Genomic DNA, 55,314 nt, shown 5'->3' with positions numbered 1-55,314 from the left:
TCCTCGACGGCTCGCCGCGGTGTCAAGGGTCAGGCGGGGGTGACCTCGACCGGAATGCCGTTCAACACCGACGTTCCGGAGGGCCTGTCCAGAACTGTCTCATCCGTGAGGAGGTTCGAGTTCACGCCGGGGTTCGCGCGCGCCACCCGTGTTCGCGAGCCGTCGGCGTCGTGGCCCCAGCCGTGCGGGATGCTCACCACGCCGGGGCGCACCTCGTCGGTGATCTCGACCGGGACCTGCAGTTTTCCGGCGCGGGACGTCACCGAGGCGAGGCCGCCGTCGGTGAGGCCGAGGCGGCGCGCGTCGGCCGGGTGGACCTGGACCGTGCAGCGGTTGCCGCCGCGGACCAGGGGCGCCAGGTTGTGCATCCACGAGTTGTTCGAGCTCAGGTGCCGCCGTCCGATCAGCACGAGGTCGTCCGCGGTTTTCGCGAGTTCTTCCGTCAACCGCGGAACGTCGGCGACGATCGGCCCTGGCGCCAGTTCGATCCGGCCGGACGCGGTGCAGAGGACCTCCGGGATCCGCGGCTTCAGCGGCCCGAAATCCACGCCGTGCGGCGCGGCTTCGAGGTCGGCGAGCGTGACGTCGTACGGCCCCGCGCGCAGCATCAGGTCGACCAGGCGCGCGGGCCCGGTCCGGTCGTGGGTGACTTCCAGCCCGGCGCGGCGGGCGACGTCGGCCGCGACGAAGTCGTCCAGCGCGGCGACGTCGGCCTCCGGGCCCTGACCGGCGACGATGCCGGTGAGCCGCAGCATGGTTTCCCACTCCTGCGGCAGCGCCGACGGCAGCGTCGCGGGAGTCCAGTTGGCGATGTTGCGGATGGACAGCTGGTAGAAGGCCAGGTCGAAGTGCGGGCGCTCGAGCGGCGACGGGCCGGGCAGGATGACGTCGGCGTGGCGGGACGTCTCGTTGAGGTAGACGTCGACGGAGATCATGAAGTCGAGGCTTTCGAGGGCCGCGGCCAGCCGCCCGGCGTTCGGCGTGCTGAGGCAGGGGTTGCCGCTGATCGTGATCAGCGCGCGGACCTGGCCTTCGCCCGGGGTTTCGATCTCGTCGGCGAGCGTCGCGACCGGCAGTTCGCCGACGACCTCGGGCAGGCCGCGCACCCGGCTGCGCCAGCGCCCGACGGCGAACGGCCGCCGGTTCCCGGTGGGCTGGCACGCGGCCAGCGGGAACATCGCGCCGCCCGGTGCGTCGAGGTGGCCGGTGAGCACGTTGAGGACATCGACCAGCCAGCTCGCGATGGTGCCGAACGCCTGGGTCGTGGTGCCGATCCGGCCGTAGACCACGGCGTTTTCCGAGGTCAGCTCCCGGGCCATCCGGCGGATCGCCTCGGCGTCGATGCCGGTGCGCGGCGCGACGGCCTCCGGCGTGAACGGCTGCGCCAGTTCGCGGACGTCGTCGAGGCCGTTGAGGTGCTCGGCCAGGCGGCCGGGGTCGACGAGGTTTTCCGCGAACAGGACGTTGACCAGCGCGAACAGCAGCAGCGCGTCGGTGCCGGGCCGGATGGCGTGGTGCTCGTCGGCGAACTGGGCGGTGCGCGTGCGGCGCGGGTCGACGACGACGATCTTGCCGCCGCGGTCCCGGATCCCGCGCAGCCGCCCGCGGATGTCCGGCGCGGTCATCAGGCTGCCGTTGGAGACCAGCGGGTTGGCGCCGAGGATCAGCAGGTGCCGCGTCCGGTCGAGGTCGGGCACCGGGATGGCCAGCGGGTCGCCGAACATCGTGCCGGCGGAGTAGTGCTTCGGCAGCTGGTCGACCGAGGTGGCGCTGTAGAAGTTCTTGGTGCCCAAGGCTTTGTAGAGCACGCGGCCGTAGAGCGTCAGCGCGATGTTGTGCACGCCGGGGTTGCCCGCGTAGACGGCGACGGCGTCGCGGCCGTGCTGCTCGAGGATCGGCGGGAGGCGGCGGGCGATCTCGTCGTAGGCCTCCTGCCAGCTGACCTCGACGAACTCGCCGTCGCGCTTGAGCAGCGGGGCGGTCAGCCGGTCGGGATCGTGGTGCAACGCGCCGAGCGACGCGCCCTTGGGGCAGATGTACCCCCGGGAGAAGACGTCCCGCTCGTCCCCTCGGACGCGGGTGACCTGCTGGTTCGCGTCGAGCGTCACTTCGAGCCCGCAGGTGGCTTCGCACAGCGGGCACGTGACGTGGGCGGTCGTCATGACCACCGAACATACCGAGCGGTATGTCGATCGGCAAGGCACGATTGCGACATGGACGTCTCGGCCGCGGAACACGCGGTGACCTCCCGCCACCTGCGCCGGGTGTGGGCCCTGCCCGGCACGGTCCTCGGCCGCAGCCGCTGGCCGGCGGCGCTGGACCAGCGCGTGCACTGGCACTGGAACTACTGGTGGCAGGCGCACCTGCTGGACACGCTGGTCGACGCCCAGCTGCGCGCGCCCTCGCCGGCGCGCTTGGCCTTGATCCGATCGTTCGTGCGTTCGGTGCGGCTGCGCAACTTCGGCAAGTGGGTCAACGACTACTACGACGACATCGCCTGGCTCGGCCTTGCCCTGCAACGGGTTTCGTCGCTGGGCATCGACGTCGGCCCGGCCCTGGCGGCGATCGACACGCAGTTGCTGTCCGGCTGGACGTCGGCGGCGGGCGGCGGAATCTGGTGGCGCCGCGGCGACGACTTCAAGAACGCCCCGGCCAACGGCCCGGCGGCGATCTTCCACGCCCGCTCGGGGAACGTGGCCCGTGCGCGCGAGATGACGTCCTGGCTGACGTCCACTTTGGTCGATCCGGAATCCGGCTTGGTCTGGGACGGCATCCGGGCGGACACGGGCGAGCTGGTGAAGCACATCTACACGTACTGCCAAGGGGTCTACCTCGGCGCGTGCCTTGAGTTGTCCGAAGTGGACAATGCGGCCCGGACCGTGCGGGCGGTGGCGGAGCACCTCGCGCCGGGAGGAGTCATCCGCGGCCAGGGCGGCGGCGACGGCGGGTTGTTCGCGGCGATCCTGGCGCGGTACCTGGCGTTGGCGGCACAGGCGTTGCCCGGCCCGGAAGCGGCGACGGCCCGAGCGCTGGTCCTGACGTCGGCGGAGGCGTGCTGGTCGGGAGCTTTCGACGCGCCGGAGGGTCCGTTGTTCAGCGCGTACTGGGACCGCCCGGTGTCTTGGCCGCTGCCGGACGACGCCCCGGAGCGCGACATGTCGGTCCAGGTGGGCGCCTGGATGCTCCTCGAAGCCGCGGCGACGCTGTCACCAGACGTCGCCGGCCCGCCAGTCGGCGGTTAGCTCGACGTCGAGGTCCAGGGGCACCCGGCCGGGGAACACGTACACGCCGCCGTCCTCGTCTTCGGTGCGCTGGATGCCGTCCGGGGTCAGGGCGGACGTGGGGCCACGCCACTGCTGCCAGCCCCGGCCTTCGTACAGCGGCACGGCCTTCTCCGCGGCGCTCAGCGCACCGAGGTCGTACCCGGGCAGCAGCCGTTCCAACGCGGCCATCAACGCGCTCGCGTGCCCTCGCCGACGGTGGTCCGCGCGAACCGCCACGGCCTCGACGTACCCGGCGCGAAGCACGCGGCCGCCGTGCAGGAGCCGTCGTTGGACCAGCGAGGCGTGGCCGACCAGGTCGGTGCCTTCGTAAGCGAGGGCGTGGGTGCCGCCGAGGGAGTTCTCCCAGTCGGCGTCGGTGAAGTCGTTCTCGAAGACGTCGTGGACCAGGGTGCGGGCGGCCGGGGGCAGGTCGGCGGTGTGCGCGAGGCGGATCACCGCACCAGTATCAGCACCCGCAGGACGCGCCGTGCAGGAATTTCGGGGTCAGCCACACCGACTCCTGGGGACGGTCCGGATCCGCCATGCGGGACATCAGCAGCTGCACCGCGCGGCGGCCGACGTCGGCGATCGGCTGGACCAGGGTTGTCACCGCCGGGCTCACGCGGCGGGCCCAGTCCATGTCGCCGTAGCCGACCACCGCCAGCTCCGAGCCGATGCGGATGCCGCGGCGGTGGGCCTCGTACTGGACGCCCACCAGCATCGACTCGTCCGCCACCACCAGGGCCGTCGGGGAGGGCCAGCCGTCCAGGAGTTTGGCCGTTGCGCGGGTGGCGCCGCCCGCATTCGAGAAGCCGCTCTCCACCAGCTCGCGGTTGAAGCGCAATCCCGCCTGCTCCAGGCCGAGCCGGTAGCCGCGGATGCGCTCGCGGCTGACCTCCAGGCCCTCGTCGCCCGAGATCAGGCCGATCTTGCGGTGCCGCCGGTCGGTCAGGTGCCGGACCAGCGACGCCATCGCGTGCACGTTCTCGGTACCGACCTGGTCGACGTCGTTGCGGGCGGCCACACGGTCGACCAGCACGGTCGGCACGCCCATCCGGACCAGGCCGTTGACCACCGCTTCGTCGCCGGCCGAAGGCACCAGCAGCACGCCGTCCACCAGGTCCGCGCGCAGGGCGCGCACCACCGCCGCCTCTTCGCCCACCGTGTCTTCGGTGTCCGCCAGCACGACGTCGCACCCCGCCTGCGCCGCGGCCGCCCGGATCGCGCGCAGCAGCTCGCCGGAGTTCGGGTGCGCGTGCACCCCCATCGCGACGCCGATCCGGTAGGTGACCGGGGGGTCCCACAACCGGAGGTCCGGCGAAAGTGCGGTCATAAGCCCTCGCAGACGCTCAGCCGGAAACGTATCCGCTGAACGGCCACGCGGAGGTGTCAGGAACCCAGATTCACTGAAGTGAGTGAACCGGTGGGCACCCGCACGACTCGCGGTGACGCAGAGTGGGTGCCAGCCGCACCGTTTCGGCCTTGCGGGCCGGGTCGTTGATCCGGGCCAGCAGCAGCCGCACCGCCTGCCGGCCGATCTCCTCGATCGGCTGCGCCATCGTCGTCAGCGGCGGGTCGACCAGGTCGGCCCACTCGACGTCGTCGTAGACCACCACCGGCAGGTCCCGCCCGATCCGCAGCCCGCGTCGCCGCGCTTCGTGCAGCACGCCGACCATCATGCTGTCGTTCCCGACCACCAGCGCCGTCGGCGGCTCGGGCAGCGCCAGCAGCGTGCTCAACGCCAGCGCGCCGCCCTCGCGCGAGGAGTTTCCACAGGCCACGAGGTCGGACGACCAGGTCAGGCCGGACCGGCCGAGCCCCAGCCGGTAGCCGAGCACGCGCTCCTCGCTCGTCGACAACCCCGGTACGCCGCTGATCATCCCGATCCGCCGGTGCCCGAGCGTGGCCAGGTGCGCGGTGAGCGCCGAGGTCGCCTGGATGTTCTCCGAGCCGACCTGGTCGACGTCGGTGCGGGTGGCCAGCCGGTCGATCAGCACGGTCGGCACGTCGAGGGACACCAGCTCGCCGATCACCGGCCCGTCGCCGGGGGCGGGGGTGATGAGCAGGCCGTCGACGCGACGGGAGCGCAGCGCCCGCACGGTGTCACGCTCCGTGTCCGCTGCGTCGTGGGTGTCGGCCAGCAGGACGGTGTAGCCGTGCGTCGACGCCTCGCGCTCGATCGCCTGCATCAGCGTCGCGAAGTACGGGTTGGCCACCAGGGAGATCGCCATGCCGATCGACCGGGTGCCGCCGGTGACCAGCGAACGCGCGATGGCGTCGCCGGTGTAACCGGTCGCCTCGATCGCCCGCAGCACCGCCGCCTTGGTGTCCTCGGCGACCGCGCGCGTCCCGTTCACGACGTGCGAGACGGTCGTGATCGAGACGCCCGCGAGCTCGGCGATGTCCCGCTGCGTCGGCCGCGAAGACTTCGACCGGTCCATACCCGTCCTTTCCGGCAAGCGTTTGCGCAAACGCTTGCGCGCCGGGAGCAGTCTGTCTACCTTCCCGACCATCGGCAAGCCTCGACACGAACAAAGGCTGGAATCCATGAGACAGCGAAGTCTCGCCGCGCTCACGCTGGCCGCCGTCCTCGCCGCGACGACCGGGTGCACGGTCGAGCGCCACTGGGGTGGCAACACCAACACGGGCGGGAGCGGCAAGGCGAAGGTCGGCCTGGTGACCAAGACCGACACCAACCCCTACTTCGTGGAACTCCGCAACGCCGCCAGAGCGGCCGCGCAGGCCAACGGCGCCGACTTCAGCGCGCTCGCCGGCCAGTTCGACGGTGACAACGACGGTCAGGTCCGCGCCATCGAGAACCTCCGCCAGCAGGGCGCGAACACGATCCTCATCACGCCGAGCTCGTCCACCGGCGTGCTCAAGGCGATCAAGGACGCCCGCGACGCCGGGGTCCTGGTCATCGCCCTCGACACCGCCACCGAACCGGCCGACGCGGTCGACGCCACCTTCGCCACCGACAACTTCGCGGCCGGCGAACAGCAGGGCGCCTACGTCAAGGCCGCGCTGGCCGGCGTCCCGCCCAAGCTGCTGATGGTCGACGGCACGGCGGGCAGCACGGTCGACACCCAGCGCCACGGCGGGTTCCTCAAGGGCATCGGGCTGACCGACGGCTCGCCCGAAATCAAGGGCCACACCGCGGCCAACGGCGACCAGAGCCTGGCCCAGCAGGGCATGGAGAACCTGCTGCAGCGCAGCACCGACATCAACGCCGTCTACTCGATGAACGAGCCGATGGGCCGCGGCGCGTACGCGGCCCTGAAGGCGCGCGGCCTCACCGGGCAGATCGTCATGGGCTCGATCGACGGCGGCTGCGAAGGCGTCCAGAACGTCAAGGACGGCCAGTTCGCCGCCACCGTCATGCAGTTCCCGAAGAAGATGGCCGAGCAGGGGGTGCTCGCCGCCGTCGAATACGCGAAGACCGGCAAGAAGCCGTCCGGGTTCGTGAACACCGGGTCCGCCGTGATCACCGACAAGCCGCTGCCCGGCATCGAAAGCCACGACTCCGCCTGGGGCCTGCAGAACTGCTGGGGAGGCAACAAATGACCACGGCGACAGTGTCCACAAGGGAGCGTGAGTCGCTCGGCGACTTCCTCCTCCGCGCGCCCGCGGTCGGCCCGGCGCTCGCGCTGGTCGTCGCGATCGTGGTGTTCTCCCTGGCCACGGACACGTTCTTCGACCTCGACAACCTGTCCACCGTGGTCCAGCAGTCCCTGGTCGTCGGGACGCTCGCGCTGGGCCAGACGCTCGTCATCCTCATCGCGGGCATCGACCTGTCCAACGCGGCCTCGATGGTCGTCGCGACGCTGATCATGGCGAAGCTCGCCGCGGCCGGCACGAACGGCTTCGTCGCGCTGCTCGCCGGTGTCGTCCTGACGATCATCGTCGGCATCTTCATCGGCGGGCTCGCGACCCGGATCAAGCTGCCGGCGTTCATCATCACGCTGGGCACGTTCACCATGCTGACCGCGGTGTCGAAGCTGATCGCCGGCGGCCAGGCCGTGCCGGTGACCGACGGGCTGCTGCAGTGGCTCGGCACCAAGCGCTACCTCTTCGGCGGCATCCCGATCACCTACGGCATGACGCTGGCGCTGCTGATGTACCTCGTCGTCTGGTACGCGCTGACGAAAACCGCGTGGGGCAAGCACGTCTACGCGGTCGGCAACGCGCCGGAGTCCGCGCGGCTGTCCGGCATCAAGGTCAACCGCACGGTGCTGTCGGTGTACATCGTGGCCGGGCTGACCTTCGGCATCGCCGCCTGGCAGGCGCTCGGCCGGACGCCGAACGCGGACCCGAACCAGTTCCAGCTCGGCAACCTCGACTCGATCACCGCCGTCGTCCTCGGCGGGACGAGCCTCTTCGGCGGTCGCGGCTCGGTGCTCGGGACGCTGATGGGCGCCCTGGTCGTGGCCGTGCTGCGGTCCGGGCTGACGCAGATGAACGTGGACGGCAACTACCAGGACCTCGCCACCGGCGCCCTGCTCATCGCCGCCGTCGTGGTGGACCGGATCGCGCGGAGGCAGCAGCAGTCATGACCGAACCGATCCTCCAGGCCCGCGGCCTGGTCAAGCGCTACGGCCGGGTGACCGCCATCGACGGCGCCGACTTCGACCTCCTGCCCGGCGAGGTGCTCGCCGTGGTCGGCGACAACGGCGCCGGGAAGTCGTCGCTCATCAAAGCCCTGTCCGGCGCGGTGGTCCCGGACGAGGGTGAGATCAAAGTGGACGGACGGACCGTCCACTTCAAGTCCCCGCTGGACGCCCGGCACTACGGCATCGAGACGGTGTACCAGGACCTCGCGGTCGCGCCGGCGCTCGACATCGCGTCGAACATGTTCCTGGGCCGGGAAAAGCGGCTCAAGGGCCCGCTCGGGCTGTTCCGCAAGCTCGACACCGGCACCATGCGGTCGGAAGCGCAGCGGATCCTCGACGAGCTGGGCATCAACATCAAGTCGATCAGCCAGCCCGTCGAGACGCTCTCCGGCGGGCAACGTCAGGGCGTCGCGGTGGCCCGCGCGGCCGCGTTCGGCACCAAGGCCGTGATCATGGACGAGCCGACCGCCGCTTTGGGTGTCGCCGAATCCGGCAAGGTGCTCGACCTGATCGGCCGGATCCGCGACCGCGGCCTGCCGGTCGTGCTGATCAGCCACAACATGCCGCACGTGTTCGACATCGCCGACCGCATCCACGTGCACCGCCTCGGCAAGCGCGTCGCGGTCGTCTCGCCCAAGACGCACTCGATGAACCAGGTCGTCGGCCTGCTCACCGGCGCCTTGCGGCTCAACGAGAACGGTGAAGTGGAAGAAGCGGCCGCCGCGACCCACGTGGCCGGCTTGCAGTGAGGGTGCTGCTGGCGGGCTTGTGCACGGTGGACCTGGTCCAGCGGGTCGAGGAGCTTCCGGCGCCGGGCGAGAAGGTGCAGTCGCTGCGGGTGGACGTCGCCGCGGGTGGGCCCGCGACGAACGCCGCGGTGACGGCGGCCGCGCTCGGTGCCGAAGCGACCCTGCTGACCGTCCTCGGTGCGCACCCGCTGGCGGCGCTCGCCCGCGCCGACCTCGAAGCCCACGGCGTCCGGCTGATCGACCTGGCCCCCGGCCTGCCCGACCCGCCGCCGGTCAGCGCGGCCGCCGTCCGCGACCGCGACGGCGAGCGCACGGTCGTCTCCCGCAACGCCGGAGGGCGTGACTTCCCCGTCGAAGCGGCGTTTCCGGAGGCGGACGTGGTGCTCGTGGACGGTCACTACCCCGAGCTCGCGCTGGCGGTCGCGCGGGGCACGCGAGCCCCGGTCGTGCTGGACGCCGGCAGCTGGAAACCCGTGCTCGACGAGTTGCTGCCGCTGGTCGACGTGGCCGCGTGCTCCGCGCACTTCACCGCGCCCGGGCCCGGCCTGCACGAGCGCGGCGTTCCCACCGTCATCACCACCGCGGGGCCGCGGCCGGTGCGCTGGTCCACTGCGGACGGCGGCTCGGGTGAGGTGCCTGTTGCGGCCGTGGAAGCGCGGGACACACTAGGGGCGGGCGACGTCTGGCACGGCGCGCTCGCCGTGGCCGTGGCGCGCGAACCGACGGTGACGAACTGGATCCGCTTCGCCAACGAGGTGGCCGCCGAACGGGTGCGGCATGTGGGACCGCGGTCGTGGACGACCGCGATCGCAGGAAGGAACAGGACATGACGGCGTTCGACGACCTGCTGGCCCGGGCCGAGGGGCTGACCGTGCGCGGGCAGCGCAACGTGCTCGGCATCATCGGCTCGCCCGCGTCCGGCAAGACCACGCTCGCCTGGGCGCTGGCCAACGCGCTCGGCTCGCGCGCGGCCGTGGTCGGCATGGACGGCTTCCACCTCGCGCAGGTCGAGCTGCGCCGGCTGGGCCGCACCGAGCGCAAGGGCGCTCCGGACACGTTCGACGCCGCGGGCTACTACCACCTCATCCGGCGCCTCGCCGAAGGCCGCGAAACGGTGTACGCACCGGAGTTCCGCCGCGAGATCGAGGAGCCCATCGCCGGGGCCGTCGCGGTCCCGCCGGAGGTCCAGCTCGTGATCACCGAGGGCAACTACCTCCTGCTCCCGGACGACCCGTGGAGCGCGATCCGGCCGCTGCTGACCGAGGCCTGGTTCCTCGCGCCGGACGAGCCCGAGCGCATCGAGCGGCTCGTGTCGCGCCACCGCCGCTACGGCCGTTCGCTGGTCGAAGCCCGGCAGCGCGCGCTCGGTTCCGACCAGCGCAACGCCGACCTCATCTCGCAGACGCGGGACCGCGCGGACCTGGTTCTGGAGAACCTGCCGCTGGCCAACTTCGCGATTTGACGCTCCTCGTCACCGGCGGCAGCCGGGGCATCGGCGCGGCCATCTGCACGCTGGCCGCCGCGCGCGGGTACGACGTCGTCGTGAACTACTCGGGCGACGCCGAACCCGCGGAAGCCGTCGCCGCGCAGGTGCGTGCTTCGGGACGGCAGGCGCTGGCGGTTCGCGCGGACGTCTCCGACGAGGACGACGTCCGCGCGCTGTTCGACGCGGCGGCGGAGCTGGGCCCGGTGACCGGCCTGGTCAACAACGCGGCGATCGTCGGCAACACCCCGGGCCGGCTCGAGGACTACGCGGTCGACGTCGTCCGGCGCACCCTCGACGTGAACGTGACCGGGGTGTTCCTCTGCTGCCGCGAGGCGATCCGGCGGATGTCGACCCGCCACGGCGGCGCGGGCGGCGCGATCGTGAACATCTCCTCGACGGCGGCCCGCACCGGCTCGGCCGGGGAGTGGGTGCACTACGCCGCGTCGAAGGCGGCTGTGGACACGCTGACCTTCGGCCTGGCCCAGGAGGTCGCGGCGGACGGGATCCGGGTGAACGCCGTCCGGCCGGGCATGATCCACACCGGCCTGCACGCGGCGGCGGGCCTGCCCGACCGGATGGCGAAGTACGCACCGCAGATTCCGCTGGGCCGGGCGGGGCAGCCCGCGGAAATCGCGGAAGCGGTGCTGTTCCTGCTCTCGGAGGCGTCGTCGTTCACGACGGGTGCGGTGCTGGACGTCGGCGGCGGCCGCTGATCCTTGTGAACCGGCATTTCGCAGCTTTCGTGTGGTGAGCGTTCCCACACCGCGCGAAAGGTGAACAACAATGCGTACGTTCGAGCTGCCCGAATCCGTGAGCGGGGCGACGGTTGATCGGATACTGGGCAGGCAATTGGTCCGGACCTGGGAGGAAGACGGGATCTTCCAGGTCGCCGCCACGGCCGGGCAGGCCCGCATCACCGGCGAAGCGCTCGCCGAAAGCCGGCGGTTCTTCGCGAGATCCCTGCCGGAAAAAGCGAAGTTCGTCAGCGACCTGACCTACAGCGGCTACATCGCCTCCGGTGAGGAAGTGACCGCGGGCGAGGCCGACTACTCCGAGATCTTCACGGTGTGCCCGGACATCCCGCTCACCGACACCCGCGTCACCGAGGGCTGGCCGTGCCACGGACCGGTCCCGTGGCCGGACGACGGCTACCGGACGGCGATGGAGGCCTACCTCCGGGAGGTCGGCGAAATCGGCGAGAAGCTCCTGCGCCTCGTCGCGCTCGGGCTGGGCGTGGAGATCGACCGGCTGACGCGGCTGACCCGCGACGGCTGGCACCACATGCGCGTGCTGCGGTTCCCGGCCCGGTCGGCGACCACCGAACGCGGGATCGGCGCGCACACCGACTACGGGCTGTTGGTGATCGCCGCGCAGGACGACGTCGGCGGGCTGTTCATCCGGCCGCCCGTGGCCGGCGAGCCGCGGCGCCGGAACTGGCTGGCGGAGGAGAGCACGGCCGGGATGTACCAGGACGTGGAGCCGTGGCACTACGTCGAGCCCGAGCCGGCGGTGTTCACCGTGTTTCCCGGCGACATCCTGCAGTTCCTCACCGGTGGCCGGCTGCTGTCGACGCCGCACAAGGTCCGGCTCGCCGACCGCGAGCGGTACACGCTGGCGTACTTCCACGAACCGGCGTTCGGCGTCACCGTCCGCCCCCTGGCCGGCGGCGACGAAACCATCCACTACGGCACGCACTTCACGAACATGTTCACCCGCTGCTACCCCGAGCGGGTGACGACCAGGCGCATCCTTTCGGAGAACCGGATGCGGCTGCTCAGCCGATGAGCGTCACCGGCGGTCACCATCCGTAAGACGGGTGTGACCGCCGGTAGGTTCCGTCCGCCTGCTGGGACGGCCGGAGACGGCGAGATCACGATCGGACCGGGAACTTGGTCACCTCGGTTTGGCCGGTCGAACGCTGTGCAACTCTGGGGAGCCGCCACGAGAAAGGACGGCTTCGGAAGCCATGGCCAAACTCATGTCCGTGCACCACCTCGCGCTCACCGTGACCGACGTGGACCGCAGCGTGCCGTGGTACGTGCGTGTCCTCGACCTCGAGGAGGTCACCCGGCGCGAAGAGCCGGACACGGGCCTGCGCAAGGTGGTGCTGCGCTCCGCCGGCGACGAGTTTTCGGTGGTCCTGGTCCAGCACGCGGACACCGGCCGCCGCGGTTTCGACGAGCGCCGGACGGGCTTGGACCACGTGGCGTTCCGGGTGCATTCGGCGGCCGAGCTGGCGGAGTGGGAGAGCCGGCTGCAGGAGTTCGGCGTGTCCTACCTGCCGGTCGCGCCCTCGCGCACCTTCGAGGGGTCCCGGGTGATCGTGTTCCGCGACCCGGACGGCATCCAGCTCGAGATCTGGACCGATCCGCAGCTCTAGACGCTCAGGCCCGGGCGTCGTCCCGCTCGTCCACCGGGCGGCGCATCTCCTGGCGGTACCGCAGCACGCCGTACCCCGTCCCGGCCACGAAGAACGCGATGCTGGCCCACAGGGCCGCCGTCTTCAGCCACGGCAGCGCGTCCAACAGCCCCGCGCCGTAATACCCCAGCAGGACCAGCGTCGGCACCCACAGCAGCCCGCCCAGGGCCGTCGCCGCCATGAACCGGCGCGGGTCCATCCGGGCCGCGCCCGCGATCAGCGGGGCCAGCGTGCGGATCCACGGGATCCAGCGGGCCGCCACGATCGCGAAGAACCCCCGGCGGTCCAGGAACCGCTGCGCCCGGTCGAGAGCCTGCCGGTTCAAGACCTTGCCGTCGCGGCGCGCGATCAGCTTCGTGCCGCTCGTGCGGCCGATGTAGTAGCCGATCTGGTTGCCCAGGACCGCGACGATCAGCGCGGCCCCGGACAGGAGCCACGCGTTGGCGTCCGAACCGTGCTGGGCCAGCACCACGCCCGCCCCGAACAGGAGCGAGTCACCGGGCAGGAACAGCCCGATGATCAGCGCGCACTCGACCAGCACGAAGCTCAGCACGATCACCCAGACGAGCAGCGGGCCGGCGGTGTCCAGCCAGCTCACGCCGACGCCCGCGGCCTCGATGCTCACGACGTTCACCCCGCGAGCCTACGTGGCCCGGGTGAACGGACCACGGCTAACGGTCAAATCGAGCTCGCCGGAAGTTTCACCTTTCACCAACGGTGAAGGCCCCCTCACCCAGCGGTGAGAGGGCCTCCGATCCGGGCGCTCAGAACTGCGGCAGCGTCTCGCCCTGCACCGCTTCGACGTCCAGCTCGATCTTCACCGTCGTGCCGACCGCCGCCACACCGGCGCGGACCATCGCGCTGTAGTTGATCGCGAAGTCGTTCCGGTGCAGCGTCGTCTCGGCGTGGAACGCGACGCGCACGCCGCCCCACGGGTCCGGGCCCCAGCCGCCGTAGGTCAGCTCGAGCTCGACCTCGCGGCGCTCGCCGTGCAGCGTCAGCTCGCCCAGCAGCGTCCACGAGTCCGGCCCGCGCCGGCGCAGCCCCGTGCTGGTGAACGTGATCACCGGGTGCACGTCGACGTCGAGGAAGTCCGGCGAGCGCAGGTGGTCGTCGCGCATCCGGATGCCGGTGTCGATGCTCGCCGCCTTGATCTCGGCGTGCACCGACGACCGCTCGGCCGGGCGGCCGATCTCGATCCGGCCGGAGACGTCCGGGAACCGCGCCTTGATGCTCGCGATGCCCAGGTGCCGCGCGGTCGCGACCACCGACGTGTGCATCGGGTCGATCACCCACGGCCCGGCGGGCGGCAGCTCGATCGCCTCGGCGACCGGGGCCAGCACGACGTCGCCGAGCGAGCCGCTGCCGTCCGAGGCGATCTGGGCCGTCCGCGCGACCGGGGTGTACCCGGCCGCCGTGACGACCGCGGTGTACACACCCGGCGCGAGCGCGTCGGTGACGACTTCCCCGCGGACGTCGGCCGCCTGCCGGGCGACCTGCCGCCCGGCCGGGTCGGTGACGGTGAGCACCGCGTGCTCCACCGCCCAGCCCTCGGCCGTGCGGAAGGTCACGCGCAAACCGCTCATGACCGGTCGACCAGCTCGTCGAGGGCCTGGTCGTAGCTCAGCCGGACGTCGTGGCCGGCCTCGCCGCCGGTCAGCTCCACCTGGCTGGTCGCCGGCGGGTAGCCGCTCGCGACCACGGTGTACGCGCCCGCGGGCAGGTCGCTGACCAGGTACCGGCCTTCGGCGTCGGTCCGCGCGACCGCGGCCACGTTGCCTTCGGCGTCGAGCACGGTGATCCGCGCGTCCGGGACCACCCGGTCGCCCTCGGTCCGCGCGGTGCCGGACAGCAGCACCGAGCTGGCCAGCTCGACGTCGTGGCGCAGCACGCCGCTGTCGGGCACAGTGAGCGTCACCGCGAAGGGCCGGTAGCCGGCGCCGCTGGCGACCAGGGTGTACGCCCCGGCGCCGACCCCGACGAACGCGTAGGTGCCGTCCGCGGTCGTGATGAACGCGCCGTTCACCTCGCCGCGGCCGTCGGTCAGCGTCACCGTCACGTTCGGCAGCGGCTGGCCGGTGGCGGCCGCCCGCACGGTGCCGGTCAGCTCGCCGGACCCGGTGAGCGTGACGTCGACCGTCGCCGGCCCGTTGCTGATCACGACGCTGGAGGCCTGCGGCTGGTGGCCGTGCGCGGACACGATGAGCACGTACGCGCCCGGGCCCTGGCTGGGCACCGAGTAGCTGCCGTCGGCGGCCCCGGTGGCCCGCGCGACCTGGCGGCCGCGCTGGTCGATCAGGGTCAGCGCGGCGCCCGCCACGTGGGTGCCGTCCTGGCGCCGGACGTGGCCGGTCACCGGCACGCCACCCGCGCCGACCGGCGCGTCGAGCTCGGCGTCGGACAGCGAGTTCGTGATCGGCAGCGCGCCCGAGACGGCCTGGTAGTCGCCGTGCCCGTTGGTGCTCAGCGCGTGCTTCCCACCGCCGACGAGGGCGGGTTCGCGGTCGACCGGACGCACCGGCTCGACGATCTCGGTGGGCTCGTCGGCGTGGTCTTCGAGCAGCGCCTCGCCGCCTTCCACGGCCGCCGCGGCCGGGGCCGCGTTGGTCAGCGGGATCTCCTTCATGAACAGGAGGACGACCGTGGCCAGCAGGGCCACCGCACCCGCGATGTAGAACACCGTGGTGATCGACTCGGTGAAGCCGATCAGCACCGGGGTCCGGATCGCCTCGGGCAGGTTCTGGATGCCGCTGGTGTTCTCCGACAGGTTGCCGATGCCCGCGCCGGCGCCGGCCGGCAGCTGCCCGCCGAACGCCTTGGTGATGTTCGGCAGCAGGGTGTTGAACAGGACGGTCAGGAAGATCGCGACACCGGCGGTACCACCGATCTGGCGGAAGAACGTCGCCGCCGCGGTCGAGACGCCCATGTCGCTGCGCGGGCCGGCGTTCTGCACCGCGATGATCAGCGTCTGCATGCACTGGCCGAGGCCGAGACCGATGATGGCGGCCGCGACCAGCGGGTGCCACAGCGCGGAGTCGTACTTGACCTGGGCGAAGAAGAACGCGCCACCGGCGATCAGGATGGTGCCGATGATCGGGAAGATCTTGTAGCGCCCGGTCTTCCCGGTGAGCCGGCCGGACACGATCGAGCTGAGCATGATGCCCGCCATCAGCGGCAGCATCAGCAGACCGGACTTGGTCGGCGTGTAGCCCTGCACGACCTGCATGAACTGCGGGATCATGGTGATCGCGCCGAACATCGCGACACCGACGATGACACCGCCGATGATGGCCACGGTGAACGTCGAGTTCTTGAACAGCCGCAGCGGGATCAGCGCGGCGTCCTTCATCAGCCGCTCGACCACGATGAACGCGATCACGCCGACGCCGCCGATGACGTAGCAGAGGATGGCCTTCTGGTCGCCCCAGCCCCACTTCTGGCCCTGCTCGGCCACGATCAGGAACGGCACGACCGCGACGATCATCGTCAGCGCACCCCACCAGTCGATCTTGTGCTTGTGCGGCGTGTGCGGCACGTTCAGCACCTTGGCCACGACGAACAGCGCGACGACGCCGATCGGGACGTTGATCAGGAAGACCCAGCGCCAGCCGTGCAGGCCGGCCAGCGAGTCGATGCCGGCGAAGAAGCCGCCCAGCACCGGGCCGAGCACGGTGGAGAGGCCGAAGACGGCCAGGATGTAACCCTGGTACTTGGCCCGCTCCCGCGGCGGCACGATGTCGCCGAGGATGGTCATGGCCAGCGACATCAGGCCGCCGGCACCCAGGCCCTGGATCGCGCGGAACGCGGCCAGCTGGTACATCGACGTCGCGAACGTCGAGGCCAGCGAGCCGGCGACGAAGATGGCGATCGCGGTCAGGTAGAACGGCTTGCGGCCGTAGATGTCGGAGAGCTTGCCGTAGATCGGCGTGACGATCGTCGAGGTGATCAGGTACGCCGTGGTCGCCCAGGCCTGCAGGTCGAAGCCGTGCAGGTCGTTGGCGATCTTGACGATCGAGGTACCCACGATCGTCTGGTCGAGCGCGGCCAGGAACATGCCGCACATCAGGCCGCTCAGGATCGTGACGATCTGGCGGTGACTGAGCCGGGGTGGTTCCTTCGCGACGGGTTGTTCGACGGTGGTGGTGCTCATGCGGTGGCCCCCTTGGCCGGTGCACCGGCGGACGCGTGGGCGTCGGCCAGCTGTGGAGAGTGGTTCTCGATACCTGTGTTGAGCCGGCCGAAGAGGCGGTTCAAGGTCTGGATGTCCCCGTCCGTCCAGTCCCCGAGCACCTCGGCCAGCCACTGGTTGCGCTGCTTGCGGTTCTCTTCGAACACCCGCATGCCCTCGCTCGTCGGCGCGAGCAGGCAGGCCCGCCCGTCTTCCGGGTCGGCCTGGCGCTCGACCAGCCCGTGCTGCACGAGCGAGCTCGACTGCCTGCTGATCGTGGAGATCTCGGAGTGGAGCGACTCGGCGAGCTTGCTGGTGCGTTGCGGGCCTTCGTGGATGAGGGTGAAGAGGATCGCGTACGCCGCCCGCTCGATGCCGTCCGGTCCCTGCTTGGAGACCTGCGACTTCGCCTTGTTGACCAGCCGGACCAAGCGGACGAGCTCGTGCCCGAGCTGGTCGGCGAGGTCCAGCTCGGCCGTGGGCCGGGTGGTGTTCGTTGCCATGACTGATCCTTCAAGGCGTTGGTTGGCGGCTGCAACTAGTTGCCTCAGGCAAGGATGTGCCTTCACTAGCGGTTATGCAAGCGGAGTACCTCGTGTTGTGGCAGAACACACTTTAGTTGTCGTATGCAAGCAAGATTCCTCCGGGTTGCTCCCGGAACAACGGCGGCCGCGGCGGGTTGAGAAGGGGTATGACCGACGACACAGCGTTGAAGGACTTCCTCGCCGCCCGCCGCCACGGGGTCCTGGCGACCATCCGCCGCGACGGCCGGCCGCAGCTGTCGACCATCACCTACCTGTACGACCCGGAGGCCGCGACGTTCGTCGCGTCGATCACCGAGACCCGGGCGAAGACGAAGAACATGCGCCGCGACGCGCGGGTGACGTTCCACGTGGGCAGCGAGGACGGCTGGAGCTACGTCGTCGCCGAGGGCCGCGCCTCGCTCACCGCCCCGGCCGCGGCGCCGGACGACGACACGGTGGAAGCGCTGGTCGACTACTACCGGCGCGCCGCGGGCGAGCACCCGGACTGGGCCGAGTACCGCGAGGCGATGGTCACCGACCAGCGCGTGCTGCTGACGGTGCACGTCGACAAGCTGCTGGGGCTGGTCCGCTGACTGCTCCGTTACGGCTGGTTTCGAAAGAAGATTTCCGCACTGCGGACTGTCCGGGCTTACGATGAGGCCATGAGCAACGAAGCTTTGGTCACCCGGCTCCGCGACCTGCTCGGCAAGAGCGCCGTGCTCACCGACTCCGACGTCACCGCGTCCTACGCGCGCGACATGATGCCGCTGGCGCCGTCGGGCACGCCGCTCGCCGTGGTGCTGCCCGCGAACACCGAGCAGGTGCAGGCGGTGGTGAAGGCGTGCGCCGAGGCGAAGGTGCCGATCGTCCCGCGCGGGGCGGGCAGCGGGCTGTCCGGCGCCGCGAACGCCATCGACGGCTGCGTCACGCTGTCGCTGACCAAGCTGAACGAGATCGTCGAGATCGACGCGGGCAACCGGCTGGCGGTCGTCCAGCCGGGCGTGGTCAACCTGGACTTCCGCAACGCCGTGGAGAAGCACGGGCTGTTCTACCCGCCGGACCCGTCGAGCTACGACTGGTGCACGATCGGCGGCAACCTGTCGACCAACGCGGGCGGCCTCTGCTGCGTGAAGTACGGCGTGACGACGGACTCGGTGCTCGGCCTGGAGGTGGTCCTGGCCGACGGATCACTGCTGAAGACCGGCCGCCGCACGGTGAAGGGCGTCGCGGGCTACGACCTGGCGCGGCTGTTCGTCGGCAGCGAGGGCACGCTCGGCGTGATCACGCAGGCGACGGTCCAGCTCAAGCCCCTGCCCCAGGCCCCGGCCACGCTGGTGGCGGGCTTCAGCACGACCGAAGCGGCCGGGGAGGCCGTCGCGCGGGTGGTGCGCGAAGGGCTCGTGCCGTCGCTGCTGGAGATCATGGACGCGTCGTCGATCAAGGCGTCGGAGGCGTACCTGAAGACGGACCTGGGGGCGGGGTCGGACTGCCAGGCCCTGCTGCTGGGCCAGTCGGACGCGGGCGGTGAGGTGGCCCGCCGCGAGCTGGCGGCGTTGGAGCAGATCTGCGTCGACTGCGGAGCGGACCTGGCGTACACGACGGAGGACCTCGAGGAAGGCCGGATGCTGCTCCAGGCCCGCCGGGTGGTCCTGACGGCGCTGGAGACGTACGGGCTGTGGCTGACCGACGACGTGTGCGTGCCGCGGACGCGCATCGCGGAGCTGATCCGCGGCTGCGAGAAGATCAGCTCCGAGGTGGGGCTGCGCATCGCGGTGGTCGGCCACGCCGGCGACGGCAACATGCACCCGACGATCGTGTACCAGCCGGACGACCCCTCGGAGTTCGAGCGGGCGCAACGGGCGTTCGACGAGATCCTCGAGGTGGGCCTGTCGCTCGGCGGGACGGTGACGGGCGAGCACGGCGTCGGCAAGATCAAGCGCGAGTGGCTGGCCCGGGAGATCGGGCCGGTGGGTCTGCGGGTGCACCAGGAGATCAAGCGTGCGCTCGACCCGGAGAACCTGTTCAACCCGGGCTCGATGTTCTCGATGACCTAGGTTGTACTACGACCGTGTACTACATTGGTTTCATGAACCGGGTAGCTGTGCGTGAGCTGAACCAGGACACCGCCGGTGTGCTGGCCAGGGTCAAGGCCGGCGAGGACGTCGAGATCACCGAACGCGGCACGGTGATCGCCCGTATCGTTCCTGCGCAGCCGAGTCCGGTCTCGGCGTTGATCGCTTCGGGAAAGCTGCACCCGGCCTCGGTGACCGGGCCGATGCCGCGCCCGCACGGACCCGTCCGGACCGACCTCGAAGCCGGGGAGCTGGTTCGCGAGCTGCGTGACGACGAACGGTACTGATGATCTACCTGGACACCGCCGCGCTGGTGAAGCTGATCCGGCACGAGGCCGAGAGCGCGGCCCTGGTCGACTGGCTCGACGAACGGCAGGGCACCATGCTCGTCACCTCGACGTTGGCCGAGGTCGAAGTATCGAGGGCTCTCCTGCGCAGCGATCCCGGATTGCTCACCGACGTTCCCGCGGTGCTGGCACGGGTCGCCAAGTACGAGATCGACGAAGTGGTGCGCCGGACCGCCGCCGCCTACCCGTCGCCGGACCTCCGGTCGTCGGACGCCATCCACCTCGCCACCGCACACGCGGTGTTCGGCAGGCAGCTCACGTCCTTCGTCACCTACGACATGCGCCTCCTGGCCGTGGCCGAAGCGCTGGGGCTGCCGACCGACAGCCCGGGTGTCGCCGCTTAGTCCCGGACGCGGGGAATCCGCTGCGTGACCTCGGGATCGGTCTCCGCAACGGCCTTCTTCTCGCGCCGCGCCTTCAGGTACTCGATCACGATCGGCACGACCGAGATCAGCACGATCAGGACGAAGATCGCGTCGATGTTCTTGCCGATGAAGGGGATGTCGCCGAGGAGGTAGCCGAGGACCGTGATGCCCGCGGCCCACAGGATGCCGCCGATCACCGTGTACGTGAAGTACGTCTTGGGGCTCATCCGGCCGATGCCCGCGATCCAGGTGATGAACGTGCGGACGAACGGCACGAACCGGGCCAGGACGACCGCCTTCGGGCCGTGCTTCTCCAGGAACGCGTGCGTCTTGTCCACGTGTTCCCGCTTGAAGAACTTCGAGTCCGGGCGGTTGAACAGCTTCGGTCCGGCGAAGTAGCCGATGTAGTAGCCCGTCACGTTGCCCAGCAGTGCGGAAACGGTCACCAGCACGCAGGTCAGCCACAGGGGGTACAGCTTGCCGCCCGCGATGAGGAGGCCCGCCGTGAAGAGCAGGGAGTCACCGGGGAGCACCGGGAAGATGCTGCTCTCGATGAAGATGACAAGGCACAGCACCGCGACCGCGGGACCGGCGACACCGTCGAGCAGGACGTTCGGGTCCAGCCATGACGGCAGCAGCGACATCGTGTTGACCGTGCTCTGGGCGAGAATCACCTCGAAAACGGTACAGGGTCACCCTGAGTCGTGACTGAGACCCGGTCAGACCAGGGTCAGCAGGCCGACCACGGACCCCGCGGCGAGCCCCAGCAGCACCGCCAGCAACAAGATCCAGTACGCCGGCAGCTGCGCCGACGCCCGCGCCGGCTCCGGCGGCCGCGGGGCGAACGTCGTCGGTGCCTCCGCGTCCAGTGCCGCGCGCTCGCGCTCCAGCGAGTCCGCGCTCGCCCCCGACAGCAGCCCGTACGCCGACGGCAGGTCGCTGGTCGGGACCGCGTCGGTGGCCGGCTCCTTGGGAGAGGCCGCGGAAGGCGCGAAGACGGCTTGCGCGCGAAGGGCGTCCGCCAGCAGCTGCTCGGGGTCCTTCGGCTCGCTCATCTCCGCCCGTCCGCTCGCAACGCAACCTAGGTACTCAAGGTAGCCGTTCCCACCTCGGCGACCCATTCTCCCCGCCGCAGCACCTTCGCCGGCCGCAGGTCCTGGTCGAGGACCACGATGTCGGCCTGGTACCCGGCGCAGAGCATGCCGGTGCGGTCCGCGATGCCGAGCAGCTCCGCCGGCCGCTGCGACGTCGCGTGCACCGCGTCGAGGATGCCGAGTTTCGCACCCCCGACCAGATTCCGGAAGGCGGTGTCCATCGTCAGGGTGCTGCCGGCCAGCGAACCGTTGTCCGCGAGGGTGGCGACGCCGTCGTGGACGTCGACCTCGAGGCGGCCCAGCGTGTAGCGGCCGTCCGCCGCGTCCGTGGCCGACATCGCGTCGGTGATCAGGACCGTCCGGTTGCGGCCCGCGTGCTTCGCCGCCAGGCGGACGACCGTCGGGTGCAGGTGGACCAGGTCGCAGATGAGCTCGATCGTGATGCGCTCGTCGTCCAGGAGCGCGCCGACCGGGCCGGGCTCGCGGTGGTGCAGCGGCCGCATGCCGTTGAACAGGTGGGTCGCCACCGTCGCGCCCGCGTCGATCGCCGGCAGCAGCTGCTCCTCGACGCCGTCGGTGTGCCCGATGGCCGCGATGACGCCGGACTCGGCCAGCTGCCGGACGGCCTTCACGCCGCCGTGCAGCTCGGGGGCGATGGTGACCATCCGGATCGCGCCCTGGCCGGCGCGCAGCAGCTTCTCGACCGTGCCGGTGTCCGGTTCGAGCAGCGTCTCCGGGTCGTGCGCGCCGCAGCGGGCCTTCGAGATGAACGGCCCCTCCAGGTGGATGCCCGCGACCTCGCCGTCCTGGACGAGCTCACGCAGCGCCGCGACCTGCTCACGCAGGATGTCCACCGGGTCGGAGACCAGGCTGGCCAGCATGGTCGTGGTGCCGTGACGGCGGTGCGCTCGCACCGCCGTCAGGAGTTCCTCGGGATCGAGGGAGGTGAACGAAGCACCTCCCCCGCCGTGGCAGTGGGTGTCGATGAACCCGGGCACGACCAGTGCCCCTCCGACGTCCACGTGCTCGCCGGACGGCGGGGTCCCGGAACCCACGCCGGCGATCCGCCCGTCGGTGACGGCCACCCAGCCGTCGTCGAGTACACGGTCCGGGGCGGCGACCCGGCCGCCCATGATCACGAAATCTCCGGCGCCTCTCACGCACCCCAGCATATATTGGTCTGGACCAAGCATGGTGATACGACTCAGTGATCGGAATGGTCCACCCGGGTCACTGTGGGGCTTGCATGGCCTTCTGGAGTGCCTCGAGCGCCCGGCTGGCGGTCGATTTCACGGTACCCTTGGAGATACCTGCGGCCTCAGAGATCTCGGCCTCGCTCAGCCCGCCGTAGTACCGCAGCACCAGCACTTCGCGCTGGCGGGGCGGCAGCTTCGACAGCGCGCTGACCACGGCCTGGTGCTCGCTGGAGAGCATCGCGAGGCTCTCCGCGGAGCGCGCGTTCACCGCGTGCGGCGGCACGTACTCGCGGGCCGTCTTGCGGCGGCGCAGCACGCTGCGCGACCCGTTGACGACCGCGGTGCGCAGGTAGCCGACCGCGGCCGCGGCGTCCCGGAGCCGGCCCCAGTTGCGGTGCAGGCCGGTGAAGGCCTCCTGGACCACGTCTTCCGCGGTCGCGGGCTCGTCGACCAGCAGAATCGCCAGCCGGACCAGCCGCATGCGGTGCTGGCGGTAGAGGTCTTCGAGGGTCAGTGGCGCGGCGGTCTGCGCCGGGGCCGGACCGTCCATGACCCGCAGGTGGCCGAGGGTCGCCTCGACACTGCGTTCCGCATTGCCCTCGAGCATGAACCCCTGCCTGTTCTCGACCCCGGTTTGCACGGTGTGCCGCGTCAGCAGGTTCACGGTATTCACAGCGCTCACACAGGTACTGACGCACGCCCAGCCTATCGGGTTCAGGTGCCGCTGCCACAGATCGCCCGCTGGTACGGAACCGTGACACGGGTAGCGTCGGACCCGACAACCCCGCGCCGACCCCGGAGATCCACATGGCCTGGTTCCTCGTCGAAATCACCTACGTCCAGGAGAAGATGCCGGAGGTCCGGCCGCGGCACCGCGAGTTCCTGAGCAAGCTGGCCGAGCAGGGCCGCGTCGCGGTCGCCGGCCCGCTCGGCGACGGCACCGGCGGCCTCACGCTGTACCAGGCCGACGACGAAGCGCACCTCATGGAGACGATCGACCAGGACCCGTACCACCTGGAAGGGGTCGTCGCGCAGCGGACCGTCCGCGAGTTCAAGCCGGTGATCGGCGCCTGGCTGCCCCAGGAGTCATAGGTCGAGCACGGTGGTGCCGCGGTCGACGCAGATCCGCATGGACCCGCCGTCGGCCGTCGGCACCGCGCACGTCCCGCAGAAGCCCTGCCGGCAGGAGTACGGCGTCCCGGGACGCGCCTCGCGCAGGACGTCGAGGGCGCTCCGGTCGCCCGGCACCACCAAGGTGCGTCCTGACCTGCGCAAAGTCAGCCGGAACGGCTCGCCGGCGACGATCGGCGGCGGGGCGAACCGTTCGAAGTGGACGGCCTTGGCCGCGGTCAGCGCCAGGTCGGCGCGGACACCGGTGATCATCGGCACCGGGCCGCAGCAGTAGACCGACGCGCCGTCCGGCAGCCCGGCCAGGAGCTCGGCGCCGGACGCCGGGATGCCGTACTCGGTGTCGGGGCGGATCCAGACGCGGTCGTCGTCTGGCAGCTCCCCGAGGAACGGCATCGACTCCCGGCTGCGCCCGGTGTAGACCAGCCGCCAGTCCGCCCCCGATGCGACGCAGCGGCGGACCATCGGCAGGAGCGGCGTGATCCCGATGCCGCCGGCGACGAACAGGAACGGCCCGGCGCCGACGAACGGGAAGGCCGTCCGCGGGCCGCGCGCGGTGACGCGGGTCCCGGGCACCAGCGCGTGGACCTCGGCCGAGGCGACGCCGATCTTCCGGACGGCGATCCGGTAGTGCGAGCGGTCGCCCTGGTCCCCGCACAGTGAATACTGCCTGGTCAGGCCGGACGGCAGCACGAGGTCGAGGTGCGCGCCCGGCCGCCAGCCCGGCAGCGGGACGCCGTTCGCGAGGCGCAGGCTCACGACCCCCTCGGCTTCGGGCCGGATCGTTTCGACGACCAGCGAAAGATCGCGGTCCACTGTGGCCACGGGCGGCCGCCGCCGACCGCTGAATTGCGACAACGGCGATAAACACCCACGACACCCACCAAAGTGGACATCAGGTGGTCGGTGCGGTCGCTGCCGTCGAGCCGGGTCGGCCGGCCGAGGGTCACTCCGCCGCCCGGGCCGCGGGCGAACTCGCCAGGTAGGCCACCGCCTGCTCGGTGTTCCCGGTCTCGGACGGGTGGTACGACTTCCGGAAGTACGGCCGGATCTCCCGCACCAGCTGACGCCCGGTCGGCAGCAACCCGCGCCGGGCCGCCCGCCGGTACCCCCGCAGCGACGCGCGTCCGGGGTGGGCCGGGTCGTTGCGCATCAGGTACCGCGTGCCTCGGGCGAAGACCCAGGCCAGCACCGGCGTCACCGCCGCCATGCTGCGGACCCGGCGTCCGTGGCGCCCGTCGAGGTGCATGAACAGGTCGAACGCCACCGACCGGTGCTCGACCTCCTCGGCGCCGTGCCAGCGCAGCAGGTCCAGCATCACCGGGTCGGCGCCCGCGTCCTCCAGGGGCGCGTCGAGCACCCACTGGCCGAGGAACGCCGTGTAGTGCTCGATCGCGGCGATGATCCCCAGCCGCTCGACCAGCCACTCCTCGGCGGCCTGCCCGGTCAGGTCACGGTCGCCGAGCAGCTTCCGGAACAGCCACTCCATCTGCGCCACGAACGGCCGCACCCGCACACCCGCCGCTTCGAGGTGCGCCGCCGCGCCGTCGTGAGCCTCGGCGTGCACCGCCTCCTGGCCGATGAAGCCGAGGACGTCTACCTTGAGCCGTTCGTCGCGGATCAGCGGCACCGCCTGCTTGAACACCTCGACGAACCAGCGCTCGCCCTCGGGCAGCGCCAGGTGCAGCACGTTGATGGTGTGCGTGGCCTGCGGTTCGCCGGGGATCCAGTGCAGCGGCAGCGCCGCCCAGCCGAACTTGACGTTCCGGGCGTGCAGGACGAGCTGCTCGTCCTGCGAAGTCATGACGCCCGGCCGGACAGCTCGTAGTCCGCCGGGTCGACCTTGCGCGTCTGGAGCCAGTAGCGCCAGGTGAAGCCCGGCCAGATGGTCCGGTTCACGCCCTGGGCGTCGAGGTACCAGCTCTTGCAGCCGCCCTGCGTCCAGACGCCCTTGACCAGCTTGTCCTGGATCTCCCGCTGGAACTCGTCCTGCACGCCCGGCCGGACGTCGAGCGCCGCGGCGCCACGGGAATCGGCGAGCTTGATGGCGTCGACGACGTACCGGGACTGCGACTCGATCATGAACACCACGGAGTTGTGGCCGAGCGCGGTGTTCGGGCCCAGCAGGAAGAACAGGTTCGGGAAGCCGGAGACGGTGATGCCCTTGTGCGTCCGCATGCCCTCGCTCGCCCACTCCTTGGCGAGGTTGCGGCCGTCGACGCCGGTGATGTCGAGGTACTCCAGCGCGTCGGTCACCTTGAAGCCGGTGCCGTAGACGATCGCGTCGACCTCGTGCTCGACGCCCGCGGAGTCGACGATCGAGTGCGCCTTGACCTCGCGGATGCCGTCGGTGTTCACCTCGACGTTCGGCCGGGCCAGCGCCGGGTAGTAGTCGTTGGAGATCAGGACGCGCTTGCAGCCCATCGTGTAGTCCGGCGTGACCTTCTCGCGCAGCGCGCGGTCCTTGATCCCCTTCGCGATGTTCCGCTTCGCGATCAGCTCGCCGGCCTTCATGATCGCCGGGTGGCCGTTGAAGCCGATGGCCCGCGCTTCGAGGAGCCAGTACAGCGCGTTGCGGTAGAGGCGCTGGGTGCCCGGGACGCGCTTGAACAGCGTCTGCGCCCACGACGGCATCGCGTGGTCGGGCTTGGGCATGATCCACGGCGGCGTCCGCTGGAAGAGCGTCAGCTCGGCGACCTCCGGGGCGATCTTCGGCACGAACTGGACGGCGCTGGCGCCGGTGCCCACCACGGCGACCTTCTTGCCGCGCAGGTCGTACTCGTGGTTCCAGCGCGCGGAGTGCCAGGTCCGGCCCTCGAAGTTGGCGATCCCGGGCAGCTCGGGGATCTGCGGGATGTGCAGGCCGCCGACGCCGGAGACGAGGAACTGCGCGACGAACTCGCGGCCGTCCTTCGTGGTCGCCGTCCAGCGGCGTTCGCCCTCGTCCCAGTGCGCGCCGGTCAGCTCGACGCCGAAGCGGATCTTCTCGCGCAGCCGGTACTTGTCCGCGACCCCCTTGAGGTAGTCGAAGATCTCCGGCTGCGGCGAGAACGACCGCGACCAGCCCGGGTTCTGCTCGTACGAGAACGAGTACATGTGCGACTGCACGTCGCACGCGCACCCGGGGTAGGAGTTGTCGCGCCAGGTGCCGCCCACCTCGGTGGCCTTCTCCAGGATCACGTAGTCCCGGATGCCGGCCTTCTCGAGCTGGATCGCCTGGCCGAGCCCGGAGAACCCGGTGCCCACGATCACGACCTTGAACCGCTCGGTCATCTGTCGGCCTCCGCTGCGTCGGGGATCCTGCCCAGATGACGTTACCTCAGGTAACAGTTACTTGGAAGTACTCCCTACCGATCAGTATGTCCCGCCGAGCTTGCCGTGGTCCCAGCTCACGACCTTGGTCGGGCGGAAGACCAGCCCGATGCGTTTCGCGGCCTGACCTGCGATGAAAGCCTGCAGTTCGGCCGGTGCGGGGTCGCCCGGCTTGGCTCCGGAGTAGCGCTGCATCAGCGCCGTCCCCATCCGGGTGACCTCGTCGACGTCCTCGACGAGTTCGACGTCGGCCTCGAACGAGACGCCGCGGAGCTTCTCGTAGCTGTCGCCGTCCTCGACCAGCACGGTCGCCTCCGGCAGGCGGCGGAGGTTCTTCGCCTTCTGCGACGTGCCGTACGTCCAGGTCGCGACGCCGTCTTCGTGCGGGAAGTACCAGAGCGGCGCGAGGTGCGGGCGGCCGTTCGGGCCGATGCTGGCGACGTTGATGACCTTCTGCTCCGCGAGGTACGCGCGCACCTCGTCCTCGGTCATCCTGATCTGGTCGCGACGGGACATCTTCACCCCTTGGTGGCGGCCCGCCCGCCGTGGCCGGTGACCGCCGACTCGAACGCGCCGCGCGCCTCGATGTCGGCCAGCGCGGCCTTGTCCGCCGACGGTACCCGGCTGCGGGAGCCGATCTCGATGACCGGCGGGAGGAACGCGCGGAACAGCTTGAGCCCGCCGACCCAGCGCGGCACGTGGATGGTCCGGGCGCGCTTGAGGATGCCGGCTTCGAGGTCGTCCAGGGCCACCTCCAGGGGGTAGGTCTTGCCGATCAGGCCGGGCATCGACGCGCGGAGCTTGCCGAACACCGGGTGCGCGTCGGCGCTCTCGACCAGGTCGGTGCGGATCCACGTCGGGTGCGCGACGCCGACCTTGACGCCCAGGTGGGCGACTTCGGCGCGCAGGCTGTTCGAGAAGGCTTCGACGCCGGCCTTCGCGGCGGCGTAGTTCGCCATGCCGGGCGCGTGCGTGATCGCGGCGAGGCTGGAGATGGCCAGCAGGTAGCCCTTGCGCTCGATGACGTGCGGGAGCGTGACGCGGAAGGTGCGCCAGACGCCGAGCAGGTCGACCTCGATCACCTTCTCGAACGCGGCCCGGTCGACCGAGCGGACGAAGCCCGCGGTCGCGATGCCGGCGTTGGCGATGACGATGTCGATCCCGCCGAAGTGCTCGACGACGCCCTTGGTGGCCTGCTCGAGGGCGTCCCAGCTGGTGACGTCGGCTTCCCACGCGCGTGCGTTCGGGCCGATGCGGTCGGCGACCTTCTGCTGCTCCTCGGCTTCGAGGCCGACGAGGGCGACCTTGGCGCCGCGCGCGGCCAGTCGTTCGGCCAGCCCGGCGCCGATGCCACGGGCGGCGCCGGTGATCAGCACGACCTTGCCGTCGACCTTCTTGGTGCCGCTCAGCAGCGAAAACGGGTTGGCCACGGTGCCCTCCTAGACGTCACTTGAGGGCACCGTACCTCAACTTACCCGCAGTAAGCTACCCAGAAGTAGGGTTCTAGGCCTCGCTCAGCGCGGCGACTTCGGCGTCGGTCAGCTCCAGGGAGACCGACGCGACCAGGTCGATCAGCTGCTCGGGTGTTCGGGCGCTGGCGATCGGCGCGGCGACCGTCGGCTGCTGCCGCAGCCAGGCGAGCGCCACCGTGGCGACCGAAACGCCGTGCGCCTGCGCGACCTCGTCCAGCGCGGCGAGCACGCGCTCGCCATCGGCGTCCAAATAGGACGCGGCGCGGGCGGCGCGCGGGCTGTCGCCGGTCTCGTCCTTCGTGCGGTACTTGCCGGTGAGGAAGCCCTTGGCGAGGGCGAAGTACGGCAGCGTGGCCAGGCCCTCGCGCGCGACGATCGGGGCGAGGTCACGCTCGTAGTCCCGCTCGACGAGGTTGTAGTGCGGCTGCAGCACGGCGTACCGCGCGAAGCCGTTCTGGTCCGAAATGGACAGTGCTTCGGCGAGCCGTTCGGCGGTGTAGTTGGACGCGCCGAGGTAGCGCACCTTGCCCGCGCGGACCAGGGTGTCGAACGCGCCCAGCGTCTCTTCGAGCGGCGTGTCCCGGTCGTCGACGTGGGCGTAGTAGAGGTCGATGTGGTCGAGCTGCAGCCGCCGCAGCGAGTCCTCGGCCGCGGCCTGGATGTTCTTCGCCGACAGGCCGGGCCGCTCCTGCCACCCGCCGACCTTCGTGGCGACGACGAAGTCGTCACGCCGGCCGCGCACGGCCAGCCAGCGGCCGAGGATCTCCTCGGAGCGGCCGCCACCGCCGTAGAGGTCGGCGGTGTCCACGAAGTTGCCGCCGGCGGCGGCGTAGGCGTCGAGCACGGCGTGCGACTGCGGCTCGTCGGCCGTCCAGCCGAAGACGTTCCCGCCCAGGTTGAGGCCGTAGACGTCGAGGTCGGTGTTGCCCAGCTTGGTCATGCTCCCGACGTTAGTCTTTTCCCGGCTCGTGGGAACCGGGAGGAAAACCGGTACTTCGTGCGTTGGGGTGTTCTATGGCAATCGAACTCGGCAAGCTCGGTATCTGGCGGCACTACTCGGGCGTCGACGCGCAGTTCGCGGCGGAGGCGGAGAAGCTCGGCTACGGCGCGATCTGGCTGGGCGCGTCCCCGAGCGGGGACCTCGCCTACGTGGACGATCTGCTCGCGGCGACGGACCGCCTGGTCATCGCGACCGGCATCGTGAACATCTGGCAGGACGAGCCCGCGGACATCGCCCGCGTGTACGAACGGATCGTGGCCAAGTACCCGGACCGCTTCCTGCTCGGCATCGGCGCGGGTCACCCCGAGGCGTCCAAGGAGTACAAGAAGCCGTACGCGGCCCTGGTCGACTACCTCGACGGCCTGGACGCGGCGGGGGTCCCGGTGGCCGGCCGCGCCCTGGCGGCGCTCGGCCCGAAGGTCCTCGAGCTGGCCGGCGACCGGACGGCGGGCGCGCACCCGTACCTGACCACGCCGGAGCACACGCGGGGCGCTCGCGAGGTCCTGGGCGAGGGCAAGCTGCTGGCCCCGGAGCAGAAGGTGGTCCTCGGCACCGACGCCGCCGAGGCCCGCGCGATCGGCCGCAAGACCGTGAAGTTCTACCTGGGGCTGTCGAACTACGTGGCCAACCTGCGCAAACTCGGCTTCACGGACGAGGACGTCGAAGGCGAGGGAAGTGACCGCCTGGTCGACGCACTGGTTCTGCACGGCGACGCGGGCACGATCGCGACCGGCGTCCGCGCCCACCTCGAAGCGGGTGCCGACCACGTCAACGTCCAGGTGCTGAACGAGGACCCGTGGCCGGCGTACCGCGCGCTGGCCGCCGAGCTGGTGTGATCCCCGTCCGGCCGCCGGTTCCCCCGGCGGCCGGACGCACTCCTTCTGAACCGATTCCACGTGCGGAGAAGTCCATCCATGCCCCCGCCGCCACCCTCAACGGAGCAGCGGAGCTGCGCTGTCTTGGATTCTTCCCGGGGACCGGTGTGCGGCGGCGGTCCACCTCGTACGATGCGGTCGGGACCACCCTGTGCCAAGGAGGAGTAACGATGCCCATCGCCACCCCCGAGGTCTACGCGGAGATGCTCGACCGGGCCAAGGCGAACGAGTTCGCCTACCCGGCCATCAACGTGACCTCGTCCGAGACCGTGAACGCCGCCATCCGCGGGTTCGCCGAGGCGGAGAGCGACGGGATCATCCAGTTCTCCACCGGCGGTGCGGAGTTCGCGTCCGGCCAGAAGGTCAAGGACATGGTGACCGGCGCGACCGCGCTGGCGGAGTTCGCGCAGGTCGTCGCGGCCAAGTACGACGTCAACGTCGCGCTGCACACCGACCACTGCCCGAAGGACAAGCTGGACGGCTTCGTCCGCCCGCTGATCGAGATCTCGGCCGAGCGCGTCAAGAACGGCCAGAACCCGCTGTTCCAGTCCCACATGTGGGACGGCTCGGCGATCGACCTCGACGAGAACCTCGAGATCGCCCAGGAACTGCTGGCCAAGACGGCGGCCGCGAACATCATCCTCGAGGTCGAGATCGGCGTCGTCGGCGGCGAAGAGGACGGCGTCGAGGCGGAGATCAACGAGAAGCTGTACACCGCCGAAGGCGACTTCCTGAAGACGATCGACGCCCTCGGCGCGGGCGAGAAGGGCCGCTACCTGCTGGCGGCGACGTTCGGCAACGTCCACGGCGTGTACAAGCCGGGCAACGTGAAGCTCCGCCCGGACGTCCTGAAGGGCGGCCAGGAGGCGGCGGCGAAGAAGCTCGGCCTGGAGCCGGGTTCGAAGCCGTTCGAGCTGGTCTTCCACGGCGGTTCGGGTTCGCTGCCGGAGGAGATCCGCGAGGCGGTGTCGTACGGCGTCGTGAAGATGAACGTCGACACGGACACGCAGTACGCGTTCACCCGCCCGATCGTCGACCACTTCTTCAAGAACTACGACGGGGTCTTGAAGATCGACGGCGAGGTCGGGAACAAGAAGGTGTACGACCCCCGCTCGTACCTGAAGGCCGCGGAGGCCGGCATGGCGGCTCGCGTCGTCGAGGCCTGCCAGGCGCTGGGCTCGGCGGGCACGAAGCTGAAGTAGTCACGCGCGAAGGGGCCGCCACGGTTGCGTGGCGGCCCCTTCGCCGTGTTCAGGCCGATTCGGCGACCGAGCGCCGCGCGGCCCACTTCCGGGTCAGCGGTTCCGCGCCGGCCCACAGGGCGAACACCCCGCCCAGCACCACCAAAGCCGTCCAGTACGCCGCCGGCGGGGCCGACTCCGTGTGCGCGTCACCCAGCACCCACGGCCGGAACTGCGACTGCACCCAGAACGCCCCGTACCCGAACGCCGTCACCAGCAGCGCCCCCGCGTCGGCCTGCAGCACGCCCGCGCCGATGGCGAACGCGACGTCCACCGCCAGGCCCACGAACAGCAGGTAGAACGGCACCGTCGACACCGGGAAGCCGAGCCCCAGGAGCAGCGGCCACATCACCGAGCGGTAAGCCACGTACGCCAGCGCCACCGAAGTGGCCGCCCAGCGGAAGCCCAGCGTCCGGCGCGCCACGACCAGGATCAACGCCATCACGCCGATGCCCCACAGCGGGTACACCCACGACGGGATCGGCATCGTGAAGTGCAGCACCGCCGTCCGGTCGACCTGGTGGCCGATCTGGTTGGCCGCGAAGTCCAGCAGCGACTTCTCCGCCTCCGGCTCCCCGCGCTCCCACGCCCGCAACCCCAGGATCCCGTATTCCTGCTGGCCGTTCGGGAAGAACGTGTTCTCCAGGAAGAACGCCCACAGCGCCAGCAGCACGCCGGTGCGGAAGCGGCCCGGCGGCGCGAACTTCAGCCAGGCCAGGAGCACGCCCGCCTGCATGATGCCCGTACCCAGGTACAACATCATGTGGGACGGGCTCCACGCGGTCAGGTCGAGGCCGTTGACGCGGTGGTTGATCACGTCCAGCGGGGCCGCGACCAGGAACGTCAGCAGGCCGATCTGCATCAGCCGCAGCGACCGCTTGTCGCACCCCAGGCCCGTGTAGCTGTGGATCGCCACCAGCACCACGATGATCACCGTGCCGACGGTGTTGATCAGGTGCGGGGGCGCCAGGTCGTCGCGCAGCCACATGAAGTGCCACGACATGTCCCACGACGAGCCGACCAGCTTGAAGGCGAACGCCGCCAGCCACATCCCGTAGCAGAACCGGAGCACCCAGTCCGGGGTCGGCTGCCCGGGGGCGCCGCGGTGCCAGTGCCGCGTGAAGAACAGCCGCGTCTTGGCGACGGGGCTGCGCGGGATCACGTCCACCGGGACGTCGACTGCCTTGGCCATGCCGGACATCATGGCCGGTCATGGTCACGAGTGGGCCAAGACCGTGGCAAACGCCGCCAAAATCCGGGTTCCCCCGACCTTCTTCCCCACCACCACCCTCAACGGAGGCGCTTCGCGCCCAGGGTTCACCCGTAGGGGTCACAGACTTGCTTCCGGCGGGGCCGGCTTGGCAGGGTGTCGCGCCATGATGCCGAAACGAGTTGTCGCGGGCGTGCTCGTCGCCGCCCTGGTGCTGGCCGGAGCCGGGGTGCTCGGGAGCCTCTTCCTGTAGGGGCACAATGACCCCATGACGCACAACCTGCTCGGCCCCGAGCCGACGCTGCTGCCCGAGCACACCGCCGCCCAGGCCGCGCTCGACGCCGGGAGCGACCCGGCCACCGTCGCGGCCGAACACCCCGACTACAGCGAGGCGTGGGCTTCGCTGGCCGAGAAGGCCTTCGACGCGGGCGAGACCGTCGCCGCGTACGCGTACGCCCGCACCGGCTACCACCGGGGCCTCGACCAGCTGCGCCGCGCGGGCTGGAAGGGCTTCGGCCCGGTGCCCTGGTCGCACCGCCCCAACCAGGGGTTCCTCCGCGCCCTCGCCGTCCTGGGCAAGGCCGCCGGCAAGATCGGCGAGACCGAGGAGCACGAGCGCTGCAAGACCTTCCTCGCCGACTCCGACCCCGCCGCCGCGGAAGCCACCGGCCTGAAGTGACCCACCGGTCGTGAGTGGCAAGGCGGGTTAGCACCCGCCTTGCCACTCACGACGCGGTCAGAACCAGCCGCAGTTGACCGGCGCCGGGAGGCCGGCGAACCGGCCCTCGAGCCAGGCGAACGCCTCCGGGTACGCCCGCACCGCGCCGAGCACGTGCGTCGGCACCAGCGATGTGCTGAACTGCACCTTCACGCCCTTGCCGCACCACGTCCGGCCCAGGTCGCGGTCCTGCGCGTACGGCACGATGTCGTCGAGCGCGCTGTGCACGATCAGCACCGGTGCCGTCGGCTTCAGCGACCCGATCTTCTGCTCGGCCACCCGCGACCGGTACGGCTCCTCACCGAGGTAGGCGACGAGCGAGCGGCCGTCGCTGGTCAGCGTCGAGGACTGCGTGAACGCGTGCGCGGCGATCGCCTCCACCGTGCACTCGGTCCGGACCTGCTCGAACAGCTGCTTCCCGCGCGCGTTGAGCAGCGCCGGGATGTTCAGCTCCGGGTACGCGTAGTTCATGCTCACCAGCGCGAACCCGAGGAAACCGACCGCGTAGTGGCCGTCGAGGTTCTTGGCCACCTCGGCGAGGTCCGCCGGCACCGCCCCGGCGTACGCGCCCTTCAGCTTCAGCTCGGGCGCGTAGCTCGGCTGCAGTTCCGCCGCCGCGGCCGAGGCGCCGCCGCCCTGGGAGTAGCCGGCGATCGCGACCGGGCCGTCGTCCGGCAGCCCCGCCTCCGGCAGCCGCTGCGCCGCGCGGATCGCGTCGAGCACGGCGTGGCCCTCCGACGCGCGGTTGACGTACGTGTGGTCCCCGGGCGTGCCCAGCCCTTCGTAGTCGGTGACGACGACGCCGTACCCCCGCGTCAGCAGCCCCGCGATGAACGGCCCTTCGTACTCGAAGCCCGCCGCAAGCGCTTTCGACGGGGCGCAGTCGTCGCCCTCGCCCTGGGTGCCGACGGCGTAGGAAACGATCGGGCGCACCCCGGCGCCGTGCCACGCCGACCGCGGCGTCAACACCGTTCCGGTGACGGCGATCGGCGAGCCGTGCGTGTCGGTGCTGCGGTACATGATCCGCTGGACGTTCGCGTCGGCCTTGATCAGCTGGATCGGGTCGATGTAGAACGTCGACGTCTCGTGCCGGATGACGTCGCCGTTGCTTCCGGCGGGGAGGGGGGACGGGGGATCGTAGAAGGACGCGGCGGAGGCCGGAGGCGGGCCGAGCGTCGCCAGGGCCAGAACGGAAACGGTGGCGACGGCCGCGGAGAGGGCGCGACGGGGGAAGATACGCATGCTTGCTCCTCGTTGAGCAGGTCGAGTGCGCGCGGGTGACACCTTTTCAGACAGAGGTGTCGAAAAAAGAATCACGTGAGGTGGACCACAATGTCAAGCCCGGCCCCGCGCGGGCGGCCGCGCAAGCTCCCGGTTTCCGAGCAGCGCGCCCGCGTGCTGCAGGCGACGGCGAAGGTCGTCGCGCAGCACGGGATGCAGGGCGCGACGATCGAGCAGATCGCGCGCGAAGCCGGCGTCTCGCGCCAAGCCGTCTACGAGCAGTTCGGTGACCGCGCGACGCTGTTCGCCGAGGTGGTGGCCGCGACCGAGGAGAGCGCCTTCGCCGCCATCGCGAGCCCGGCCGTGGCCGACACGCAGCCCGGCCTGCGGGCCTGGGCGCGGGCCAACTACGCGAACATGGTCACCTTCGTCGCCGACCACCCCGAGGGCTACGGCGTGCTCCGCGCGGCCGAGCGCGCGGGCGACCCCGCCCTCACCCGGTTGAGGGAGAGGCTGGCCGTCGTCTACGCCGAGGCCGCCCGCAAGCGGTGGGCCGCGCACGGCATCGACTCCGGCCGCGCGGACCGCGCGCTCGTCACGCTCTTCTTCGCGATGACCGAGTCACTGGTCCAGGCCACCTGGGACGGCGAGCCGCCGGACCAGGACGCCCTGATCGACCTGCTCACCGAGTTCACCGTGGGCGGCGTCGCCCGCCTGCAGACCAAGGCGAGCGACGTCATCGACCGGTTGCGGTAGCTGTGCTGATCGCTTAGCAATCCGGCCACAGCCACGGCCGCATGACTTTGCGGCCACGGTTGCGTTCCGCGCGGGGGGCGGCCTGCTTTTGGCCGGATCGCTAAGCCGCGGCGAGAGCCGCCGCGGCCGAGCCCACCACCCGGTTGCGCCCGCCGTGTTTGGCCGCGTACACGGCCGCGTCGGCGGACGCCATCACCTCCTCGATGGACGCGCCGTCGAGCGGGTAGGCGGCGACGCCGATGGACGCCGTCTGCCGTTCGATGTCGACGGCCGCGCCTTCGTTGGTCGTGGTGCTGATGATCAGTTCGCTGACCCGTTGCCGGATCCGCTCCGCCGTGACGATCGCATCCTCTTTGGACGTCGACGGCAGCAGCGCGACGAACTCCTCGCCGCCGAACCGGCCGACCAGGTCGTGCGCCCGCGTCTCCTGCTTGACCACGGCGGCGACCGCCTTGAGCACGTCGTCCCCCGCGAGGTGCCCGTAGGTGTCGTTGATCCGCTTGAAGTGGTCGAGGTCGATCATCATCGCGCCGAAGCTGCCGTTCTCCCGCTCCGCGCGCGAGATCTCGCGCTGCGCGCCGTCCTGCCAGGTGGTGGCGTTGAGCAGCTGCGTCTTCTGGTCCGTGGTGGCCAGCTCTTCCAGCCGCTTGATCAGCACGGACCGCTGCAGCACGTACAGCGGCAGGATGACAAGAACCGACAGCAGCGGTTCTTCGTTGAGCACCATCACCAGCAGCGCGCCCACGCACAACGTGGACAGCTCCAGCAGGTTGTCGTCCATGTTGCCGAGGCAGGACACCGGCGTCGCGTTCTTCGGGTCGGCCAGGTAGAGACCGAGGCCGGTGAGCGCGGTGTTGACCGTGAAGAAGGCCAGCGCGGCCAGCGTCACCGTCGCCACGCCGCTGCCGATGGTCATGTGACCGACGACACCCGCGGAGAAGGCCGACAAGATCATCGTGGTCGCGTTGGCGGCCACGCGGTGAAATTCACCCGGACGGGTGCCGGACCAACTACGGAACGCCAAGTAGACGTACAGCACGACACCGAGCGCGGCGATCAGCTGGGCCGGCAGGAGCAGGCCGGCGGGCAGCAGCCACACCGAAGTCATCGAGATGTAGGGCCCGTTGCTGAGGATCCGGCGCTGCCGCTCGAGCCGCCTGCTGACCTCCGTCTGCGTCACGGCCAAGGCTGTGAGCAGCGCAAACGTGCCCAGCTGGGCGACGGTGACCGGCACGGTCAACAGCGAAACGGCCGTCCAGCTCAGCATGACCGTGATGGCGGTCAGCGTCGCGATGATCCAGTCGCGGGGGCGGGTCCACAGTGCCCAGCCCCGTACGCGAGAAATCAAGTCTTGGCCGTGCTGTTCCCCCGATGTGACCATTTTTCCCCCAGACCCTTGCGTGGTTGTACGGTGACAAAGTACTCACGGACAGTTTCAGACCGTTCGCCTGCTGTCCACAAGGGCTTTCGGTGTGTACTTTTTCTTTGACACCGGAACGAGAGGTGGCCAGCGATGCGCGGCAAAGAACAGTGACCGCACAGCGCACCGCAAGGTCGCGCAGGTCGAGCCCACGCGCGGGGCATGTCAAGCATGTTCGGCGCGTGCGGCTTCTTTGTCGATCCATCGATCCGGCTCGCCCGACAGCGCCCGGGCCCACAGCACCGCCAGCGGCAGGGTGAGCACGAGCCCGGCGATGCCGAAGATGCCCACCGTGCCGTGCGGGGTCAGCTGATCCGCCAGCACGCCGCCGATCAGCGGGCTGATGCCCATCATCGTGGTCAGGCCGGTGTTGGACAGGCCCATCACCTGCGCCCGCTGCTCGTCGGGCACCGCCAGGGTCAGTGACGCGGTCGCCTGCAGCAGGCAGACCGTGCCCAGGCCGCCGGAGACGATGAACAGCACGATCGACGAGACCGGGCCGGGGTTCAGGAAGCAGAGCAGCAGCGGCACGGCGCACAGCGCGGACAGCGGGCCGATCAGCTTCGGCCGCAGCCGCGCGGGCACCCAGCGCGTGTAGGCGAAGGTCGCGATGACGCTGCCGATCGGGTCGGCCGCGAGCAGCAGGCCGATCGTCTCCGGGCCGCCGCCCGCCGCCGTGACGTACGGCGCGGCGATGCCCTCGTAGACCGGCAGCAGGCCCATCAGCCAGGTGAACAGCACCAGGGTGCGCAGCGGCCCGCTCGCGAACGCCGTCCGGCCACCGCCGCCGAGCGTCGCGAAGAAGGACTTGCGCTGCTCGCCGCTCGCCGCGGCCGGCCGGGCGCGGACGCCGAAGCGGACGAAGACCGCGGACAGCACGAACGTGGCAGCGTCGACGACCAGCGCCACGTGCGGGTCGAGGGCGATCAGCAGCGTGCCACCGCCGGCGAAGCCGAGCAGCTGGGCGCTCTGCACGGTCATGCTCCGGATGCCCATCCCGACGACGAACCGGTCGCCTTCGAGCACCTGCGGCAGCAGCGCCAGCTGGGACGCCTTGAACGGCGGGTTGACCAGGGAGACGCCGCCGACCAGCACGCACATCAGCCAGAACGGCATCCCGGGCACGGCGACGAGCAGGATCAGGGCCGCCCGCAGCAGGTCGACGAGCACCATCACGCTGCGGCGCGGGAAGCGGTCGGCGAAGCCGGTCAGGAAGATGCCGCCCAGCAGCGACGGCGCGTAGGTCAGGGCGTAGGTCAGGCCGGTGAGCGTCGCGGAGTTCGTGCCGGTGAACACGAGGATGGACAGCGCCACCCTGGCCAGCTGGTCGCCGGCGATGGACAGCAGCTCGCCGAACCACAGCGCCCGGAACTCGGCGATCCCGAACACCTCGCGGAACGTGACGCGATCCGGCGGTGCTGCCATGCGTTTCTCCCGACCTCTCGTGCATACCGTGCCCGGTGCATGACCCCTGGTGACGAGACGACCAGTCGTCATGAGGCAGTCACGGTACGTGAGTTACCTCAGCCAGTGTCCCGTGACTGTTGGTAAATCTCTAGGTTCTTTCGCCGGTATCGAAGGTGTCACGGAGCTTTCCTGAACGGGTCAGACGATAGCCCGCAGTGTCTGACCGGTGGCTCAGGAGTCACCAATGGATCATTCCGTACCGCTTGGTCGGTCGCCAGGGGCAAAAGTAGCCACCTCGCGTGCGCGAGGTGGCTACCGGGAAAACGGACGCCCTCAGTGCTGGCCGCGAGCGCCTTCGACGACCTCGATCGAGGCGCGGACCTGCTCGAAGGTGGGCGGAGCCGCCCGGTTGAACACGACGGTCAGGGACCGGCGCGGGATGACCACGAACTCGACGTCGACCCCGGCCGCCTCCGCGGCGGCCTCGACGACGTCCCGCCAGTGCTCGGGGTCGATCCCGTCCGGATCGGCCCATTCGTGGGCGAAGATCGCCCAGTTCCCCCGGAGGAGGGTGCCGACCACGTCCTGCGCGGTGTGGACGCGGTGCGGCGAGCCGAGCTCATCGGTCAAGTATTCGCAGGTGGAACGGGATGATCGAGGCCCGGGCGCCTGGGTGGACGAAGGTCAAGTTCGCTCCTCTCGCCGGTGTACCCCAGGACTTCGGAGCCGCGCGCGGCGTGGATGGGTTCCGCCCTGTGGGAAGGGCTTCCGGCGCCGGAACCCCGGCGTAGCTTCGGGTTCGTGGCCGATCTCCCGCCGTTCACCCTGGCTGTCGTGGGCGCCGGACCCCGCGGGGTCGGCGTCCTCGAACGGCTCGGCGCGAACGCGGGCGAGCTGCTCGGCGGCCGCCGGCTCGAGGTGCACCTGATCGACCCGTTCCCGCCGGGGCCCGGCCGGGTGTGGCGCTACGACCAGTCGCCGCTGCTGCGGATGAACTCCATGCCCGAGGACGTCACGATGTTCACCGACGACTCGGTGAAGATGGCCGGCCCGGTGCGGCCGGGGCCGTCGCTGCTGGAGTGGGCGCGGAAGGTGCGGGACGGCGGGCTCGCCGCCGACGTGCCGCCCGACGTCGTCGCCGAGCTGACCGGGCTCGACGCCTTCGACTTCCCCACCCGGCGCCTGCAGAGCGCCTACCTGACCTGGGTGTACCGGCAGGTCGTCGCGGACCTGCCCGAAGGCATCGACGTCGTCGAGCACGCGGCCCGGGCGACCGGGGTCGACGGCCGGACCGTCCGCCTGTCCGACGGCTCGGCGGTCGTGGCGGACGCCGTCGTCTTCACCGTCGGCCACCTCGACGCCGAACCCGACGAGCGGGAGCGCGAACTGGTGGCGTTCGCCGCGCGGCACGGGCTGTCGTACTACCCGGCCGGCTACACCGCCGACGTCGACTACGCGGGCGTCGCGCCGGGCGAGACCGTGCTGGTGCGCGGGTTCGGGCTGGCGTTCGTCGACCTGATGCTGCTGCTGACCGAGGGCCGCGGCGGCCGGTTCGAGGACCTCCCGTGCGGCGGCCTCCGCTACCACCCGAGCGGCGCCGAGCCGGTGCTGCACGTCGGCTCGCGGCGCGGCGTCCCGTACCACGCGAAGATCGGCTACCGGCTGCGCGGGAAACCGTTGCGGCTGCCCAGGTTCTTCGACGCCTACGCGATGGACGCGCTACCGGGGGACGCGCTCGACTTCCGCGCCGACGTCTGGCCGCTGATCGCGAAGGAACTGGCCTGGGGCTACTACAGCGAGCTGTTCACCGGGCACCCCGAGCGCGTCCGGATGGACTTCGCCGTGTTCGCCGACGCCTTCACCGACCTGGCCTGGGATTCGCCCGCCATGCGGGACCTCGTGGCGCGGGCGGTGCCCGCCGAGGCCGACCGGCTCGACCTCGACCGGCTGGATCGGCCGATGGCGGGCCGCTCGTTCGGCACGGCGGAGGAGTTCGGGAAGAAGCTCCGCCAGTACATCGAGGCCGATCTGGCGCGCCGGGCGGACCAGGAGTTCAGCGCGGACCTGGGTGCCTTCATGGCGCTGCTGTCGGTGTACACCCAGCTGCCGATCTTGGTCCAAAAAGGACGGCTGGGGGCCGCCTCGCAAGTGTCCGATATGGACGGCTGGTTCCACGGGTTCTTCTCCTACTACGCCAGCGGCCCGCCGCCGCGCCGCCTGGAGGAGCTGCTGGCCCTGCACGAAGCCGGGATCGTTTCCTTCGCGGGCGCGGAAATGCGGGTGACGGCGGAGGACGGCGTCTTCGTGGCGTCGTCGGCGAGCCACCCGGAGACGGCCGAGGCCCGCACGCTGATCGAGGCGCGGCTGCCGGACCCGAGCGTGACGCGCGCGGCCGACGGCCTGCTCCGGCAGCTGCGGGACGCGGGCGAACTGGCGGAGGAGACGGTCGCGGACCCGGTGACGGGCGCGTCGCTGCCGTCGGGCCGCATCCACACGCGGGTCTCGGACTCGCGGCTGCTCGACGGGACGGGCCGTCCCCACCCGCACCGGTTCGCGGTGGGCCCGCACACGAGCGCCCGCTCGGCGGCGGCCTTCACCCGGCCGCGGACGAACGCCCTGTCCTTCCGCCAGAACGACGCCGTGGCCCGCGAGATCCTGGCGCTCGTGGGCGGTAACGCGGGTTAGAACCGCGTTACCACTCACGAGGCCCAGGCGACCAGTTCGTCGAGCACCGCCTCGGGCGCGGGCATGCCGGCGATCTCAGCCGCGACCCTCTGCGCGACCTTCCGGGCCGCCGGGTCGTCCAGCAGCGCGCGGGCCGCCGTCTCGATCGCGTCGATCCGCACGGCGTCCCCCACCAGGGCCTTCGCCGCGCCGAGCGCCGACAACGCCTCCGCGTTGGCGAACTGGTCGGCACCCTGCGGCAGCACCAGCTGCGGCAGACCGGCGGCGAGCGAGCCGAGCACCGTGCCCGTACCACCGTGGTGCACCACCAGGCCCGCGTGCTTCAGCACCTCGGCCTGCGGCACGAACCCGGCGACCCGCACGTTCTCGGGTACCGGGCCCAGCGCCGCGGGGTCGCCCGGGCCGACCGCCACCAAGACGTCCAGCGGCAGCCGCGACAGCGCCGCGATCGCCCCGCGCAGCACCTGTGTCGCGCCGAAGACCACCGTGCCCAGCGTCAGGTACACGAAGCCGTCGTCCGGGAGGGCCGGCAGCGGGACGTCGGCGTTGTAGGGCGTCGGGCGCATCCGGAACACCTTCGGCACCGCCGCCGAGCCCGGGTCACGGACGCTGTCGGGCCAGACGTCGACGCAGGCGTCGCCGAGCATGGCGTCCGCGGGGAGGCGGCCCCACAGCGGCGCCAGGCGTTCGGCCGCGACGGACAGGACCTCCGGTGGCACCGACCGGCCGATGACCAGGGAGACGGCCGGGATGCCCGACTGCTGCGCCAACGCGCCGGCGCCGACGTCGCTCTGCTCGTAGACCACCAGCTCCGGCCGCAGCTGCGGCAGCAGCGGCCGCAGGTCGGCCATCGTCGCCTGCGGCAGCAGCTCGGCGAACATCGTGATGCCGACGTCGAATCCGGCTTCCGCGCCGTGCCGCCGCTGGGCTTCGGCTTCGGCTTCGCTGATCGAGATGCCCACGCGGTGGGTCTCGAAGCCGAGTTCGCGCACCTTCGGCACGAACGCCTCACCGGTGCCGAAGACGACGTCGTGCCCGGCGGCTTTCGCCGCGTTCGCGAGGGGGAGCAGGGGGAAGAGGTGGCCGTACGCCGGGCGGCACGTGAAGAGGATCCGCACCGCCCGAGCGTACCGGCGTCAGCAGCGGTTGAGCATGTCCGTGAGTGCGGACTTCTCGGCGGAGTTGACCGTCAGCTTGAACTTGTACTTCACCGCGACCCACATCTTCGCGTAGGTGCACCAGTAGCCGGTGAGCGGCGGCTTCCACTGGTCGGGCGACTTGTCGCCCTTCTCCTGGTTGACGTTGTCCGTGACGGCGATCAGCTGCGGGTCGGAGAGGTCGTTCGCGTACGCCTGGCGCTGCGCGGTCGTCCACGACGACGCGCCGGTGCGCCACGCGTCGGCCAGCGGCACGACGTGGTCGATGTCCACATCGGACGCCGCGGTCCAGGTCGCGCCGTCGTACGGGCTGAACCACTTGCCGGAGGTCGCGGCGCAACCGGAGTCGGTCACCACGTTCGTGCCGTCGCGCTTGAGCACCACTTCGCGGGTGTTGCAGCTGTTGCCCTGGTCGATCCAGTGCGGGAACTTGTCGCGGCTGTAGCCGGTCTGCGAGCCGTCGGCCTTGACGGTCAGGGCCGCGAGCTCGGACTTCGCCGTGGTGGCCGACGGGATGCCCGGCGGGGTCGCGTCCGCGACGCCGGCCAGGGTTCCGGACAGCACCGCGGTGACCGCGAGGACGGTGAACGAATGACGAACAGCACGCCTGGTTGGCATCTTGCTGCCTCCGTGTCTGAAGTGGGGACAGCTAACCTTCAGGCACGGAAGTGGCGCATACAACACGTATAGGTGACAGGTTGCTGTCCGTCAAACGGCGCCGCGGACCAGCCGCAGGTCCTCGGTGTGCCGGTACCAGGTCCACTTGTTCACCGCACGCTCGAAGACGACGTCGTCGCGCACCGGCCGGGTCGGGATGCAGCCGATCTGGAACGCCCGCGAGTACAGCGTGGACGGCCGCTTGAAGATGGTGCCCTTGACGACCCGGACGGCCAGCCCGGGACCGCCCGGGTCCGGCGTCACCTCGATCGATGCGGCCGGCCCGCGCAGCGCCACCTGCTCGTCGGCGTAGGCCACGCCGCGGACCAGCCGCAGCTGCCCGCGCCCGACGAGCACGCCGCCGACGTCGTCGCGGATCAGCGGCACCGGGTCGACCTCGCCGCGCAACGCCAGCGCGAGCGCCCGCAGCGGCGTCTTCGGCAGGCCCCAGAGCGCGCCGACGACCGAGTCCGGCGAGGAGGGCACGAACCCGACCGACACGCCGGAGATCGCGTCCTTCCGGAGCAGGCGCAGCACGACCGCGGCGAGGTCGGCGTCGGTGCCCGAGACGACCAGGTGATCGTGTTCGCCCAGCAAGGGGTCGATTTCCGCTTTGCCGGGACGGCTCGGCACGCGGATCGACTCGACGTCGTCGACCTCTTCGAAGCCGGCCGCGTCATCGCCACAGGCCACCACGATTCCGCGCACCCGCAGGTCCTCCGTTACAGTCATGCACCGGCATTTCGTCAGCGCCACCGGTGTCCGTCCGGGACACTAAACCTCAGTCGTCGAACACCTGGAGTGTCACATGCCGGCCATCGTGCTCATCGGTGCCCAATGGGGAGACGAAGGCAAGGGCAAGGCCACCGACCTGATGGGTGACCGCGTCCAGTGGGTCGTCCGCTACCAGGGTGGCAACAACGCCGGTCACACGGTCGTCCTGCCGAACGGCGAGAACTTCGCCCTGCACCTCATCCCGTCCGGCATCCTGACCCCGGGCGTGACGAACGTCATCGGCAACGGCGTGGTGGTCGACCCGGGCGTGCTGCTCGAGGAGCTGTCCGGACTCGAAGCGCGGGACGTCGACACGTCCAAGCTGCTGATTTCGGCGGACGCGCACCTGATCATGCCGTACCACGTGGCCATCGACAAAGTCACCGAGCGGTACCTCGGCAGCCGCAAGATCGGCACCACCGGCCGCGGCATCGGGCCGTGCTACCAGGACAAGATCGCCCGCGTCGGCGTCCGCGTGCAGGACCTGCTCGACGAGAAGATCTTCCGCCAGAAGGTCGAAGCCGCGCTGGAGTTCAAGAACCAGGTGCTGGTGAAGGTCTACAACCGCAAGGCCCTCGACGCCGACCAGGTCGCCGACGAGGTGCTGGCGGCGGGCGAGAAGTTCGCGCACCGCATCGCCGACACGCGCCTGCAGCTCAACCAGGCGCTGGAGCGCGGCGAAACGGTGCTGCTGGAGGGCTCCCAGGGCACGCTGCTCGACGTCGACCACGGCACGTACCCGTTCGTGACGTCGTCGAACCCGACGTCCGGCGGCGCGAGCGCGGGGTCCGGCATCGGGCCGGGCCGGATCACGACGGTGCTCGGCATCCTCAAGGCGTACACCACCCGCGTCGGTTCCGGCCCGTTCCCGACCGAGCTGCACGACGAATCGGGCGAGTACCTGCGCAAGCAGGGCGGCGAGTTCGGCGTGACGACCGGCCGCTCGCGGCGCACCGGCTGGTTCGACGCGGTGATCGCGCGGTACGCGGTGCGCGTCAACGGCATCACCGACTACTTCCTCACGAAGCTGGACGTGTTGTCCGGCTTGGAGAAGGTTCCGGTGTGCGTCGGCTACGAAGTCGACGGATTCCGCACGCAGGACATGCCGATGACGCAGACCGACGTGCACCACGCGATCCCGATCTACGAAGAGCACCCGGGCTGGTTCGAGGACATCTCGGCGTGCCGCACGTTCGAGGAGCTCCCGGCGAACGCCCGCGCGTACGTCGAGCGCCTGGAAGAGCTGTCCGGCGCCCGCATTTCCGCGATCGGCGTCGGCCCGGGCCGGGACCAGACGATCGTGCGGCACGAGTTCGTCTAGGTCAGTTTGGTGCTGACCGGCGTCTCGTTGCGGAACAGGTCGAGCACCGGGCAGTGCTCGTCGACCTCGCGCTTGAGGTCTTCGTAGCGCTCCCGGCTCGCCGGTCCTTCGAGCTCGACCGACACCCGCACGTCCCCGAACCCGGGACGGGTGTTGAAGGAGAAGCCGAAGAAGCCGTGCAGGTCGAGGTCGCCGTCGACGGTGACCTTGATGGAGTCGATCGGGATCCCGCGCTTCGCCGCCCAGAACTGGTACGTGATGACCTGGCACGACCCGAGGGCGGCGAGCGCGTACTCGACGGGGTTGGCGGCCTGGTCGGTCCCGCCGAGCGCGGCGGGCTCGTCGACGGTGAAGGCGTGGTCCCGCACCTTGACTTCGACTTCGGTCTTGGTGCCGGGCTTCAGGACGTGGTCGACACTGAAGGAGACGGCGGCGTTGTGCGGGTCCGCGTCGACGGCCTTGCGGGTGCCTTCGATGACTTCGGTCAGCGACATGAGGCTCTCCTGAGTGATCGGTTTCGCCACAGAGTGGGCGAAACCCGCGGGCACCGCTCGGGTTCTCAGGTCCTGGGAACCCGGAAACCGGTGGCGCGGCTCGCTAGCTTGGGTGCATGACCATCGGAGTCACGCTTCCCTCGGGCGACACGGACTCGGCACCCAACCTCGTCGACGAGCTGCTCGCCCAGACCCGCCAAGCGGCCGACGCGGGCCTCAAGTCCGTCTGGTTCTCGCAGCTCCCGCTCAGCCAGGACGCCATCGCCGTCGCCGCCCTGGCCGGGCGGGAAAACCCCGATCTCGAAGTCGGCACCTCCGTCGTCCCGACCTACCCGCGGCACCCCCTGCTCGTCGCCAGTGCCGCGCTGACCGCGCAGGCCGCCACCGGCGGGAACTTCACCCTCGGCATCGGGCTCGGCTCGAAGGGCTTCCTCGGGCCTGTCTACGGCCTCGAGTACCCGCCGCCGATCCGGCACCTGCGCGAGTACCTCACCGTCCTCAAGCAGGTCTTCGCCGGGGAGGCCGTCGACTTCGACGGCGAGACCGTCCAGGCCCACCCGCTGGGGCCGTCCACTGTGGCCGGTGGCGGGGACATCCCGGTCATCGTCGCCGCGATGGGGCCGCAGGCGCTGCGCGTGACCGGGGAACTCGCCGACGGCACCCTGCCCTTCCTCGCCGGCCCGAGAGCGCTTTCCCAGGAAATCGTCCCGGCGCTGCCAGGCAAGCGGATCATCGCCGCCGTCCCGGCCATCGTCACCGATGACCCCGACGCCGTCCGGACGCTCGCCGTGGAGCAGATGGGCTTCTACGCGCAGATCCCGTCGTACCGGCGGATCCTCGACGTCGAAGGCGTCGGCCACCCGGCGGACCTCGCCATCATCGGCGACGAGAAGACCGTCCTCGACGGACTGCGGCGCTACTACGACGCCGGCGCCACCGACGTCCTCGTCTCGCAGACCGGCATCCGGTCGAGTGAAGAACGCCTGCGGACGTGGGAGGTCGTCAGCTCATTCGGTTCGTGAGGGTCGCGGTCACCGACATCTCCTCCAGGTCCAGTTCCCGCAGCACCTTCCGCAACACTTCGTCGTCGAGCCGGCCCGCGCGGTTCTCCTCGATCATCGCCTTGCGCTGGGTGATCAGCAGCTCCCGCCGGGCCTTCGCGAACTGGGCCTGCGGGCTGCCGGCGCGGTCTTCGCCGGACAACGTGATCGCGGCCTTCGCGAACCGGTACCGCGTGTCGATCAGCCGTTGCAGCCGTTCCTTGAGCCGGTCGACCTTCTCCTGGGGCAGGTCCAGCGAAGCCAGCCGCTCGCGGCTGATCTCGCGCAGCCGGTCCTGCGCCGCCTTCTTCGCGACTTCGCGAGCCGCGAGTTCCTCGGCCTCGTCCCGGGACGCCTCCTCGGGGTCCTCCACCTTCAGTGCCCGGATCAGCGGCGGTAGCGTCAACCCCTGGATCAGCACCGTCCCGATGGCCACCGTGAACGCGAACAGCTGGATCTCCTCGCGGCCCGGGGTGTCCGCCGGGACGCCGGCCGCGGCGGCGAGCGTGACGACTCCGCGCATGCCGGTCCACGACACCACCGCCAGCGTCCGCCACGACGGCGCCGCGCGGTCGCGGCCGAACAGCCGGACCGTCTGCGGCAGGTACGCGGAGACGAACACCGCCGGGATCCGCACCAGCATCGTCACCGCGAGCACGGCCACCGCGACCAGCGCGAGCGTCCCATTGTCGCGGGCCACGTGCTGCGCGCCTTCGAGGACGAACGGCAGCTGCAGGCCCATCATCGCGAACACCAGCGCCTCCAGCAGGACGTCGATGGACGCCCACACGGATCTGTCCTGCATGCGCGTCGCGGGGGACGCGTACAGCGCGCGGTGACCCAGCAGGAGGCCGGCCGCGACGACGGCGAGCACGCCGGACCCGCTGAAGTCGTCGCTGAAGGGGTGCAGGTGCTCGGCGGTGACGTACGCGGCGAAGGGCACGATGATCCCGAACGCCGACTCCATCAGGGGGTCGTCGAGCTGCCGCCGGATCAGTACCACGAGCGCGCCGATCGCCAGGCCGACGCCGATGCCCAGCACGGTCGCGACCCCGAACACCGCGAACCCGTGCCCGGCCGAGCCCGCCGTGCCCGCGACGGCGGCGAGCGCGACCTTGTAGAGCGTCAGCGCGGCGGCGTCGTTGACCAGGCTTTCGCCGGTCAGCACGGTCATCACCCGCCGGGGCAGGCCGAGCTTGCGGCCGATCGCGACCGCGGTCACCGCGTCCGGCGGCGCCACGACCGCGCCGAGGACCAGCGCGGACGCGAACGGCACGTCCGGCAGCAGCAGGTGCACCACCACGGCGACGACCACGGCGGTCACCGCGACCAGCACCACCCCGAGCGCGACGATCGGCCGGAGCGCGCGTTTGAAGTGCGTCAGCGAGCTTTCCAGCGACGTCGAGTACAGCAGCGGCGGCAGGACCACGGTGAGCACCAGCTCGGGCTCCAGCTCGAACCGCGGCACCCCGGGGATCAGCGCGACGCCGAGCGCGACGACCACCACCAGCAGCGGGGCGGACAGGTTGTAGCGCCGGGCGAGCGCGGTCAGCGCCAGCGAACCCGCGAGCACGCCCATCAGCGTCAGGATTTCCACTCGCCCGATCTTTCCGCAGGTCGCACGGCCCTGCCGGACTTCCGCTCAGCGGAACCGCGCTGGATTCTGTCGGACCCCCTGGGCATACTCGTGCGCAATCCGCACAAGTGTGCGGAGGACGTGCACCGACGCACCCCCGGAGGTTCCGATGTCCCCTGGCACTCGCGGCTGGGTCGTGCCCTTGGCCTGGACGGCCGTCCTGCTCGACGGGTTCGACCTGGTCGTCCTCGGCACGGTGCTGCCCGTGCTGCTCCGCGGCCACGTCTGGGGCTTGACCCCCGCCACGGCGTCGGTCGTGTCGACCGTCGGGCTGGCCGGGATGATGCTGGGCGGGCTGGCGATCGGCACGGTCACCGACGTCATCGGCCGCCGGAAGTCCCTGATCATCTCGGTGACGCTGTTCTCGCTGTGCACGCTGCTGTGCGCGTTCGCGCCGTCGACGTTCGTCTTCGGGCTGCTGCGTTTCGTCGCCGGCCTCGGCCTCGGCGGCTGCCTGCCGACGGCGATCACGCTGGTCACGGAGTACGCGCGGCACGGCAAGTCCGGCAGTGCGACGACCACGGTGATGACCGGTTATCACGTCGGCGCGGTGCTGACGGCGCTGCTGGGCATCGTGCTGATCACGCCGCTGGGCTGGCGCGCGATGTTCGTCGCCGGCGCGCTGCCCGCCGTGGTGCTGGTCCCGCTGATGCTGAAGTATCTGCCGGAGTCCGAGACGTTCCAGCAGGTCCGCGCGGCCGAGAGGTCGGCCGGGCACGCCGTCGCCGGCCTGTTCCGCGGTGGGCTGCTGCGCGCGACGATCGCCTTCTGGGTCACCTCGTTCATGGGCCTGCTGCTGGTCTACGGCCTGAACACCTGGCTGCCGGAGATCATGCGCCAGGCGGGCTACCCGCTGGGTGCGGCGCTGAGCCTGCTGCTGACGCTGAACGTCGGCGGCATCGTGGGCCTGCTGGTCGCGGGCCGGGTCGCCGACCGCGTCGGCATCCGCCCATCCGCCATCGTCTGGTTCTGCGCCGGCGCGGTGTTCCTCGCGTTGCTGAGCGTGAAGCTGCCGGCGGTCGGGCTGTACACGGCGGTGTTCCTGACGGGCTGCTTCGTGTTCAGCGCGCAGGTCCTGGTGTACGCGTACATCGGCCGCATCTACCCGGACGCGATCCGCGCGACGGGCCTCGGCTGGTCGGCGGGCATCGGCCGCATCGGCGCCATCTCCGGCCCCATCCTGGGCGGCGCCTTGTTGACGGCGGGAATCGCGTACCCCTGGGGCTTCTACGCCTTCGCGGGCGTGGGCGCGCTGGGCGCGGCGGCGGTGACGGTGGTCCGCCCGGGCCGCGGGAGTCCAGTTCAGGAGGGCACTTCGTCGGTGACGGAGTCGCGGCCTGCCACGACGTGAAAGCTGCGGCCCCGGACAGCCGGGCCGGGCTGTCTGGGGCCGCTGTCAGGCGACCTGCTTCGCGCTGTCGGTGTCCACCACCACGCCGACCGGCTGGGCGGGGTGAGCCGCGGCTTTGCGCAGCGCGGCCCGGCGCGGGCTGAGCCAGCGTGATCCGGCGAACCGGATGACCCGCCACCGCAGGCGGGCGGCCATGGACAGCATGTGTTCCTGGTTGTCGCGCTTGGCGACCAGGTAGGCGAGCGTGTGCGCGCCCGGCTCGGGGATGAGCAACGGCCGTGGCCGCACCTTGATCTCGCCGAGCTCGAGGCCTTCCAGTTTCCCGGGGTTGTTGGTGAGCAGGGTGACTTCCTTGAGGCCCAGCTGCTTCAGCAGCGCCACCGCGTCGCCGTACGACCGGGTGTCCGCCTTGCGCTCCAAGGCCGCGTACGCGGCGAACGTGTCGATGCCCTCTTCCTGGCACAGCCGGTAGCCCCGCGCCTTCGTCAGGAGGCCGGCGCCACGACCTTCCTGGTCCAGGTAGATGAGCACGCCGGAGTGCCGCTTGATCTCCTCGAGCGATTTGTCGAGCTGGTACAGGCAGTCGCAGTTGGTGGAGCCGAATATCTCGCCGTAGAGGCACCGGGACTGGATCCGCACGAGGCAGCCGTCCCGCGGTTCGCCGAACACCGCCGCGCACGCCGGATTGGGCTGCTCGGAACCACCGAGGACGACGACCCGGAAATCGCCGTCCGAATCCTGCAATCTGTGCTCCACGACCTCGGTCACGGGTTCTCCACGTCGGGTTTTCTCCACAGCCGGTCGACGTCTTCGGTACCGGGCATGGAATCGGTGATCTCCTCGATGGTGAGGTTGGCGGTCATGGCCTGGATCGCCCATTCGAGGGCTTTCCAGGTCAGGTCTCCGCCGTCCTTGAGGAGTTGGAAAGTCAGGGCCGCGGAAAACGCCTCGCGAGCCCCGGGAGTGTCTTCGAGCGGAACGTTCGGGCCTTCGATGTCCCTGGACCGCGTCCGGGAGCGGATCTTGGCGCCGAAGTTCTCCACCACACAGACTGTCTCCACGCCGAGCGTGAGCAATTCCTCAGCCAGCGCGTCGACCGTGTCGGGGCGGTCCGGGTAGGACAGGAGCCCGCGCAGTTCGCCTTCACGGCCGACGAGGTAATCGACGCCGTGAAGATACCGATAAAGCTGTTGCGGCGTTGCCATGGGTGGCGAAGCCTGCAGGAGGACCAACGGTTTCGGCGATTGGCGGGCGGCCTCTTCGAGGGCCCATTGCACCGTTTCCACCGGTGGTTCCAAGGTGACCATGACCGCATCGGCGTCGGCGATTGCTCGTTTCGTGCGCGGTTGCTCGAATTCCGTTGTGGACAGCGAGACCTTACCCTTGTTCATCCAGCCCAGATAACGGGTCTCACCCTTCTGTGTCACGAGCATGAGAGCGCGCGGATTCGCCTCGCCGGGCGTTTCGCGGATCAGCTCGGTCGACAAACCTTCTTGCTGCATGTAACGGGTGAGCTCGCGGGCGGCCTCGTCGCCCCCGATGGCGGCGCAGAGCCGTGCGCGGAGCCCGAACCGCCGGGCCGCGACCGCCAGGTTGAGCCCCTTGCCCCCGGGGTGTTCCTCGAACGAACTCGCCTGGACCGCGGCCCCGATTCCGGGCAGGTCGTCGGAGACCACGACCACGTCCGTCACCGCGCCCCCGACCACGACGATCGAGTTGCTGGGCTCCCGGGCACCGGCGGCCGGCTCGAGCAGCGCTTCCGGACCGTGCACGCAGCGCTCGGCGAGCCGGACGAGCGCGCGCGCCTCGGCCGAGCCACGCAGCGTGCGCACGGTCGGCGCCGGGGGGATCTCGGTCACGCCGAGCAGGCGGTGGAACGCCTCCCAGTGCCGGGCGAGCGCGTCGCGCCGCTCGCCGAGGTCCTCGGCGTACAGGCCGTGCAGCTTCGGCCGGTCGGCGACCAGGGACTCGAGCACGCCGAGGGCGAGCGCCGCGTCGGCGATCAGCCGGTCGGTCGGCTCGAGATCGGCGGTGACGCGGGTGACGACGTCGACGATGGCCTGGTCGGTGGACACGGCGTGCTCACGCGCGTACCGGCGCACGACGGGCAGGTCGGCGAGCAGCACGACGTCGACCTCCGTCGCGCTGAGCCGCTCGACGTTGAGGCCGCTGCGGGTGCGCAACTTGAGGAAGACGTTTCGGACGCCTTCGACGGCGGCGTCGGGCTTCGCCATCAGCCAAGCCTACCCTTCCTCTGGCATTTGTCTTCTCCAGGGTGACACTTGTTGGACAAACTCCGGACGCTGCCATGGCAGAAGCACGAGTATGTGTCACAACCGGTTCATCTGCCGCGGCGAAAGGTACCTCCTCGCTGCTCCGTTCAGGGTACGACTCTCCGGCTGGACGGACGCTCGACTCCCTGGTGTGCCGAAGTCTCGGTGTCAACCGGAAGAACAGCCGACTCGTGTATCGGAACGGCAATTGACATTGTTACTCGGCAAATGTCACCCTGAGCTTGCCTCATCGGCCCCAGGGAGGTCGCCATGAAGCCCTGTACCTCAGGTTCAGGCCACGAAGTCACCCGCATTGATTTGGCTTCCGCGCTGCGGATTCCGCAGGAAGCTGCCATCATTGGCAGCAGAGCCCGGCCGCGTCCGGCAATTGCCGCGCTGGGCTTGCTCGCGCTGTCAGTCGCCGGGTGCGCTGTCCCTTCGAAGACGGCCGACCCCACCGGCGGGGACCGGGTGGTCCTCGTCGTCAGCGCCACCGCCAATGAACCGCGGCCCGCCGTCACCGACGTGGCCCGCAAGCTCCTCATCGACGCCGCGAACAGCGGAAACGCCTCGCCGCAAGGCTCGGGCAAGAGCAGTGTCGCCCTCGTTTCGGCCGCTGACGGCGCCGATGCCCGCCAGATCGTCCTGACGCCGAGGCGGGCCGACGGATCGCTGGAGCACGGGTTGCAGCGGCCGTCGCTCATCGATCGCAACGTCCAGGCCGTCGCCGACGCCGTGGCCGCCACGGTCGCCGCGCGGTCCGGGCTCGATCTGCTGGGTGGCATCGACGCCGCCGTCCGCGGAATCGCTCCCGGGCGCCTGATCGTGGTCAGCAGCGGGCTGAGCACGGCGGGAGCCTTCGACCTGCGCCAGGTCGGCTGGGACGCGGACCCGGCGACGGTCGCGCGCCAGCTGGCCGCCAAGAACGCGTTGCCGCACCTCGAAAACTGGCACGTGCTGTTCACCGGGCTCGGCAGCGTCGCCGGGGCGCAGGCGCCCCTGCCCGGCCCCGCGCACGACAAGCTCCTCCAGTACTGGCAAGTGATCTGCACGCAGGCTCGCGCGGCCGGCTGCGAGTTCGACGACAAGCGCGTCACGACCGAGCCGTCGCGGGCCACGGTCGCCACGCCGGTCGTGCCCGTGCCGGGGGTGACGTCGGTGGTCGGGCCCGCGGGCCGGGTCAGCACCACCGTGTCCGACAGCGCGCTCGGGTTCTCGGGCGATTCCGCGGTGCTGTCCCCGGGTGCTCTGGACCTGCTGCGCGCCCTCGCCGGGAGCATCACCGCGGCGGGCAGGTCCGATGCGGTGGTCATCCGGGGTTACGCCGCCGATCCGCCGGGGTCGACCGCGGCCGGCCGCCAGGCGCTCGCCGACCAGCGCGCCCGCGCGGTGGCCGGCGCGCTCGGCGACGCCGGGGTGCGCCAGCGGCTCGACGTGGCCGGGGTCGGCACCCAGCCCGGCCGGACGGCGATGGTGGGCGGCCGGTTCGACGAGGCCGCGGCCGCCGCGATGCGGCGGGTGGAGATCGCTTACTAGCAGACGAGGAGGTACCGCCATGACCAGCAGCGACGAGACGCGCAACCTGCCCCTCCCGCAGCCGCGCCGCCCGCGGGAGGGGCCGCACACCGGGAGCTCCTCGGCTGCCGGGGACCGGCTGCTCGCCCGGATCCGGGAGCTGCGCTACCTGGCCGACCGGGTGCTGGACGACCTGGTCGTCGGCCCGCACGGGCAGAACCTCACCGTCGCCCAAGCCCAGGCCAAGGCCGAGCTTTTCGACGAGCTGATCGAGCTGGAACAGGCGCAGGGCAGCCTGCGCCACCGCCGCGTCAACCGGCTCACCCGGGTGCTGACCCTGCTCACCGTCACCGTGGTCGACCTGCCGATCATGCTGTGGCTGGCCGGGTCGGTGTTCAACGTCGACTGGACGGCTCCGGTCGGGCTGCCGCTGCTCATCAGCGTGGTGATCTCGGTGCTGGCCACCGGGGGCGCCGCGACCGCGTTGCACCACCTGGGCCACAACCAGCGCCAGCACAAGAACCACCGCCGCCAGCTGGAGTGGAGCAAGCTGTCCACCGGCGCGAAGCTGAGCCTGCTCACGGTCGGGCTGCTGGTGGGCCTGATGGGCGTGGTGATGTTCGTCCGGGTGTCCACCGAGGGGCTGCTGTCCGGGATGAACGGGCTCGCGCTGCTGATGGCGGTGCTCGTCGCGCTCGTCATGGTCGTCTCGGCGACGCTGGTGTTCTGGACGGCCTTCCGCGACGGCTCCCTGGAGCAGGACGACCTGCGCCACTACAGCGAGTGCGTCCGGCCGCACCTGGCCGCCCAGCGCGAGTACGAGGACCAGGCCTACGAGCTGGGGTGCCAGTACGACCTGCTGCGCCGCCGCGCCGAACGCGAGGACGCGATCGGCGCGCCGGCCGAGTGAGCGGTCGTGAGTGGTGAGGCAGCCGCCTCACCACTCACGACGACTCAGCCCAGGTCCTTCAGTTCCTGTTCCACCGCAGCCAGTTCCGCCTCCGAACCCTGGACCTTCGGGCCCTTGAACCACTTCCGGGCCGAAACCACCCACCACAGCGCCGCCCCGCCCAGCACCACGAGGAAGGCGATCGGCGTGTAGTTGAAGGAATCCACGGTCACGGGCGAAACCTGCGGCAGCATGAAGAGCACGAAGATCAGCGCGACCCACACCGTCGCGATGATGCCGATCGGCTTGCCCCAGCGGCCGAGCGTCCACGGCCCCGGCTCGAACGAGTCGCCGCGGCGGACGCGCAGGAACACCGGGATCACGTACGCGACGTACAGCCCGACCACGGCGATCGACGTCACCGCGGCGTAGGCCGTCGCGCTCCACAGGTACGGCAGGGCCAACACCAGCGCGCCTCCCGCGGCGAGCCACACCGCGTTGGTCGGCGTCTGCGTGCGCTTGTTGATCTTGTGCCAGAAGCCCGAGCCCGGGATCGCGCCGTCACGGGCGAAGGCGTAGATCATCCGCGAGTTCGCCGTCACCGACGCCATGCCGCAGAACAGCTGGGCGCCGATGCAGATCAGCAGGAGGAACTTGCCGGTGACGGCACCGGTCGCGTCGATGAAGATCTGCGCGGGCGGGACACCGGTGGCCGAGCCGACGGCGCCGTCGTAGTCCTGGATCGCGAACGTCAGGCCGATCAGCAGGATCCAGCCGGCGACGAGGGAGACGACGATCGACATGACGATGCCGCGCGGGCCCGCCGTCGCCGCGCTCTTCGTCTCCTCGGTCATGTGCGCGGACGCGTCGTAGCCGGTCAGCGTGTACTGCGCGACGAGCAGCCCGAGCGCGAAGACGTAGAACGCCGACCCCCAGCCCGTCTGGTTGACGAAGCTCCCGAAGACGAACGACGCGTCCTGGTGCTTGGCCGGCACGAAAACGAGCACGCCGACGATCACCAGCACGCCGATCAGGTGCCACCACACGCTGACGTTGTTGAGGATCGCCACGATCCGGACGCCGAAGGTGTTCAGCAGGCCGTGCACCACGAGGATGATCGCGAGCAGCAGGATCGTGTGCCCCGGCGTCGCTTCGAAGCCGAACTGCAGGTCGAGGAACGCGTTGAGGAACAGCGCCGCGCCGAAGTCGATGCCCGCGGTGACCGCGATCTGGCCGATGAGGTTGAACCAGCCGGTGAACCACGACCACGCGGGACCGGACCGGCCGGGCGCCAGCTTCGCGGCCCAGTAGTACAGGCCGCCGGCGGTCGGGTAGCTGGAGCAGACCTCGGCCATGCCGAGCCCGACCAGGATGACGAACACCCCGACCAGCGGCCAGCCCCAGATCATCGCGGCCGGGCCGCCGGTCTTCATGCCGAAGCCGTAGAGCGTGAGGCAGCCGGAGAGGAT

55 protein-coding genes (1 of these 55 cut by a window edge) are annotated in these 55,314 nt (G+C 70.6%); 24 read left to right on the top strand and 31 right to left on the bottom strand.

All coding sequences use genetic code 11. The annotated features are described in order from the left end of the window. Positions 1-29 precede the first annotated feature (29 nt). Entirely contained in the window at positions 30-2,162 is a 2,133-nt protein-coding gene (locus H5965_RS11365) for a molybdopterin-dependent oxidoreductase (protein ID WP_310969560.1), read from the bottom strand. Between the two features lie 51 nt (positions 2,163-2,213). Between H5965_RS11365 and H5965_RS11360 the strand changes: the two genes are divergently transcribed. Further along, positions 2,214-3,242 (top strand): glycoside hydrolase family 76 protein, encoded by a 1,029-nt coding sequence (locus tag H5965_RS11360; RefSeq protein ID WP_310969559.1) that lies wholly within the window; start codon positions 2,214-2,216, stop codon positions 3,240-3,242. Here the strand turns inward: H5965_RS11360 and H5965_RS11355 are convergent. The 3 genes from H5965_RS11355 to H5965_RS11345 all read right to left on the bottom strand — a co-directional run bounded on the left by H5965_RS11355 (position 3,207) and on the right by H5965_RS11345 (position 5,704). After that, a complete protein-coding gene (locus H5965_RS11355) occupies positions 3,207-3,719 on the bottom strand; it encodes a GNAT family N-acetyltransferase (RefSeq protein ID WP_310969558.1) in 513 nt (170 codons plus the stop codon). The genes H5965_RS11360 and H5965_RS11355 overlap by 36 nt on opposite strands. Positions 3,720-3,729: 10 nt before the next feature. After that, positions 3,730-4,596 carry a substrate-binding domain-containing protein gene (locus tag H5965_RS11350; protein ID WP_310969557.1) on the bottom strand — a complete coding sequence of 289 codons (867 nt, stop codon included), beginning with the start codon at positions 4,594-4,596 and terminating at the stop codon, positions 3,730-3,732. Positions 4,597-4,666: 70 nt separating this feature from the next. Then, positions 4,667-5,704 carry a LacI family DNA-binding transcriptional regulator gene (locus tag H5965_RS11345; protein ID WP_310969556.1) on the bottom strand — a complete coding sequence of 346 codons (1,038 nt, stop codon included), beginning with the start codon at positions 5,702-5,704 and terminating at the stop codon, positions 4,667-4,669. 106 nt (positions 5,705-5,810) lie between these two features. Between H5965_RS11345 and H5965_RS11340 the strand changes: the two genes are divergently transcribed. The 8 genes from H5965_RS11340 (at position 5,811) to H5965_RS11305 (ending at position 12,488) form a co-directional block, all read left to right on the top strand. Beyond that, positions 5,811-6,827 carry a substrate-binding domain-containing protein gene (locus H5965_RS11340; protein ID WP_310969555.1) on the top strand — a complete coding sequence of 339 codons (1,017 nt, stop codon included), beginning with the start codon at positions 5,811-5,813 and terminating at the stop codon, positions 6,825-6,827. Continuing rightward, positions 6,824-7,816, top strand: a complete 993-nt coding sequence (locus tag H5965_RS11335; protein WP_310969554.1) for an ABC transporter permease — start codon at positions 6,824-6,826, stop codon at positions 7,814-7,816. Before H5965_RS11340 ends, H5965_RS11335 begins: the two co-directional genes overlap by 4 nt. After that, the gene (locus tag H5965_RS11330) at positions 7,813-8,622 is read left to right on the top strand and encodes an ATP-binding cassette domain-containing protein (RefSeq protein ID WP_310969553.1); all 810 of its coding nucleotides are present in this window, start codon (positions 7,813-7,815) and stop codon (positions 8,620-8,622) included. Before H5965_RS11335 ends, H5965_RS11330 begins: the two co-directional genes overlap by 4 nt. Positions 8,623-8,624: 2 nt before the next feature. Continuing rightward, positions 8,625-9,452 carry a PfkB family carbohydrate kinase gene (locus H5965_RS11325; protein ID WP_396136892.1) on the top strand — a complete coding sequence of 276 codons (828 nt, stop codon included), beginning with the start codon at positions 8,625-8,627 and terminating at the stop codon, positions 9,450-9,452. Continuing rightward, on the top strand, positions 9,449-10,084 hold the full coding sequence (locus H5965_RS11320) for a nucleoside/nucleotide kinase family protein (protein WP_013230842.1): 636 nt from the start codon (positions 9,449-9,451) through the stop codon (positions 10,082-10,084). The genes H5965_RS11325 and H5965_RS11320 overlap by 4 nt, the downstream gene beginning before the upstream one ends. Next, a complete protein-coding gene (locus tag H5965_RS11315; RefSeq protein ID WP_310969551.1) occupies positions 10,081-10,821 on the top strand; it encodes an SDR family oxidoreductase in 741 nt (246 codons plus the stop codon). Before H5965_RS11320 ends, H5965_RS11315 begins: the two co-directional genes overlap by 4 nt. A 70-nt stretch (positions 10,822-10,891) precedes the next feature. After that, on the top strand, positions 10,892-11,893 hold the full coding sequence (locus tag H5965_RS11310; protein ID WP_310969550.1) for a 2OG-Fe(II) oxygenase family protein: 1,002 nt from the start codon (positions 10,892-10,894) through the stop codon (positions 11,891-11,893). 181 nt (positions 11,894-12,074) lie between these two features. Further along, entirely contained in the window at positions 12,075-12,488 is a 414-nt protein-coding gene (locus tag H5965_RS11305) for a VOC family protein (protein ID WP_310969549.1), read from the top strand. 4 nt (positions 12,489-12,492) lie between these two features. On the opposite strand, the gene H5965_RS11300 is transcribed toward H5965_RS11305, so the two are convergent. The 4 genes from H5965_RS11300 to H5965_RS11285 all read right to left on the bottom strand — a co-directional run bounded on the left by H5965_RS11300 (position 12,493) and on the right by H5965_RS11285 (position 17,198). Beyond that, on the bottom strand, positions 12,493-13,161 hold the full coding sequence (locus H5965_RS11300; RefSeq protein WP_310969548.1) for a DedA family protein: 669 nt from the start codon (positions 13,159-13,161) through the stop codon (positions 12,493-12,495). A gap of 130 nt (positions 13,162-13,291) precedes the next feature. Beyond that, the gene (locus tag H5965_RS11295) at positions 13,292-14,113 is read right to left on the bottom strand and encodes a YceI family protein (RefSeq protein ID WP_310969547.1); all 822 of its coding nucleotides are present in this window, start codon (positions 14,111-14,113) and stop codon (positions 13,292-13,294) included. Then, positions 14,110-16,677, bottom strand: coding sequence for an MFS transporter (locus tag H5965_RS11290; RefSeq protein WP_310969546.1), 2,568 nt, complete (start codon positions 16,675-16,677; stop codon positions 14,110-14,112). The genes H5965_RS11295 and H5965_RS11290 overlap by 4 nt, the downstream gene beginning before the upstream one ends. Continuing rightward, positions 16,674-17,198 (bottom strand): MarR family transcriptional regulator, encoded by a 525-nt coding sequence (locus H5965_RS11285; protein ID WP_310969545.1) that lies wholly within the window; start codon positions 17,196-17,198, stop codon positions 16,674-16,676. Before H5965_RS11285 ends, H5965_RS11290 begins: the two co-directional genes overlap by 4 nt. Positions 17,199-17,386: 188 nt before the next feature. On the opposite strand from H5965_RS11285, the gene H5965_RS11280 reads away from it, so the two are divergent. From H5965_RS11280 to H5965_RS11265, 4 genes are all read left to right on the top strand, one after another. Further along, on the top strand, positions 17,387-17,812 hold the full coding sequence (locus H5965_RS11280) for a PPOX class F420-dependent oxidoreductase (RefSeq protein ID WP_310969544.1): 426 nt from the start codon (positions 17,387-17,389) through the stop codon (positions 17,810-17,812). Between the two features lie 69 nt (positions 17,813-17,881). Further along, positions 17,882-19,273, top strand: a complete 1,392-nt coding sequence (locus tag H5965_RS11275; RefSeq protein ID WP_310969543.1) for an FAD-linked oxidase C-terminal domain-containing protein — start codon at positions 17,882-17,884, stop codon at positions 19,271-19,273. Between the two features lie 32 nt (positions 19,274-19,305). Next, positions 19,306-19,578 carry a type II toxin-antitoxin system prevent-host-death family antitoxin gene (locus H5965_RS11270; protein ID WP_310969542.1) on the top strand — a complete coding sequence of 91 codons (273 nt, stop codon included), beginning with the start codon at positions 19,306-19,308 and terminating at the stop codon, positions 19,576-19,578. Next, complete coding sequence (locus tag H5965_RS11265) at positions 19,578-19,982, top strand: type II toxin-antitoxin system VapC family toxin (protein ID WP_310969541.1); 405 nt, start codon at positions 19,578-19,580, stop codon at positions 19,980-19,982. Before H5965_RS11270 ends, H5965_RS11265 begins: the two co-directional genes overlap by 1 nt. On the opposite strand, the gene H5965_RS11260 is transcribed toward H5965_RS11265, so the two are convergent. The 4 genes from H5965_RS11260 to H5965_RS11245 form a co-directional block, all read right to left on the bottom strand. After that, positions 19,979-20,677: a VTT domain-containing protein gene (locus H5965_RS11260; protein ID WP_310969540.1), complete on the bottom strand. Its 699-nt coding sequence runs from the start codon at positions 20,675-20,677 to the stop codon at positions 19,979-19,981. The genes H5965_RS11265 and H5965_RS11260 overlap by 4 nt on opposite strands. 45 nt (positions 20,678-20,722) lie before the next feature. Next, positions 20,723-21,058, bottom strand: a complete 336-nt coding sequence (locus tag H5965_RS11255; RefSeq protein ID WP_310969539.1) for a hypothetical protein — start codon at positions 21,056-21,058, stop codon at positions 20,723-20,725. A gap of 26 nt (positions 21,059-21,084) precedes the next feature. Further along, entirely contained in the window at positions 21,085-22,236 is a 1,152-nt protein-coding gene (nagA, locus tag H5965_RS11250) for an N-acetylglucosamine-6-phosphate deacetylase (RefSeq protein WP_310969696.1), read from the bottom strand. Positions 22,237-22,327: 91 nt separating this feature from the next. Continuing rightward, positions 22,328-22,900: an RNA polymerase sigma factor gene (locus H5965_RS11245; protein WP_163046624.1), complete on the bottom strand. Its 573-nt coding sequence runs from the start codon at positions 22,898-22,900 to the stop codon at positions 22,328-22,330. Positions 22,901-23,100: 200 nt separating this feature from the next. Here H5965_RS11245 and H5965_RS11240 point away from each other — a divergent pair, with 200 nt between their 5' ends. Beyond that, positions 23,101-23,385 (top strand): YciI family protein, encoded by a 285-nt coding sequence (locus tag H5965_RS11240; protein WP_310969538.1) that lies wholly within the window; start codon positions 23,101-23,103, stop codon positions 23,383-23,385. Here H5965_RS11240 and H5965_RS11235 read toward each other — a convergent pair. The 6 genes from H5965_RS11235 to H5965_RS11210 all read right to left on the bottom strand — a co-directional run bounded on the left by H5965_RS11235 (position 23,380) and on the right by H5965_RS11210 (position 29,145). Further along, positions 23,380-24,246, bottom strand: coding sequence for a PDR/VanB family oxidoreductase (locus tag H5965_RS11235; protein ID WP_310969537.1), 867 nt, complete (start codon positions 24,244-24,246; stop codon positions 23,380-23,382). The two genes, H5965_RS11240 and H5965_RS11235, sit on opposite strands and share 6 nt — an antisense overlap. 121 nt (positions 24,247-24,367) lie before the next feature. Beyond that, positions 24,368-25,225: a metal-dependent hydrolase gene (locus tag H5965_RS11230; protein WP_310969536.1), complete on the bottom strand. Its 858-nt coding sequence runs from the start codon at positions 25,223-25,225 to the stop codon at positions 24,368-24,370. After that, positions 25,222-26,694: an NAD(P)/FAD-dependent oxidoreductase gene (locus H5965_RS11225; protein WP_310969535.1), complete on the bottom strand. Its 1,473-nt coding sequence runs from the start codon at positions 26,692-26,694 to the stop codon at positions 25,222-25,224. Before H5965_RS11225 ends, H5965_RS11230 begins: the two co-directional genes overlap by 4 nt. An 81-nt stretch (positions 26,695-26,775) precedes the next feature. Beyond that, on the bottom strand, positions 26,776-27,249 hold the full coding sequence (locus tag H5965_RS11220) for a pyridoxamine 5'-phosphate oxidase family protein (RefSeq protein WP_310969534.1): 474 nt from the start codon (positions 27,247-27,249) through the stop codon (positions 26,776-26,778). A 2-nt stretch (positions 27,250-27,251) separates the two neighbouring features. Beyond that, on the bottom strand, positions 27,252-28,163 hold the full coding sequence (locus H5965_RS11215) for an SDR family oxidoreductase (RefSeq protein ID WP_310969533.1): 912 nt from the start codon (positions 28,161-28,163) through the stop codon (positions 27,252-27,254). A 73-nt stretch (positions 28,164-28,236) separates the two neighbouring features. Next, positions 28,237-29,145, bottom strand: a complete 909-nt coding sequence (locus H5965_RS11210) for an aldo/keto reductase (protein WP_310969532.1) — start codon at positions 29,143-29,145, stop codon at positions 28,237-28,239. A 74-nt stretch (positions 29,146-29,219) separates the two neighbouring features. On the opposite strand from H5965_RS11210, the gene H5965_RS11205 reads away from it, so the two are divergent. Both H5965_RS11205 and fbaA read left to right on the top strand, forming a co-directional pair. Continuing rightward, positions 29,220-30,041: an LLM class F420-dependent oxidoreductase gene (locus H5965_RS11205; RefSeq protein ID WP_310969531.1), complete on the top strand. Its 822-nt coding sequence runs from the start codon at positions 29,220-29,222 to the stop codon at positions 30,039-30,041. Positions 30,042-30,250: 209 nt separating this feature from the next. Further along, positions 30,251-31,282, top strand: coding sequence for a class II fructose-bisphosphate aldolase (fbaA, locus tag H5965_RS11200; RefSeq protein ID WP_310969530.1), 1,032 nt, complete (start codon positions 30,251-30,253; stop codon positions 31,280-31,282). A 49-nt stretch (positions 31,283-31,331) separates the two neighbouring features. On the opposite strand, the gene H5965_RS11195 is transcribed toward fbaA, so the two are convergent. Beyond that, positions 31,332-32,513, bottom strand: a complete 1,182-nt coding sequence (locus H5965_RS11195) for a hypothetical protein (protein WP_310969529.1) — start codon at positions 32,511-32,513, stop codon at positions 31,332-31,334. A 286-nt stretch (positions 32,514-32,799) separates the two neighbouring features. Between H5965_RS11195 and H5965_RS11190 the strand changes: the two genes are divergently transcribed. Next, the gene (locus H5965_RS11190) at positions 32,800-33,210 is read left to right on the top strand and encodes a DUF3151 domain-containing protein (protein WP_310969528.1); all 411 of its coding nucleotides are present in this window, start codon (positions 32,800-32,802) and stop codon (positions 33,208-33,210) included. A 57-nt stretch (positions 33,211-33,267) separates the two neighbouring features. Here the strand turns inward: H5965_RS11190 and H5965_RS11185 are convergent, their stop codons facing one another. Further along, complete coding sequence (locus H5965_RS11185) at positions 33,268-34,491, bottom strand: lipase family protein (RefSeq protein ID WP_310969527.1); 1,224 nt, start codon at positions 34,489-34,491, stop codon at positions 33,268-33,270. A 90-nt stretch (positions 34,492-34,581) separates the two neighbouring features. Here H5965_RS11185 and H5965_RS11180 point away from each other — a divergent pair, with 90 nt between their 5' ends. Further along, positions 34,582-35,226: a TetR/AcrR family transcriptional regulator gene (locus H5965_RS11180; RefSeq protein ID WP_310969526.1), complete on the top strand. Its 645-nt coding sequence runs from the start codon at positions 34,582-34,584 to the stop codon at positions 35,224-35,226. A gap of 100 nt (positions 35,227-35,326) precedes the next feature. Here H5965_RS11180 and H5965_RS11175 read toward each other — a convergent pair whose 3' ends face one another. The 3 genes from H5965_RS11175 to H5965_RS11165 all read right to left on the bottom strand — a co-directional run bounded on the left by H5965_RS11175 (position 35,327) and on the right by H5965_RS11165 (position 38,683). Then, on the bottom strand, positions 35,327-36,490 hold the full coding sequence (locus H5965_RS11175; RefSeq protein WP_310969695.1) for a GGDEF domain-containing protein: 1,164 nt from the start codon (positions 36,488-36,490) through the stop codon (positions 35,327-35,329). Positions 36,491-36,811: 321 nt separating this feature from the next. Continuing rightward, a complete protein-coding gene (locus H5965_RS11170; RefSeq protein WP_310969525.1) occupies positions 36,812-38,071 on the bottom strand; it encodes an MFS transporter in 1,260 nt (419 codons plus the stop codon). A 315-nt stretch (positions 38,072-38,386) separates the two neighbouring features. Continuing rightward, positions 38,387-38,683 carry a hypothetical protein gene (locus H5965_RS11165; RefSeq protein ID WP_310969524.1) on the bottom strand — a complete coding sequence of 99 codons (297 nt, stop codon included), beginning with the start codon at positions 38,681-38,683 and terminating at the stop codon, positions 38,387-38,389. A gap of 171 nt (positions 38,684-38,854) precedes the next feature. Here H5965_RS11165 and H5965_RS11160 point away from each other — a divergent pair, with 171 nt between their 5' ends. After that, entirely contained in the window at positions 38,855-40,738 is a 1,884-nt protein-coding gene (locus H5965_RS11160) for an FAD/NAD(P)-binding protein (RefSeq protein ID WP_310969523.1), read from the top strand. Positions 40,739-40,752: 14 nt separating this feature from the next. On the opposite strand, the gene H5965_RS11155 is transcribed toward H5965_RS11160, so the two are convergent. From H5965_RS11155 to H5965_RS11145, 3 genes are all read right to left on the bottom strand, one after another. Then, positions 40,753-41,856 carry a glycosyltransferase gene (locus tag H5965_RS11155; protein WP_310969522.1) on the bottom strand — a complete coding sequence of 368 codons (1,104 nt, stop codon included), beginning with the start codon at positions 41,854-41,856 and terminating at the stop codon, positions 40,753-40,755. Positions 41,857-41,874: 18 nt separating this feature from the next. After that, complete coding sequence (locus H5965_RS11150; protein ID WP_310969521.1) at positions 41,875-42,513, bottom strand: HNH endonuclease family protein; 639 nt, start codon at positions 42,511-42,513, stop codon at positions 41,875-41,877. A 90-nt stretch (positions 42,514-42,603) separates the two neighbouring features. Beyond that, a complete protein-coding gene (locus tag H5965_RS11145) occupies positions 42,604-43,284 on the bottom strand; it encodes a hypothetical protein (RefSeq protein WP_396136885.1) in 681 nt (226 codons plus the stop codon). A gap of 76 nt (positions 43,285-43,360) precedes the next feature. Between H5965_RS11145 and H5965_RS11140 the strand changes: the two genes are divergently transcribed. Further along, on the top strand, positions 43,361-44,647 hold the full coding sequence (locus tag H5965_RS11140) for an adenylosuccinate synthase (protein WP_310969520.1): 1,287 nt from the start codon (positions 43,361-43,363) through the stop codon (positions 44,645-44,647). Here the strand turns inward: H5965_RS11140 and H5965_RS11135 are convergent. After that, positions 44,644-45,141, bottom strand: a complete 498-nt coding sequence (locus tag H5965_RS11135; protein ID WP_003091821.1) for an OsmC family protein — start codon at positions 45,139-45,141, stop codon at positions 44,644-44,646. The two genes, H5965_RS11140 and H5965_RS11135, sit on opposite strands and share 4 nt — an antisense overlap. 116 nt (positions 45,142-45,257) lie before the next feature. Here H5965_RS11135 and H5965_RS11130 point away from each other — a divergent pair, with 116 nt between their 5' ends. Further along, positions 45,258-46,163 carry a TIGR03564 family F420-dependent LLM class oxidoreductase gene (locus H5965_RS11130; protein ID WP_310969519.1) on the top strand — a complete coding sequence of 302 codons (906 nt, stop codon included), beginning with the start codon at positions 45,258-45,260 and terminating at the stop codon, positions 46,161-46,163. Here H5965_RS11130 and H5965_RS11125 read toward each other — a convergent pair. Next, positions 46,144-47,778 carry a Na+/H+ antiporter gene (locus H5965_RS11125; protein WP_310969518.1) on the bottom strand — a complete coding sequence of 545 codons (1,635 nt, stop codon included), beginning with the start codon at positions 47,776-47,778 and terminating at the stop codon, positions 46,144-46,146. The genes H5965_RS11130 and H5965_RS11125 overlap by 20 nt on opposite strands. A gap of 148 nt (positions 47,779-47,926) precedes the next feature. Here H5965_RS11125 and H5965_RS11120 point away from each other — a divergent pair, with 148 nt between their 5' ends. Then, the gene (locus tag H5965_RS11120; RefSeq protein ID WP_310969517.1) at positions 47,927-49,168 is read left to right on the top strand and encodes an aromatic acid/H+ symport family MFS transporter; all 1,242 of its coding nucleotides are present in this window, start codon (positions 47,927-47,929) and stop codon (positions 49,166-49,168) included. Between the two features lie 45 nt (positions 49,169-49,213). Here H5965_RS11120 and ribA read toward each other — a convergent pair whose 3' ends face one another. Both ribA and H5965_RS11110 read right to left on the bottom strand, forming a co-directional pair. After that, positions 49,214-49,936 (bottom strand): GTP cyclohydrolase II RibA, encoded by a 723-nt coding sequence (ribA, locus tag H5965_RS11115; RefSeq protein ID WP_310969516.1) that lies wholly within the window; start codon positions 49,934-49,936, stop codon positions 49,214-49,216. Next, positions 49,933-51,402 (bottom strand): PfkB family carbohydrate kinase, encoded by a 1,470-nt coding sequence (locus H5965_RS11110; RefSeq protein WP_310969515.1) that lies wholly within the window; start codon positions 51,400-51,402, stop codon positions 49,933-49,935. The genes ribA and H5965_RS11110 overlap by 4 nt, the downstream gene beginning before the upstream one ends. A gap of 510 nt (positions 51,403-51,912) precedes the next feature. On the opposite strand from H5965_RS11110, the gene H5965_RS11105 reads away from it, so the two are divergent. Then, complete coding sequence (locus H5965_RS11105) at positions 51,913-52,977, top strand: hypothetical protein (RefSeq protein WP_310969514.1); 1,065 nt, start codon at positions 51,913-51,915, stop codon at positions 52,975-52,977. 19 nt (positions 52,978-52,996) lie between these two features. Next, the gene (locus H5965_RS11100) at positions 52,997-53,866 is read left to right on the top strand and encodes a hypothetical protein (RefSeq protein ID WP_310969513.1); all 870 of its coding nucleotides are present in this window, start codon (positions 52,997-52,999) and stop codon (positions 53,864-53,866) included. Positions 53,867-53,910: 44 nt separating this feature from the next. Here H5965_RS11100 and H5965_RS11095 read toward each other — a convergent pair whose 3' ends face one another. After that, positions 53,911-55,314 carry the 3' portion of an amino acid permease gene (locus H5965_RS11095; protein ID WP_310969512.1) on the bottom strand. The gene runs 135 nt beyond the window's last position, so the window shows 1,404 of its 1,539 coding nt (coding positions 136-1,539); its start codon lies off the right edge, out of view; the stop codon is at positions 53,911-53,913.

The sequence above is a fragment of the Amycolatopsis sp. 505 genome (assembly GCF_031625235.1).
GTDB lineage: Bacteria > Actinomycetota > Actinomycetes > Mycobacteriales > Pseudonocardiaceae > Amycolatopsis.
The sequence above is the reverse complement of the archived record's forward strand: the minus strand, read 5'-3'. Positions and strand labels throughout refer to the sequence as shown.

Bases quoted from the DNA above. Each gene is read 5' to 3' on its own strand.
- H5965_RS11265 (WP_310969541.1), top strand. From the start codon at position 19,578: ATGATCTACCTGGACACCGCCGCGCTGGTGAAGCTGATCCGGCACGAG.
- H5965_RS11135 (WP_003091821.1), bottom strand. From the start codon at position 45,141: ATGTCGCTGACCGAAGTCATCGAAGGCACCCGCAAGGCCGTCGACGCG.
- H5965_RS11335 (WP_310969554.1), top strand. From the start codon at position 6,824: ATGACCACGGCGACAGTGTCCACAAGGGAGCGTGAGTCGCTCGGCGAC.
- H5965_RS11275 (WP_310969543.1), top strand. From the start codon at position 17,882: ATGAGCAACGAAGCTTTGGTCACCCGGCTCCGCGACCTGCTCGGCAAG.
- H5965_RS11195 (WP_310969529.1), bottom strand. From the start codon at position 32,513: ATGGCCAAGGCAGTCGACGTCCCGGTGGACGTGATCCCGCGCAGCCCC.
- H5965_RS11350 (WP_310969557.1), bottom strand. From the start codon at position 4,596: ATGACCGCACTTTCGCCGGACCTCCGGTTGTGGGACCCCCCGGTCACC.
- H5965_RS11345 (WP_310969556.1), bottom strand. From the start codon at position 5,704: ATGGACCGGTCGAAGTCTTCGCGGCCGACGCAGCGGGACATCGCCGAG.
- fbaA (WP_310969530.1), top strand. From the start codon at position 30,251: ATGCCCATCGCCACCCCCGAGGTCTACGCGGAGATGCTCGACCGGGCC.
- H5965_RS11170 (WP_310969525.1), bottom strand. From the start codon at position 38,071: ATGGCAGCACCGCCGGATCGCGTCACGTTCCGCGAGGTGTTCGGGATC.
- H5965_RS11330 (WP_310969553.1), top strand. From the start codon at position 7,813: ATGACCGAACCGATCCTCCAGGCCCGCGGCCTGGTCAAGCGCTACGGC.
- H5965_RS11310 (WP_310969550.1), top strand. From the start codon at position 10,892: ATGCGTACGTTCGAGCTGCCCGAATCCGTGAGCGGGGCGACGGTTGAT.
- H5965_RS11295 (WP_310969547.1), bottom strand. From the start codon at position 14,113: ATGAGCGGTTTGCGCGTGACCTTCCGCACGGCCGAGGGCTGGGCGGTG.
- H5965_RS11365 (WP_310969560.1), bottom strand. From the start codon at position 2,162: ATGACGACCGCCCACGTCACGTGCCCGCTGTGCGAAGCCACCTGCGGG.
- H5965_RS11100 (WP_310969513.1), top strand. From the start codon at position 52,997: ATGACCAGCAGCGACGAGACGCGCAACCTGCCCCTCCCGCAGCCGCGC.
- H5965_RS11270 (WP_310969542.1), top strand. From the start codon at position 19,306: ATGAACCGGGTAGCTGTGCGTGAGCTGAACCAGGACACCGCCGGTGTG.
- H5965_RS11205 (WP_310969531.1), top strand. From the start codon at position 29,220: ATGGCAATCGAACTCGGCAAGCTCGGTATCTGGCGGCACTACTCGGGC.
- H5965_RS11245 (WP_163046624.1), bottom strand. From the start codon at position 22,900: ATGCTCGAGGGCAATGCGGAACGCAGTGTCGAGGCGACCCTCGGCCAC.
- H5965_RS11210 (WP_310969532.1), bottom strand. From the start codon at position 29,145: ATGACCAAGCTGGGCAACACCGACCTCGACGTCTACGGCCTCAACCTG.
- H5965_RS11120 (WP_310969517.1), top strand. From the start codon at position 47,927: ATGTCCCCTGGCACTCGCGGCTGGGTCGTGCCCTTGGCCTGGACGGCC.
- H5965_RS11140 (WP_310969520.1), top strand. From the start codon at position 43,361: ATGCCGGCCATCGTGCTCATCGGTGCCCAATGGGGAGACGAAGGCAAG.
- H5965_RS11180 (WP_310969526.1), top strand. From the start codon at position 34,582: ATGTCAAGCCCGGCCCCGCGCGGGCGGCCGCGCAAGCTCCCGGTTTCC.
- H5965_RS11280 (WP_310969544.1), top strand. From the start codon at position 17,387: ATGACCGACGACACAGCGTTGAAGGACTTCCTCGCCGCCCGCCGCCAC.
- H5965_RS11285 (WP_310969545.1), bottom strand. From the start codon at position 17,198: ATGGCAACGAACACCACCCGGCCCACGGCCGAGCTGGACCTCGCCGAC.
- H5965_RS11150 (WP_310969521.1), bottom strand. From the start codon at position 42,513: ATGCCAACCAGGCGTGCTGTTCGTCATTCGTTCACCGTCCTCGCGGTC.
- H5965_RS11305 (WP_310969549.1), top strand. From the start codon at position 12,075: ATGGCCAAACTCATGTCCGTGCACCACCTCGCGCTCACCGTGACCGAC.
- H5965_RS11185 (WP_310969527.1), bottom strand. From the start codon at position 34,491: ATGCGTATCTTCCCCCGTCGCGCCCTCTCCGCGGCCGTCGCCACCGTT.
- H5965_RS11240 (WP_310969538.1), top strand. From the start codon at position 23,101: ATGGCCTGGTTCCTCGTCGAAATCACCTACGTCCAGGAGAAGATGCCG.
- H5965_RS11340 (WP_310969555.1), top strand. From the start codon at position 5,811: ATGAGACAGCGAAGTCTCGCCGCGCTCACGCTGGCCGCCGTCCTCGCC.
- H5965_RS11320 (WP_013230842.1), top strand. From the start codon at position 9,449: ATGACGGCGTTCGACGACCTGCTGGCCCGGGCCGAGGGGCTGACCGTG.
- H5965_RS11255 (WP_310969539.1), bottom strand. From the start codon at position 21,058: ATGAGCGAGCCGAAGGACCCCGAGCAGCTGCTGGCGGACGCCCTTCGC.
- H5965_RS11145 (WP_396136885.1), bottom strand. From the start codon at position 43,284: ATGACTGTAACGGAGGACCTGCGGGTGCGCGGAATCGTGGTGGCCTGT.
- H5965_RS11130 (WP_310969519.1), top strand. From the start codon at position 45,258: ATGACCATCGGAGTCACGCTTCCCTCGGGCGACACGGACTCGGCACCC.
- H5965_RS11190 (WP_310969528.1), top strand. From the start codon at position 32,800: ATGACGCACAACCTGCTCGGCCCCGAGCCGACGCTGCTGCCCGAGCAC.
- H5965_RS11110 (WP_310969515.1), bottom strand. From the start codon at position 51,402: ATGGCGAAGCCCGACGCCGCCGTCGAAGGCGTCCGAAACGTCTTCCTC.
- H5965_RS11230 (WP_310969536.1), bottom strand. From the start codon at position 25,225: ATGACTTCGCAGGACGAGCAGCTCGTCCTGCACGCCCGGAACGTCAAG.
- H5965_RS11360 (WP_310969559.1), top strand. From the start codon at position 2,214: ATGGACGTCTCGGCCGCGGAACACGCGGTGACCTCCCGCCACCTGCGC.
- H5965_RS11290 (WP_310969546.1), bottom strand. From the start codon at position 16,677: ATGAGCACCACCACCGTCGAACAACCCGTCGCGAAGGAACCACCCCGG.
- H5965_RS11225 (WP_310969535.1), bottom strand. From the start codon at position 26,694: ATGACCGAGCGGTTCAAGGTCGTGATCGTGGGCACCGGGTTCTCCGGG.
- H5965_RS11220 (WP_310969534.1), bottom strand. From the start codon at position 27,249: ATGTCCCGTCGCGACCAGATCAGGATGACCGAGGACGAGGTGCGCGCG.